Origin of the sequence: Comamonas sp. wu1-DMT (assembly GCF_040187805.1) — a bacterium.
GTDB classification, from domain to species: Bacteria; Pseudomonadota; Gammaproteobacteria; order Burkholderiales; family Burkholderiaceae_C; genus Comamonas; species Comamonas thiooxydans.
In genome coordinates, this window is sequence record NZ_JBANEM010000003.1 from 225978 (window position 1) to 280071 (window position 54094).

65 protein-coding genes and 1 tRNA gene (1 of these 66 running past the window's edge) are annotated in these 54094 nt (G+C 61.9%); 19 read left to right on the top strand and 47 right to left on the bottom strand.

Annotation, left to right across the window (positions count from 1 at the left end):
* The 11 genes from V8Z78_RS06965 to V8Z78_RS07015 all read right to left on the bottom strand — a co-directional run.
* On the bottom strand, positions 1-119 hold the 5' portion of the coding sequence (locus V8Z78_RS06965) for a hypothetical protein (RefSeq protein ID WP_349731140.1). 160 nt of this gene lie to the left of the window's left edge; 119 of the gene's 279 nt are visible here — the first part of the coding sequence; the start codon lies at positions 117-119; its stop codon lies beyond the left edge, outside the window.
* The gene (locus V8Z78_RS06970) at positions 106-1023 is read right to left on the bottom strand and encodes a toprim domain-containing protein (protein ID WP_349731141.1); all 918 of its coding nucleotides are present in this window, start codon (positions 1021-1023) and stop codon (positions 106-108) included. Before V8Z78_RS06970 ends, V8Z78_RS06965 begins: the two co-directional genes overlap by 14 nt.
* Complete coding sequence (locus V8Z78_RS06975) at positions 1020-1235, bottom strand: hypothetical protein (RefSeq protein ID WP_349731142.1); 216 nt, start codon at positions 1233-1235, stop codon at positions 1020-1022. The genes V8Z78_RS06970 and V8Z78_RS06975 overlap by 4 nt, the downstream gene beginning before the upstream one ends.
* Before the next feature lie 9 nt (positions 1236-1244).
* The gene (locus V8Z78_RS06980; RefSeq protein ID WP_349731143.1) at positions 1245-1640 is read right to left on the bottom strand and encodes a hypothetical protein; all 396 of its coding nucleotides are present in this window, start codon (positions 1638-1640) and stop codon (positions 1245-1247) included.
* A gap of 3 nt (positions 1641-1643) precedes the next feature.
* The gene (locus V8Z78_RS06985; RefSeq protein WP_349731144.1) at positions 1644-1901 is read right to left on the bottom strand and encodes a hypothetical protein; all 258 of its coding nucleotides are present in this window, start codon (positions 1899-1901) and stop codon (positions 1644-1646) included.
* A 5-nt stretch (positions 1902-1906) separates the two neighbouring features.
* Positions 1907-2116, bottom strand: a complete 210-nt coding sequence (locus tag V8Z78_RS06990; protein WP_349731145.1) for a hypothetical protein — start codon at positions 2114-2116, stop codon at positions 1907-1909.
* Between the two features lie 305 nt (positions 2117-2421).
* Positions 2422-2892, bottom strand: coding sequence for a hypothetical protein (locus tag V8Z78_RS06995; RefSeq protein ID WP_349731146.1), 471 nt, complete (start codon positions 2890-2892; stop codon positions 2422-2424).
* Positions 2893-2895: 3 nt separating this feature from the next.
* Positions 2896-3090, bottom strand: a complete 195-nt coding sequence (locus V8Z78_RS07000) for a helix-turn-helix transcriptional regulator (RefSeq protein WP_349731147.1) — start codon at positions 3088-3090, stop codon at positions 2896-2898.
* Positions 3091-3206: 116 nt separating this feature from the next.
* Positions 3207-4163: a hypothetical protein gene (locus V8Z78_RS07005; RefSeq protein WP_349731148.1), complete on the bottom strand. Its 957-nt coding sequence runs from the start codon at positions 4161-4163 to the stop codon at positions 3207-3209.
* A 198-nt stretch (positions 4164-4361) separates the two neighbouring features.
* Positions 4362-4715: a hypothetical protein gene (locus V8Z78_RS07010; RefSeq protein ID WP_349731149.1), complete on the bottom strand. Its 354-nt coding sequence runs from the start codon at positions 4713-4715 to the stop codon at positions 4362-4364.
* A gap of 326 nt (positions 4716-5041) precedes the next feature.
* A complete protein-coding gene (locus tag V8Z78_RS07015; RefSeq protein ID WP_349731150.1) occupies positions 5042-6262 on the bottom strand; it encodes a tyrosine-type recombinase/integrase in 1221 nt (406 codons plus the stop codon).
* Positions 6263-6451: 189 nt separating this feature from the next.
* Here V8Z78_RS07015 and rsmI point away from each other — a divergent pair, with 189 nt between their 5' ends.
* A complete protein-coding gene (rsmI, locus tag V8Z78_RS07020; RefSeq protein WP_279091634.1) occupies positions 6452-7375 on the top strand; it encodes a 16S rRNA (cytidine(1402)-2'-O)-methyltransferase in 924 nt (307 codons plus the stop codon).
* 84 nt (positions 7376-7459) lie between these two features.
* On the opposite strand, the gene V8Z78_RS07025 is transcribed toward rsmI, so the two are convergent.
* The 3 genes from V8Z78_RS07025 to V8Z78_RS07035 form a co-directional block, all read right to left on the bottom strand.
* Complete coding sequence (locus V8Z78_RS07025; protein WP_057094816.1) at positions 7460-8710, bottom strand: Hsp70 family protein; 1251 nt, start codon at positions 8708-8710, stop codon at positions 7460-7462.
* Positions 8711-8828: 118 nt separating this feature from the next.
* On the bottom strand, positions 8829-9650 hold the full coding sequence (locus V8Z78_RS07030) for a VOC family protein (protein WP_148747959.1): 822 nt from the start codon (positions 9648-9650) through the stop codon (positions 8829-8831).
* 23 nt (positions 9651-9673) lie between these two features.
* Positions 9674-10225, bottom strand: a complete 552-nt coding sequence (locus V8Z78_RS07035; RefSeq protein WP_502878836.1) for an OsmC family protein — start codon at positions 10223-10225, stop codon at positions 9674-9676.
* Positions 10226-10479: 254 nt separating this feature from the next.
* Here V8Z78_RS07035 and V8Z78_RS07040 point away from each other — a divergent pair, with 254 nt between their 5' ends.
* The 7 genes from V8Z78_RS07040 to V8Z78_RS07070 are packed head-to-tail and all read left to right on the top strand — an operon-like array spanning position 10480 to position 18156.
* A complete protein-coding gene (locus V8Z78_RS07040; protein ID WP_349731152.1) occupies positions 10480-12192 on the top strand; it encodes a TIGR04028 family ABC transporter substrate-binding protein in 1713 nt (570 codons plus the stop codon).
* Between the two features lie 27 nt (positions 12193-12219).
* Positions 12220-13167: an ABC transporter permease gene (locus V8Z78_RS07045; RefSeq protein WP_349731153.1), complete on the top strand. Its 948-nt coding sequence runs from the start codon at positions 12220-12222 to the stop codon at positions 13165-13167.
* Positions 13164-14096: an ABC transporter permease gene (locus tag V8Z78_RS07050; RefSeq protein ID WP_349731154.1), complete on the top strand. Its 933-nt coding sequence runs from the start codon at positions 13164-13166 to the stop codon at positions 14094-14096. Before V8Z78_RS07045 ends, V8Z78_RS07050 begins: the two co-directional genes overlap by 4 nt.
* Entirely contained in the window at positions 14093-15778 is a 1686-nt protein-coding gene (locus tag V8Z78_RS07055; protein WP_349731155.1) for a dipeptide ABC transporter ATP-binding protein, read from the top strand. Before V8Z78_RS07050 ends, V8Z78_RS07055 begins: the two co-directional genes overlap by 4 nt.
* Positions 15759-16877, top strand: a complete 1119-nt coding sequence (locus tag V8Z78_RS07060) for a putative FMN-dependent luciferase-like monooxygenase (RefSeq protein WP_057093826.1) — start codon at positions 15759-15761, stop codon at positions 16875-16877. Before V8Z78_RS07055 ends, V8Z78_RS07060 begins: the two co-directional genes overlap by 20 nt.
* Positions 16874-17569: a CMD domain protein gene (locus V8Z78_RS07065; protein ID WP_003068434.1), complete on the top strand. Its 696-nt coding sequence runs from the start codon at positions 16874-16876 to the stop codon at positions 17567-17569. The genes V8Z78_RS07060 and V8Z78_RS07065 overlap by 4 nt, the downstream gene beginning before the upstream one ends.
* A complete protein-coding gene (locus V8Z78_RS07070; protein WP_057093828.1) occupies positions 17566-18156 on the top strand; it encodes an alkylhydroperoxidase domain protein in 591 nt (196 codons plus the stop codon). Before V8Z78_RS07065 ends, V8Z78_RS07070 begins: the two co-directional genes overlap by 4 nt.
* A gap of 9 nt (positions 18157-18165) precedes the next feature.
* On the opposite strand, the gene V8Z78_RS07075 is transcribed toward V8Z78_RS07070, so the two are convergent.
* The gene (locus V8Z78_RS07075) at positions 18166-19671 is read right to left on the bottom strand and encodes a DASS family sodium-coupled anion symporter (protein ID WP_349731156.1); all 1506 of its coding nucleotides are present in this window, start codon (positions 19669-19671) and stop codon (positions 18166-18168) included.
* 268 nt (positions 19672-19939) lie between these two features.
* On the opposite strand from V8Z78_RS07075, the gene V8Z78_RS07080 reads away from it, so the two are divergent.
* Positions 19940-20266 (top strand): hypothetical protein, encoded by a 327-nt coding sequence (locus V8Z78_RS07080; protein WP_046461629.1) that lies wholly within the window; start codon positions 19940-19942, stop codon positions 20264-20266.
* 73 nt (positions 20267-20339) lie between these two features.
* Here the strand turns inward: V8Z78_RS07080 and V8Z78_RS07085 are convergent.
* The 19 genes from V8Z78_RS07085 to V8Z78_RS07175 form a co-directional block, all read right to left on the bottom strand.
* Positions 20340-20416 (bottom strand) — tRNA-Met (locus V8Z78_RS07085).
* Positions 20417-20456: 40 nt separating this feature from the next.
* Entirely contained in the window at positions 20457-20840 is a 384-nt protein-coding gene (rplQ, locus tag V8Z78_RS07090) for a 50S ribosomal protein L17 (RefSeq protein WP_003050544.1), read from the bottom strand.
* 131 nt (positions 20841-20971) lie between these two features.
* The gene (locus V8Z78_RS07095) at positions 20972-21970 is read right to left on the bottom strand and encodes a DNA-directed RNA polymerase subunit alpha (protein WP_003050542.1); all 999 of its coding nucleotides are present in this window, start codon (positions 21968-21970) and stop codon (positions 20972-20974) included.
* A gap of 112 nt (positions 21971-22082) precedes the next feature.
* Entirely contained in the window at positions 22083-22706 is a 624-nt protein-coding gene (rpsD, locus tag V8Z78_RS07100) for a 30S ribosomal protein S4 (RefSeq protein ID WP_003068426.1), read from the bottom strand.
* Positions 22707-22795: 89 nt separating this feature from the next.
* Positions 22796-23200, bottom strand: coding sequence for a 30S ribosomal protein S11 (rpsK, locus tag V8Z78_RS07105; RefSeq protein WP_003050538.1), 405 nt, complete (start codon positions 23198-23200; stop codon positions 22796-22798).
* 17 nt (positions 23201-23217) lie between these two features.
* On the bottom strand, positions 23218-23583 hold the full coding sequence (gene rpsM, locus V8Z78_RS07110; protein WP_003068424.1) for a 30S ribosomal protein S13: 366 nt from the start codon (positions 23581-23583) through the stop codon (positions 23218-23220).
* A 22-nt stretch (positions 23584-23605) separates the two neighbouring features.
* Positions 23606-23719 (bottom strand): 50S ribosomal protein L36, encoded by a 114-nt coding sequence (gene rpmJ / locus V8Z78_RS07115; protein WP_003050535.1) that lies wholly within the window; start codon positions 23717-23719, stop codon positions 23606-23608.
* A 118-nt stretch (positions 23720-23837) separates the two neighbouring features.
* Positions 23838-25151, bottom strand: a complete 1314-nt coding sequence (gene secY / locus V8Z78_RS07120; RefSeq protein ID WP_003050520.1) for a preprotein translocase subunit SecY — start codon at positions 25149-25151, stop codon at positions 23838-23840.
* 24 nt (positions 25152-25175) lie between these two features.
* A complete protein-coding gene (gene rplO / locus V8Z78_RS07125) occupies positions 25176-25607 on the bottom strand; it encodes a 50S ribosomal protein L15 (protein WP_003050519.1) in 432 nt (143 codons plus the stop codon).
* 11 nt (positions 25608-25618) lie between these two features.
* Positions 25619-25801 (bottom strand): 50S ribosomal protein L30, encoded by a 183-nt coding sequence (gene rpmD / locus V8Z78_RS07130; protein ID WP_003050517.1) that lies wholly within the window; start codon positions 25799-25801, stop codon positions 25619-25621.
* Between the two features lie 14 nt (positions 25802-25815).
* Positions 25816-26337 carry a 30S ribosomal protein S5 gene (gene rpsE, locus V8Z78_RS07135; RefSeq protein ID WP_003050515.1) on the bottom strand — a complete coding sequence of 174 codons (522 nt, stop codon included), beginning with the start codon at positions 26335-26337 and terminating at the stop codon, positions 25816-25818.
* A 15-nt stretch (positions 26338-26352) separates the two neighbouring features.
* Positions 26353-26718 carry a 50S ribosomal protein L18 gene (gene rplR / locus V8Z78_RS07140; protein ID WP_003050513.1) on the bottom strand — a complete coding sequence of 122 codons (366 nt, stop codon included), beginning with the start codon at positions 26716-26718 and terminating at the stop codon, positions 26353-26355.
* 11 nt (positions 26719-26729) lie between these two features.
* Entirely contained in the window at positions 26730-27263 is a 534-nt protein-coding gene (gene rplF, locus V8Z78_RS07145; protein WP_003068417.1) for a 50S ribosomal protein L6, read from the bottom strand.
* Positions 27264-27287: 24 nt separating this feature from the next.
* Entirely contained in the window at positions 27288-27683 is a 396-nt protein-coding gene (gene rpsH / locus V8Z78_RS07150; protein WP_003050510.1) for a 30S ribosomal protein S8, read from the bottom strand.
* Positions 27684-27703: 20 nt separating this feature from the next.
* Positions 27704-28009 carry a 30S ribosomal protein S14 gene (gene rpsN / locus V8Z78_RS07155; RefSeq protein ID WP_003050509.1) on the bottom strand — a complete coding sequence of 102 codons (306 nt, stop codon included), beginning with the start codon at positions 28007-28009 and terminating at the stop codon, positions 27704-27706.
* 8 nt (positions 28010-28017) lie between these two features.
* Positions 28018-28557, bottom strand: a complete 540-nt coding sequence (gene rplE / locus V8Z78_RS07160) for a 50S ribosomal protein L5 (protein ID WP_003050507.1) — start codon at positions 28555-28557, stop codon at positions 28018-28020.
* A gap of 10 nt (positions 28558-28567) precedes the next feature.
* Positions 28568-28885 carry a 50S ribosomal protein L24 gene (gene rplX, locus V8Z78_RS07165; protein ID WP_003068411.1) on the bottom strand — a complete coding sequence of 106 codons (318 nt, stop codon included), beginning with the start codon at positions 28883-28885 and terminating at the stop codon, positions 28568-28570.
* 12 nt (positions 28886-28897) lie between these two features.
* Positions 28898-29266, bottom strand: a complete 369-nt coding sequence (gene rplN, locus V8Z78_RS07170; protein ID WP_003050500.1) for a 50S ribosomal protein L14 — start codon at positions 29264-29266, stop codon at positions 28898-28900.
* A gap of 422 nt (positions 29267-29688) precedes the next feature.
* Positions 29689-31284, bottom strand: coding sequence for a glycerol-3-phosphate dehydrogenase/oxidase (locus tag V8Z78_RS07175; RefSeq protein WP_034377342.1), 1596 nt, complete (start codon positions 31282-31284; stop codon positions 29689-29691).
* A gap of 500 nt (positions 31285-31784) precedes the next feature.
* Between V8Z78_RS07175 and V8Z78_RS07180 the strand changes: the two genes are divergently transcribed.
* From V8Z78_RS07180 to glpK, 3 genes are read left to right on the top strand one after another with little or no spacing between them, the layout of a single operon-like run.
* Complete coding sequence (locus V8Z78_RS07180; protein ID WP_003068405.1) at positions 31785-32549, top strand: DeoR/GlpR family DNA-binding transcription regulator; 765 nt, start codon at positions 31785-31787, stop codon at positions 32547-32549.
* Entirely contained in the window at positions 32546-33025 is a 480-nt protein-coding gene (locus V8Z78_RS07185; RefSeq protein ID WP_003068402.1) for a GNAT family N-acetyltransferase, read from the top strand. The genes V8Z78_RS07180 and V8Z78_RS07185 overlap by 4 nt, the downstream gene beginning before the upstream one ends.
* Positions 33026-33039: 14 nt before the next feature.
* On the top strand, positions 33040-34536 hold the full coding sequence (gene glpK, locus V8Z78_RS07190; protein ID WP_003068397.1) for a glycerol kinase GlpK: 1497 nt from the start codon (positions 33040-33042) through the stop codon (positions 34534-34536).
* Between the two features lie 98 nt (positions 34537-34634).
* On the opposite strand, the gene aqpZ is transcribed toward glpK, so the two are convergent.
* Positions 34635-35333: an aquaporin Z gene (aqpZ, locus tag V8Z78_RS07195; protein ID WP_003068393.1), complete on the bottom strand. Its 699-nt coding sequence runs from the start codon at positions 35331-35333 to the stop codon at positions 34635-34637.
* Positions 35334-35433: 100 nt separating this feature from the next.
* Here aqpZ and V8Z78_RS07200 point away from each other — a divergent pair, with 100 nt between their 5' ends.
* Together V8Z78_RS07200 and proC are read left to right on the top strand one after the other, a co-directional pair.
* The gene (locus V8Z78_RS07200; RefSeq protein ID WP_034362850.1) at positions 35434-36612 is read left to right on the top strand and encodes an esterase-like activity of phytase family protein; all 1179 of its coding nucleotides are present in this window, start codon (positions 35434-35436) and stop codon (positions 36610-36612) included.
* Positions 36613-36682: 70 nt separating this feature from the next.
* Positions 36683-37522, top strand: coding sequence for a pyrroline-5-carboxylate reductase (gene proC, locus V8Z78_RS07205; protein WP_039050256.1), 840 nt, complete (start codon positions 36683-36685; stop codon positions 37520-37522).
* A gap of 84 nt (positions 37523-37606) precedes the next feature.
* Here the strand turns inward: proC and ubiA are convergent, their stop codons facing one another.
* From ubiA to recG, 5 genes are all read right to left on the bottom strand, one after another.
* A complete protein-coding gene (gene ubiA, locus V8Z78_RS07210) occupies positions 37607-38488 on the bottom strand; it encodes a 4-hydroxybenzoate octaprenyltransferase (RefSeq protein WP_057093834.1) in 882 nt (293 codons plus the stop codon).
* A gap of 50 nt (positions 38489-38538) precedes the next feature.
* The gene (locus V8Z78_RS07215; protein ID WP_057093836.1) at positions 38539-39387 is read right to left on the bottom strand and encodes a phosphatase PAP2 family protein; all 849 of its coding nucleotides are present in this window, start codon (positions 39385-39387) and stop codon (positions 38539-38541) included.
* A gap of 99 nt (positions 39388-39486) precedes the next feature.
* Positions 39487-40023 carry a Dps family protein gene (locus V8Z78_RS07220; protein ID WP_003068377.1) on the bottom strand — a complete coding sequence of 179 codons (537 nt, stop codon included), beginning with the start codon at positions 40021-40023 and terminating at the stop codon, positions 39487-39489.
* Between the two features lie 66 nt (positions 40024-40089).
* Positions 40090-41055, bottom strand: a complete 966-nt coding sequence (locus V8Z78_RS07225) for a LysR substrate-binding domain-containing protein (RefSeq protein WP_003068373.1) — start codon at positions 41053-41055, stop codon at positions 40090-40092.
* Between the two features lie 142 nt (positions 41056-41197).
* Positions 41198-43381 carry an ATP-dependent DNA helicase RecG gene (gene recG / locus V8Z78_RS07230; RefSeq protein ID WP_202787799.1) on the bottom strand — a complete coding sequence of 728 codons (2184 nt, stop codon included), beginning with the start codon at positions 43379-43381 and terminating at the stop codon, positions 41198-41200.
* Between the two features lie 148 nt (positions 43382-43529).
* Between recG and V8Z78_RS07235 the strand changes: the two genes are divergently transcribed.
* From V8Z78_RS07235 to V8Z78_RS07250, 4 genes are all read left to right on the top strand, one after another.
* Positions 43530-44741: an HD-GYP domain-containing protein gene (locus V8Z78_RS07235; protein ID WP_349731157.1), complete on the top strand. Its 1212-nt coding sequence runs from the start codon at positions 43530-43532 to the stop codon at positions 44739-44741.
* 87 nt (positions 44742-44828) lie between these two features.
* Positions 44829-45917 (top strand): tRNA preQ1(34) S-adenosylmethionine ribosyltransferase-isomerase QueA, encoded by a 1089-nt coding sequence (gene queA / locus V8Z78_RS07240; protein ID WP_046461622.1) that lies wholly within the window; start codon positions 44829-44831, stop codon positions 45915-45917.
* Positions 45918-46043: 126 nt separating this feature from the next.
* Positions 46044-46883: a Wzz/FepE/Etk N-terminal domain-containing protein gene (locus V8Z78_RS07245; protein ID WP_349731158.1), complete on the top strand. Its 840-nt coding sequence runs from the start codon at positions 46044-46046 to the stop codon at positions 46881-46883.
* Between the two features lie 119 nt (positions 46884-47002).
* The gene (locus V8Z78_RS07250; protein WP_349731159.1) at positions 47003-47929 is read left to right on the top strand and encodes a DMT family transporter; all 927 of its coding nucleotides are present in this window, start codon (positions 47003-47005) and stop codon (positions 47927-47929) included.
* A 20-nt stretch (positions 47930-47949) separates the two neighbouring features.
* On the opposite strand, the gene V8Z78_RS07255 is transcribed toward V8Z78_RS07250, so the two are convergent.
* Positions 47950-48687 (bottom strand): uracil-DNA glycosylase, encoded by a 738-nt coding sequence (locus V8Z78_RS07255; RefSeq protein WP_280040447.1) that lies wholly within the window; start codon positions 48685-48687, stop codon positions 47950-47952.
* A 172-nt stretch (positions 48688-48859) separates the two neighbouring features.
* Here V8Z78_RS07255 and V8Z78_RS07260 point away from each other — a divergent pair, with 172 nt between their 5' ends.
* Entirely contained in the window at positions 48860-49264 is a 405-nt protein-coding gene (locus V8Z78_RS07260; RefSeq protein ID WP_003068351.1) for a winged helix-turn-helix domain-containing protein, read from the top strand.
* A 21-nt stretch (positions 49265-49285) separates the two neighbouring features.
* Here V8Z78_RS07260 and trpC read toward each other — a convergent pair whose 3' ends face one another.
* From trpC to trpE, 6 genes are all read right to left on the bottom strand, one after another.
* Positions 49286-50086, bottom strand: a complete 801-nt coding sequence (gene trpC, locus V8Z78_RS07265) for an indole-3-glycerol phosphate synthase TrpC (protein ID WP_003068349.1) — start codon at positions 50084-50086, stop codon at positions 49286-49288.
* Positions 50079-50240, bottom strand: a complete 162-nt coding sequence (locus V8Z78_RS07270) for a hypothetical protein (RefSeq protein ID WP_012840110.1) — start codon at positions 50238-50240, stop codon at positions 50079-50081. Before V8Z78_RS07270 ends, trpC begins: the two co-directional genes overlap by 8 nt.
* Positions 50237-51277 carry an anthranilate phosphoribosyltransferase gene (gene trpD, locus V8Z78_RS07275; protein WP_085960382.1) on the bottom strand — a complete coding sequence of 347 codons (1041 nt, stop codon included), beginning with the start codon at positions 51275-51277 and terminating at the stop codon, positions 50237-50239. The genes V8Z78_RS07270 and trpD overlap by 4 nt, the downstream gene beginning before the upstream one ends.
* Before the next feature lie 111 nt (positions 51278-51388).
* Positions 51389-51970, bottom strand: a complete 582-nt coding sequence (locus V8Z78_RS07280; protein ID WP_003068342.1) for an anthranilate synthase component II — start codon at positions 51968-51970, stop codon at positions 51389-51391.
* Positions 51971-51974: 4 nt separating this feature from the next.
* A complete protein-coding gene (locus V8Z78_RS07285; RefSeq protein ID WP_003068340.1) occupies positions 51975-52304 on the bottom strand; it encodes a chorismate mutase in 330 nt (109 codons plus the stop codon).
* Positions 52301-53800, bottom strand: a complete 1500-nt coding sequence (trpE, locus tag V8Z78_RS07290) for an anthranilate synthase component I (RefSeq protein ID WP_046461699.1) — start codon at positions 53798-53800, stop codon at positions 52301-52303. Before trpE ends, V8Z78_RS07285 begins: the two co-directional genes overlap by 4 nt.
* Between the last annotated feature and the right edge of the window lie 294 nt (positions 53801-54094).

Below are 54094 nucleotides of genomic sequence, written 5' to 3' on the forward strand. Positions count from 1 at the left end.
TGCTGTGGGTGGAGCCACGGCAGCACCCGCTTGGCAGTGGCTATGCGCACCAGACGGGCGCGGTTCCAAGCAATGGCTGCGGTGGCCACGGCGACCAGGTCGCGCTCACGAATGCGCATATGGCAAGCCCTCCAATACTTCGGCAAAGCACTCGCACACAGCGCTAGCACCCGCCAGTGAAAACAGGTCGTTAAAGTCGGTGGCCTTGCGAGGCCGGCCAGCCGGGAAACTAGGTATAGAAACCAACCCGCCAACGGCCAATGCAGCAGCATGGGCGGAAGTCAGCCCAGGATTGCCTTCGGTAGCGTGGTCGTCGTCGGCCGCCATGATGATGGGCAAGACCGGGAACTTGCGGCGCAGAGCCTGAGCAACAGGTGCCAGGTTGCTGGCGCTGAATGCAGCGGCCACGGCCAGTCCGGTGGCGGCGTGGACGCTGTGCGCTGTGGCCATGCCCTCGCACACCACAATGGCACCATCAGGACGGCCCACGCTGTGATAGCAGCCATGCACACGCCCTCCGGCCATGAAGCGCTTTTCACCTGCTGCGCTAATGGTCTGCAGACTGTGCAACGTGCCGCTGGTGTCGCGCATGGGCACCAGCAGCATGGAACCCTCAGCTCGCAGGCCGAAAGACTGGATGCCTTTGGCAACCAAGTATGGGTGCTGGGCCGTGGCGATGGCAGCCTCCCACCGTGCTGCAACTGTTACCTGCGTTTCACGGTAACGCTGCTGTAACGTTACATCCCTCTGCCGCTTGGCCTCCTGCACTCGCAAGCGCATGGTGTCGCGCTCTGCCTGGGTCAAAGTGCTTTCTGCCTTGCTGCACCATGTCTCGGTCAGACCGGTGCGCCAGCAGCCAAACACGCCCGCGGGCAGGCCATCGTCATGCAGCACATACCAGCCAGCTGAATCGCCGCGCTTACCTGTAGCGCTGAAGCGGTGGAGCTGGCCGTCTGCTTGGATAGTGGCAGGAGCAACCAAACCTGCAGCCTCGATGGCTTGGGCAAAGTAGCCTGCAATCATGCAAGCACCTCCACGCGCTTGGCGGTGTAGCCGATGGCATCTGGTCGCTGGTAAATGGCTGTCTCCGCGGCGGCCATGGCCTGGGAGGATGTGTCATAGAAGCCAGGCAGGCGCTCTGGGTAGCTCGTAGTGATGCCATCTGGAAGCGGCTTGCCTTGCAGCAACAGGCAGGGCATCCACTGGATTTTTGCCATCTGATTTGCTTGTTTCATGACATCACCTCACTTCACATTGCCGACACGACCGCCGCGGTCTTGCCAGCGATGTAAGTACGTCATAGCCACAGCGCGGCACTGAGCTGAGCGCTCTGGGTCTTGCTCTCGATTGGCCATTTGCAGCAGCTGTAGCGCTTCGTCTATCTCGGTCCAAACTCGAGTGAACAGCCGCTCAAAGTCACGCACAGCATCCAGTAAGGCAAATGCCTCAGGCGCAGAGAACTGAACAAGCCACTCACGCAATTCCGAAATAAGTAGCTCTGCTTGGGTGTTGGTAACTGCATCGCCGCGCCAAGACTCACCAACACGTGTGAATTCCAGCGGTGTAATTTCCGACTCGGCATTTTTTGGGCAAAGCTCTGCCCGCACTGCCATCGGGACAGCGTTGTGATAAGCATTCATGATTTAACCCTCTGGGTGGATTGAGGATGTGGTGCGCGATGCAGCGTGGCGGCCTTGGTGGTGCCACAGTTCAGGAGGAGTGGCAGCTAGCCAGCGACGCACAATCTCGCGGCCTACGCGCTCAGCAAAGTCGCAGGCCGTTACGTCGCCAAATTCGGCAGGGTTAGCCTGTGCGATATGCCACAGCTGCGCCAGATAACTGTCGTTGATGCCTGGCAACTTGTCAGCGTCAATCTGAAAGGTGATGCTGGTGGTAGTCATATGGCTCAGCCCTCCAGCGCCAGCGACAGGCCGCGCAAGGCGGTCAGAGCTTGAATGGCTTTGCGGCGCGCGCCAGGGACATTGGCTGCCGGCTGGCGCAGGTAGAACACGGCCATGGACAGCGCGTTATGCGCGTCGGCATGCAGTTGGATAGGGTCAGGGGTGCCCAAGGCGGGCGTGGATGCAGCGGCGCGGATGGCCGTGGTGGTAGACATGGTCTTGTTGGCTCCTGAGCGAGTCAAAAGAACCACCATTTGCGTTTCTACGCGCAGCTGGTGGAGCATGGCGGTTAGAAACACGAGCTCAGCCGTGCGGACATCCTTACGGGTAGCCCCCGCCATGCCCCGTAACCACTGAACTGGTGCATGCGGACGCACCAATCCCAAGAATTTGGGCATGACAAAACCCCGCTTACAGGTGGGGGCTGCAACCTCTGAGCTAATGGTGTTTCTACGCACCGGGCCTTTCGGCTTAGCGCGATTCTGCCATGAAGCGCAGCGCGAATGGAAGAGGATATGCATTACGCGCCCCCCTTTTCATTCCCAACACAGTGCTCCGGATACCCTCGTGCTCCGTTAATTGCAGCAGCAAGACGATAGACCTCTTGGGCTTTAGCGCGAAGAGCTTTGCGAGCCTTGTGAACCTCAGCACACCATTCACCAGCGCCAGCAGCGCGGGCTTCATGGATGCAATCAGCAGGCAGGCGGTATGCGGCAACCAGCGCCATGCGGCCGTCAGCACAGCCGGTTGCGCGAGTCTCGGCAGCAATAGGCCAGCCGTAGCGGTTGCTGAGGTAATGCACGTGGGCAGCAGCACGCATGGTGCTGGCATCGTCTAAGGTATCGGCAGCCGTCAAAACCTCTCCGGCCAACAAGTGGGCCAAAACTTCTGCGCAGGCGCTGCTTTTTTGGCTGGGGTATGTGAGAATGCGCTTGCTACCGGCGCTCAGTTCTGCATTTTTGTGGGGCTGGGCGCTTTCTTTTTTCTGCATGCCTTACCCCTTTACCTGCGCGTCACGCCAGGCCATCAACTCGGCCACGTCAAAGACGGTGCAGCGGCTGGACAGCTTGCGAGGTTTTGGAAAGCCAGGGCGCTCTTTAGACCAACGCCAGAAGGTGGAGATACCTACGCCCAACATGGCTGCCCCATCTTTGGGGCGGGCTGATTGTGTTTGTCCTGCGTGTCGCATTGTTCACTCCTTTCATCTTGCGTGATGCGATGGAGTGAACTGTTCATTCCCTGTGTTCCCTGCTGGCTTCCCCGGGAACTGTGGGAACTGTGGGAACTCAGGGAGCGCGTTCAGAGTCAACCAAGGGCTGCTTCTTTGATTTCTTTCCAGCGGTTCTGAAATGTTTTGAGGGAAACAGTTTGGGCCAATGCCTTGACTACCAGCGCGCCTCGATTTGCCCCCTCACCACGTTTGAACGGTGATGACTCTCCGGCCAACTCTTCCAGCTTGTAGAACAGGTTCTTTGCAGTCGTGCACTGGTGCTCTTGCATCACAGACACGATGTAGCTAGAGGAAACACCCCACCAATTGCGCTGCGCGTGCTCTCGTTCAGCCTCTTGCTTGCGTGCTTGTCGTCGTTCTTCTGCCGCCTGCATTGCTTCAACCTCTACCCTCGCAGTTTCGACTTCATCTTCGGTCAATGGTGGGGGTGGCTGATAGATATAGCCGTTCCAGGTCACTGGTTCAGGCAGCGTGACTGGTGCAGAGGCGTCTCCTTTTTTACAAGCGCCTTCAAAGAACTTGCATAAATCACTGGCCGTCACGCAAGCGCCAGAAGTTCGCTCCGACAATGGCTGTCGCGTTCGTGCGTCACACATGGCGAGCATCCCCATCGATGTGGCGTCATTAATACTTTTCTCCGTCATTGCACGCTGCAAACCGTGCCGCTCGCTATCCGTCTCAGGGTCATGCATAGCAGTTGCGACAAGAGGCGGGATTTCATCTAGTGGCACCAGCGCATCAGGATGGAGTCCGACGAATGCAATTGTTTCGGGGGTTCGGGTGATACGCACACTTGCACCAGACTCAGCCAGGTAGTGCATAGCGTCATCCACCAACAACATTGCGCCCTTGGTGTCTGGATGGCATCGCATGTGGGCGACGGGGTCACGCGCCACCAGCTGACCAATTTCACATGCTTGCATCAGCCCCTTGCGGAATATGTCCGTGGCCTTTTGATGTACATACCAGACCGCATCAGACTCAGCGTCTGAGGTCCCCCCCCTTCGGCTGAATTCCTCCATCTGAAGCATGGATGGCACTTGCCAGCCTGCTGGCCAGTTCATCCAAGGACATTACATCTACAGAATGGGGGATAAATATGGCCTTGCGGCTGCTAGTGGTCTGGCGCATACCCGTGATGCATCCCTGATAGAGGTGCACCAGCAGGCGGGCAGGGTGTCCCGCTTTTCGGTTCGCGGGCCTAGCTGGTGCTAACAACAATTATTGTCCTACTCGTCGTATCCAAGTGCCTTTCTACGTCGCGATTCTTGCTGAGCATAGTCAACACGCCTATCACGCCATAGGTCTAAGAGCCCTTTGCTGATGACCCACAGCACGGCACAAGTCACTAGAACAGATATAGATACCGCGATGAAGTTACCAATGTCTCGCAAATTGAGGCCCAGCCCTTCAATCGCAGAACTTGAGAGATACAGGCCACCACCAATTACTACGACTGCAATAGCGCCCCATTTCAGGAGCTTCAGCACCAGCGGCAGGAGCGCGGCAAAGATGGTCAGTCCAAGCACGATAGCCACCAGCCACACAAATGCAGACGCGATGAGGATTGCGCCAGCAACCATAGATGCCTCCCTTGGTGAATACCGTTCAGCGGCTTTTTTGTAGCACGTGTAGCACCAAGAAAAATGATGGTGCTACGCCTTTATTCCTTATAAATCATTGCTGTAGCACCTGTAGCACCTGTAGCACTCAAAAATAGAAGTCGCGTACGTATTAATTTTCGGCCTTCGACAACTCTCAATGCACCAAGTTTGCTGGCGCTGTCGAACTGCACCCCAATTTGCTCCAGCCCTTCACGCCTTGATGCGCTCCAAGGACGGACGCAGAGTATCCACGCTGCATGGCCGACATGCCTTGCTTTGGTCTTCCCATATAAGCCGAGTGGAGCTCACGCCTGTTTGAAATGGAATATCTCGGCGCCGCGCTTGAGCTGGTCCAGGTAATCGCTCCACCGCTGCATCATCTCCCGGCGCGCTGGCAGGTGGGCCGTGCGGTTGTAGGCTCGACCGTTGGCATCTTTCACCGTGTGGGCCAGTTGGTGCTCTATCAGGTCCACGCGCTCGCCCAACACCTCATCCATGATTGTTCTGGCCGTGGCCCGGAAACCGTGAGCTGTCTGGGTGTCGTAGTCGTAGCCCATGGCCCTCAATGCGGCATTGATGGTGTTAGCAGACATGGGCATGTTTTTGCTGCGAATGCTGGGGAAGATGTAGCGCCCTCCTCCCGTTATCTTCTGCATGTCGCGCAGCATAGAAACGGCCTGAGTGGACAACGGCACGATGTGGTCGTTTGCCATCTTCATGCGCTCTGCGGAGATACGCCACTCTGCCTTATCAAGGTCAACTTCTGCCCACTCCCCCGCACGCAGCTCGCCAGGGCGCAGAAAGACATGCGGAGCCAGTCGCATGGCAGTTGTGCAGTACGGGTGCCCCACATACACATCCAGGTCACGTAGCAGTGCGCCCAGCTTCACCGGCTCGGTGATGGCTCCGTGGTGCCCCCTCTCTGCCTTGGCATAGGCACCTTTGAGGTCGACGGTAACGTCGCGCTCTGCCAGGCCCGCTGCCACGGCGAAACGAAACACCTGCCCGCATATCTGCCCCAGCCTACGGGCGCTGTCGATAGCGCCACGGGCCTCCATCTTCCGCACCACAGCTAGCACATCGCGTGGTCGGATGGCCTCTATTGGCATATGCCCAATGAAGGGCAGAATATCTTTGCGCATCCAATCCGACAGCTTTGTCTGCGTCCTGGGCTTGCGCTCGTTGGCTGTCTTATCCAACCACAGCATGGCCAGCTTCTCGAAAGTGCTGTGCGCCTTGGCAACCTCTGCCGCCTTAGCTTCACGCTTGGCCTGACTGGGGTCTATCCCGTCGGCCAACTCTGCCCGTGCTTCATCTCGGCGCTTTCTGGCCTGGGCCAGAGTTACGGCCGGATAGGTGCCAATGGCCAGGGTCTTCTGCTTCCCAGCGAACCTGTAGGCCATACGCCAGTACTTCCCGACCTCTTTGACGTGCAGGTACAGTCCATAGCCATCAGAGTGCTTTACGCCTGTGGGCTTACTGGGGTCGGCTTTTGCCGTTCGCACAAAGGTGTCGGTCAAGGGCATTTTGTTGGTATCTCAAATGCTGGAGTTTCCAGATGCCAACAAAAATACCAACAATTTGTTGGTATGTCCATGGACCATCAGAGATAACCCAAGACGCTATCCAGACACCACCACAGAGACAAGAAGGCTTAAAAAGTACTTTTCGGAACAATCCGGGACAACTCCAACATCCCTTTCCAAGGAAATCCATTGACTACCTCTTTCGCCTCTGCACTGACTGCCGCACATGACGCGGCCGCTTCCCAGCATTATCCGCAGGGAGCCCTGTATGTGGTGGCGACGCCGATTGGCAATCTGGCCGATATCAGCCTGCGCTCGCTGCATGTGCTGCAGATCGTGGACTGCATCGCCTGCGAGGACACGCGCCACACCCAGGGCCTGCTGCGCAGCTATGGGCTGGACCGACCCGGCAGCCAGTTGCTGGCCGTGCACCAGCACAACGAGGCAGAAGCCGCCCGGCAGGTGATCGAGCGCCTGCAGCAAGGCCAGCGCATCGCCTATGTCAGCGATGCAGGCACTCCCGGTGTCAGCGACCCGGGCGCGCGCCTGTGCGCGGCGCTGCAGACCGTGGGTCTGCGCAGCATTCCGCTACCCGGCGCCAGCAGCGTGACATCGGCCATCAGCGTGGCCGGCGCCGTCACTCCAGCACAGGGCGAAAGCGGTTTTGTGTTTGCCGGCTTCCTGCCCACCAAGAATGCCGAACGACTGGCCGCCGTGCAGAAGCTGGCCGACCAGCCGCGTTGCACCGTGCTGCTGGAAGCCCCGCACCGCATCATCGAGCTGGCCCAGGCTCTGGCCCTGCTGGGCGAGCGTCGCGTCACGCTGGCGCGCGAGATCACCAAGCAGTTTGAAGACATCGCCAGCATGCCGGCCCACGAGCTGGCAGCCTGGCTGCAGGCCTCGCCACAACGTGTCAAGGGCGAGTTCGCCATCGTGCTGCACCCCGTGGCGGTGCAGCAGGAGTCGGGCGAGGCCGAGCGCGTGCTCAAGCTGCTGCTGGCCGAGTTGCCGACCAAGACGGCCGTGAAGCTGGCCGCCGAAATCACTGGGGCCAGCCGCAACACGCTCTACGACCGGGCGCTGGAACTCAAGCGGGCCGCCGAAGAGGAATAGGTAGGTCAACCGGGCGCGGTACAAACCGGAGACGCCTGGCAAGGGCTGCCCCGCAGCCCCCGTTTGGGGAAGCCTGGTTGCGACTCAAGCGTAGGCCAGACCGGTTGCCACGCCACCAAACAGGTCGCCTTCGACCTGCGGCACATCGGGGAAAGCGACGCGCAGCGCATCGCGCAGGGTACGTAGGGCCGACGAGCCGCCGGTCAGATAGATGGCGTCTGGCGCTGCCACGCCGGCCTGGCGCACACAGTCCTGCGCACATTCGACGACCTGCAGCAGCAAGGCCTGCAACTGCTCCTGCAGAACCTCCGGGGAGATGGCCGCCGGCAGGTCTTGCTCCAGCCAGTCCAGCGCTATGGCCGAGGCCGCATGGCTTTGCGAAGCCGCAATCTTGGCCTGCTCCACCGCATCGGCCAGCCTATGGCCTTCACGCCAATCCAGCACCTTCATCAGGCGCTGGTGCAGCTGCTGATCGCTGTAATCGCTCTTGAGAGCGCGCGCCGCAGCCAGGGCCTTGGCTGTGTACAGCCACTGGATCAGATGCCAGGTGGAGAGATCGAAGAACACGCTGCTGGGCACCTCGCGCCCGCTGGGGCCGATGTGCTTGTAGCCCAGCAGCGGCATGACCTGGGCCACGTTGAGGCGATGGTCGAAATCCGTGCCTCCGATATGCACGCCGGTGGTGGCCAGAATGTCCTGGGTGCGGTCGGCATGCCCGGCCTGTTGCGGACCGAGACGCACCACCGTGAAGTCCGAGGTGCCGCCGCCGATATCGACCACCAGCACCAACTGCTCCTCGCTCAGGCGCTGCTCGTAATCCAGCGCCGCCGCAATCGGCTCCAGCTGAAAGCTGACTTCGCCCAGGCCAGCAGCGCGCGCCGCAGCGGCCAGGGCATCCTGCGCCTGACGGTCTCGCTCCGGGTGTTCGTCGACAAAATGCACGGGACGCCCCAGCACCACACGCTCGGGCAGACGACCGTCCAGCGCTTGACGCGCCTGATCGGCCACGCGCTTGAGAAAGATCGCGATGATGTCCTGATAGCTGACGAGCTGCTCGTGCACCGCGGTCTTTTCCAGCAACAGGCTGCTGCCCAGCAGGCTCTTGAGGGAGCGCATCAGGCGCCCTTCCTCGCCTGCCAGATACTGCTGCATGGCATCGCGGCCGAAATGCGTGCTGTGTTCTTCGGTATTGAAGAACAGCGCCGTGGGCATGCCCGTGGCCGCTCCTTCCAGAGGCAGCAAAGTTGCGGTCTTGCCAGGCAGGCGATAGGCAGCAGCAGAGTTGGAGGTTCCGAAATCGATGCCCAGAGTGGCAGACGTGAGAGCTGTGGTCATGAAAGGCGGCGCTGCACCGCGCCGGCCCGCAAAGGCTGACGCGGCCGCAACGAAAACGCCCACCGAAGTGGGCATGGGTGTCAGCGGGGGCGCTATTCTAGCGCCCCTGTTATTGGGCCTAGGCGGCGGCGGTTTCCAGCTCGCTGCCGGAATGCAGTGCCAGTTCAATGCGCACCCCGTGGGTGGCAACTTCGTCCAGTCCCTCTGCTACCGCCTGCTGCGGCACCGACAGCACGACCGCATAAGGTCCTTCGCCGCGAGTGGCCAGTCTTTGGGCCAGGAGGCCTGCAGCCTGTACGGGTGCCGCCAGCACCAGCTCGGTGGTGCCCAGACCCAGCGATACCTGCTGCGTGCTGCCGTCGGCCGAGACCCGCAGCGCGCCGACATCCACGCCTTCGCCGAGCAAGGCCCGCCAGCGCGCCAGGCTGGCCCGCAGGTCCTTCACCGCCACTTCCAGGCGCGCCACGCCGGTCACGCCATTGGGATGCACCCGGGCCTGGCCTTCGGGCACCCGCAAGGCACGCGGCGTCAGGTCGCCGCACAGAAACGGCAGATCCTGGCTGTGGGCGCGTGCATTGCGCCAGCGCAGCTGCTCTCCATCGGGACGCAGACGTCCGCCCTCATAAGGCGCTTCATAGTCCAGGCCGCGCGCCTGGGCCGCCGCCACCACGGCGCCGGTCTCGGAGGGCAGCAGCGCAAAGTCGACCAGGCCCTCACCGTGCTGCTGCAACTGCTGCCACCAGCGTTCCTCGGGCGCGGGCGCACGCCAGGCAATGAGTTCGAAATAGACGCCGTCGGCAAACACCACCAGGGCATTGTGCGTGGAGCGGCCCGGGTGCTCGCCGCCGCGCAGCACGTTGAAGCCCAGGGACTGGTAGTCGGCAATCGTGCGCTCCAGATCCTGGACCGCGATGACGATATGGTCGAGTGGCAGGCTCATGCAAAAGTCTTTCCAAAAGGTTCTCAGGCCGCCAGGCGCTCGGGCGCGCTGGAGTCGGTATGGCGCACCTCGGCGCGGATGGACTGGGGGTTGCGCAGCAGCTTGAGGATGGGGCAGCTTCGCTCCACGGCCTCGAACAGCGCATCGATCTCGGCACGGCTGGCTGGCGAATCGATATGCACGGTGTAGCCGATATCGTGCGGCCAGATCGGCGTCGCCTCATGGCCGGGCTTGCCGCCGCGCGGGTCTATGACGCCCGTGACCTCGACTTCGAGGCTCTCCAGCGGCACCTGGCGCTCGGCCGCCTGGATCAGAAAGATATGGGTCACGCAGGTGCCCAGCACGCCCAGTTGCAGCTCGGGCGAGCTCGGGCCGAGGTTGTAGCCTGCGAAGTCGAGCGGGCTGTCGCTGATGACCTGGTGTTCGCGGATGCGCAGACGACGCACGCCGCTGCGCCCCTCGGCACGCACGCTGGCCTTGAGCCTGGTGGCCTGGGCCGTGCCCGCCTCGATGGCGGCGCTGCGCGCCAGCACGGCCGCGCGTTTTTCGGAAAGATATTCGTTGAGATGGCTCATGAGCGGGCTTTCGATAGAGGAATGCCAGGCCATTGTTGTGAGAGCGGCGCGCCGGGCCAACAAAGGAATTCGTCTGCGCTTATGCGCTTTGCAAATATGCGGCCTCTCACTGTTTAGTTGTTTTTCGTATAACGATGCTACTTAATATATGAACATGAATATTTGGCGTCGATAGCATGAGAACCATGAATCCGGTCGGTTGCTGCGGCGATGCGTCCGGAACCTGAGTTTTCAACGCCATGTGGCGACGAGGTATGAACGTGTTTTTCCCTTCGCAGACGGATCCATCGATAAAACAGCCGGTGAACAAGCCGGCCCAACGCCGCGCCCTATGGGCCGCGGTGGCGGTACTGACGGGCAGCATGCTGCTGGCCGGCTGCTCCAGGCAATCCGGCACGGCCCAGGCCGGCGCATCGGCGGAACCGGTCCAGGGCGGCACCCTGGTCTATCTCGAGCAGCAGGCACATACCAATCTCTATCCGCCTGCCGGGGGCTTTTATCCCAACGGCGGCGTGCTCAACCAGATCACGGACAAGCTGACCTACCAGGACCCCGAGACACTGGAGATCCAGCCCTGGATCGCCGAGTCCTGGACCGTGAACGCCGACGCCACCGAGTACAGCTTCAAGCTGCGCTCCGGCGTGAGCTTCTCGGACGGATCGCCGCTGGACGCGGCCGCCGTGGCGCGCAACTTCGACACCTACGGCCTGGGCAACAAGGCGCTCAAGCAACCGGTTTCCGAGGTCATCAACAATTACGAGCGCAGCGAAGTCGTCGATCCGCTGACCGTGAAGTTCTTCTTCAAAAAGCCCTCGCCGGGCTTTCTCCAGGGCACTTCGGTGATCGGCTCGGGCCTGGTCTCGCCGGCCACGCTGGATCGTCCCTTCGAGGAGCTTGGCGATGCCACGCGCATCATAGGTTCGGGCCCCTTCGTGGTGGCCAGCGAGACCCTGGGCAAGGAACTGGTGCTCAAGGCGCGCAAGGACTACCGCTGGGGCCCGGCCAAGCTGGCCCACCAGGGCCGAGCACGCCTGGATGAAGTCAAGTTCATCGTCACGCCCGAGGACAGCGTGCGCATAGGCGCACTGCTGGCCGGTCAGGCCGGCTTCATCCGCCAGGTCCAGGCCTATGACGAAAAGCGCGTGGAGCAACAGAAGTTCAGCATCTACGCGCCGTCCACGCGCGGTGTGAACAACAGCATCGCCATCCGTCCCGACAACGCCCTCGTGGCCGACCTCAAGGTGCGCCAGGCCCTGTTGCATGGCACCAATACCAAGGAGATCGTCGAAACCCTGTTCTCGCCGCGCTACCCGCAGGCACGTTCGGTGATCGCCTCCACGGCAGCCGGCTATGTGGACCTGTCGGCCAAGCTGGTCTTTGACGAGGCCAGGGCAAAGCAATTGCTCGACGAAGCCGGCTGGAGCCTGGGCGCCAACGGCCTGCGCCAGAAGAACGGCCAGGACTTCGTGCTCTCGACCTACGAATCCCTGCCCCAGCCACAGAACAAGGAAACCCTGCAGCTCGTGGCCCAGCAATGGGCCAGGCTGGGTATCAAGCTCAATGTGCTGGCCGGAGACTCGGGCAGCCGCACGGTGGACACGCTGGACCCCGACAAGACAGGCGTGCTGCCGGGCATGGTGGGCCGCGCCGATCCTGACGTGATCAAGAGCAATTACTACCCGAGCAACCGCAATGTGCTGCTGCAAAAAGGCGGTGTGAGCCAGAAGGTCAAGTCCTTCGAGGACGGCAAGCTCAACCGCCTGTTCGATGCCATCGCGGCCGAGACCGATGCCAACCGGCGCCTCGCGCTGACCGGCGAGGTGCAGAACTATCTGATCGACCAGGCCTACGCAATCCCGATCTTCGAGGAGCCCCAGGCCTTCGCGGGTGCGACCTGGGTGCGCGAGGTGGGCTTCGAGGCCGTGGGCCGTCCCAGCTTCTACAGCACCTGGCTGGCCAAGCGCTGATTGCGCACCGATCAAGGAGGCGCACCCATGCCACGCCGCTATCTGCTTGGCCGCATCGCACAGGCCGCCCTGGTGCTGTGGGCGGCCTTCACGGCCTCTTTCATCCTGCTGCAGTTGCTGCCGGGCGATGCCGTGCTGATCAAGTTCCTGAACCCCGAGCTGGGCCTGGGCCCGCAGGAAATCGCCGACATCCGCGCCGCCTATGGCGCCGACCAGCCCGTCTGGCAGCAATACCTGCATACGCTGGCTCAGTTCCTCACGGGCCATTTCGGCTACTCGCTGCAGGCCGGCGTGCCCGTGAGCCAGGGCCTGGCCACCAGTCTGCCGCCCACGCTGCGCCTCGCGGCCCTGGGCTTTTCCACGGCGGCGCTGCTGGCCATCGCTCTGGCGGCTGCGGCCAGCCTCGCGCCTCTGGCCTGGCTGCGCAATGCCCTGCAAGCCCTGCCCTCGGTCTTTGTCTCCGTGCCCGTTTTCTGGCTGGGCATCATGCTGATCCAGGTGCTGTCCTTCCGTCTGGGCTGGATTCCCGTCATCAATCCCGGCCCCTGGGAAGGCCTGGTCCTGCCCACGCTGACGCTGGCCGTCCCGATTTCGGCGCCGCTGGCCCAGATCCTGCTGCGCAATATCGACAACGTGCTGGCCCAGCCCTTTGTGGCCGTGGCGCGCGCCATGGGCGCTTCTCGCGCCTGGGTGCTGCTGCACCATGTGGCGCGCAATGCCTTGCTGCCGACCTTGACGATTGCCGGCGTGCTGTTCGGCGAGCTGCTGGCCGGCGCCGTGGTCACCGAGGCCGTGTTCGGCCTCAACGGCCTGGGCACGCTGACCCAGCAGGCCGTGGGCAACCAGGACACGGCCGTGCTCCAGGCCGTGGTCGTGGTCTCGGCCGCCGCCTTCGTGCTCATCAACCTCGCCGTGGACCTGCTCTACCCGCTGCTCGATCCTCGTTTGCGTCATTCTGTGGAGAACCGGGCATGAACACCGCCGTCTCGACCGCCATTCCCAAGCCACTGGCATCCGGCGTCGCCTCGACCGCAGCGCCCAGGCTGGCGCCCCCGCCGGCACCGGCCGCAAAAAGCCTGCGCCCCATCCTGATCGATCTGCAAAGGCTCAGACGCCTGTCGCCCACGCTGGCCCTGGCCTTGCTGGTGATTGCCACGGCCGCGCTGTGGGCCCTGGTTCCGGGCTGGTTTGCGCATCAAAATCCCGTCGTCGGCCAGGCCGGCCAGCAACTGCTGGAGCCCGGCCTCGCGCACTGGCTGGGCACGGATGCGCTGGGGCGTGATCTCTGGGCCCGCGTGGTGCATGGCTCGGTGCACTCCTTGTCGGGCGCTTTCGTGGCCGTGGCCGTGGGCCTGGTGGCGGGCACGCTGATCGGCCTGCTGGCCGGTGCAGCGGGCGGCCGCGTCGATGACGCGCTGATGCGCCTCATCGACGTGCTTCTGGCCGTGCCCTCGCTGCTGCTGTCGCTGACCATCATCATCTTGCTGGGCTTTGGCACCATCAATGCAGCCATCGCCGTGGGGGCGGCATCCGTGGCCGGCTTCGCGCGCCTGGTGCGCTCCGAGGTGGTACGCGTGCGCCGCTCGGACTATGTGGAGGCTGCCTTCGGCAGCGGCGGACGCTTTGCGGCCGTGCTGTGGCGCCATGTGCTGCCCAATTCGCTGACCTCGGTGGTGGCCCTGGCCGCTCTGCAGTTCGGCTCGGCCATCCTGTCGATTTCCACGCTGGGCTTTCTGGGCTACGGCGCGCCGCCGCCCACGCCCGAATGGGGCCTGCTGATCGCCGAAGGGCGCAACTATATCGCCACCGCCTGGTGGCTGACCACGGCGCCGGGCCTGGTCGTGGTGGCCGTGGTTCTGGCCGCCAACCGCATCGGAGCCTCCTTCGCGCGGAGGCCGGCATGAGCACCCTGCTGCAAGACCGCCCCGCCACGGCAATCCCTGCCGCAGCCGCCGCCCCGCTGCTCGAAGTCCAGGACCTGGTCATCGCCTACCGCGACCACAGCGGCCAGGAACAGCGCGTGGTCCACGGCCTGTCGTTTTCCGTGGCGCCCGGCGAAGTCGTGGCCCTGGTCGGCGAATCGGGCTCGGGCAAGACCACCACGGCCCAGGCCGTGATTGGCCTGCTCGCCGACAACGGGCGCCGCGAGCAAGGCAGCATCCGGCTGCAAGGCACCGAGGTCTCGGACTGGAGCGCCGCGCGCTGGAACAGCATCCGCGGCCGCGTGCTCAGCCTGGTGCCCCAGGACCCGACCACCTCGCTGAACCCCGTGCGCACCGTGGGCGACCAGGTCGGCGAAATCCTGCGCATTCACGGCCTGCGCGACCGCTCTGCCATCGAGGCGCGCGTGATCGACCTGCTGACCCGCGTGGGCCTGTCCCAGCCCGCCCTGCGGGCGCGCCAGTATCCGCACGAGCTGTCGGGCGGCATGCGCCAGCGTGTGCTGATCGCCATCGCCATCGCGCTGCGGCCTGCGCTGATCATCGCCGACGAGCCCACCAGCGCGCTGGATGTCACGGTGCAGCGGCGCATCCTGGATCTGATCGACGAGCTGCGCCGCGAAACCGGCACCGCCGTGCTGCTGGTCACCCACGACCTGGGCGTGGCGGCCGACCGCGCGCATCGCCTCATCGTCATGCAGGGCGGTCGCATCCAGGAACAAGGCCCGACACTGGAGCTTCTGCGCCATCCGCAAAGCGCCTATACGCGCCGCTTGCTGTCGGACGCACCTTCGCTCACGCCCGCCCCCCGTCGCACACCGCCTGAGACGGCGATTGCCACCGAGGACTGGGCCATCGAGGTCGAGGACCTGGTTCACGACTTCCATGCCCCCAGCCAGGGGCGCGGCATTTTCCGCGCCGTGGACGGCGTGTCGCTGCGCCTGCGCCGGGGCTCCACGCATGCCATCGTCGGCGAGTCGGGCTCGGGCAAGACCACGACCATACGCGACATCGTGGGCCTGGCACGCCCTACATCGGGTCGCATCCGCATCGCCGGCGCCGAACTCACGGGCCTGCGCGGCGAGGCCCTGCGCCAGCTGCGGCGCAAGGTCCAGCTGGTCTACCAGAACCCGTTCAGCTCGCTGGACCCGCGCCAGCGTGTCTTCGACATCATCGAGGAGCCGCTGCTCAACTTCGAGCCGCTGCCGCCCCAGGAGCGCCGCCAGCGCGTGCTTGACATGCTCGAGCGCGTGGGCCTGCCTGCCGCCGTGCTCGAACGGCGCCCGCATGCGCTCTCGGGCGGCCAGCGCCAGCGCGTGGCGATTGCACGCGCCCTGGTGCTGCAACCGGAGGTGGTGGTGCTGGACGAGGCCGTTTCGGCCCTGGACGTGACCGTGCAGGCCCAGATCCTCGCCCTGCTCGCGCAGCTGCAGCAGGACCTCGGCCTGAGCTATCTCTTCATCTCGCACGACCTTGCCGTGGTGCGCCAGATCGCCGACACGGTGTCGGTGCTGCGCGCAGGCAAGGTGGTGGACGCGGGCAGCGTCGAGGACGTGTTCCTGCGCCCCACCAGCGACTACACGCGCGAACTCATGGACGCCATTCCCGGCAAAAGGAGCATTGATTTTGTCCCCCACCCCGCCTGACACTCTTGCTCGCGTGCGCCCTGCCCCACGCCTGGGCTTCTTCAGCCGCCTGCTCGATGAGGTACCGGCCGGCGAACGCTACCGCCTGGTCACCGAGCAGATCGCCCATGCCGAAGCCCAGGGCTTCGACTCGGCCTGGATCGCCCAGCATCATTTCCACGAAAGCGAGGGCGGCCTGCCCTCGCCCCTTGTCTTTCTCGCGCATGTGGCGGCACACACGCGGCGCATCCGCCTGGGCACGGGCGTGGTCACGCTGCCGCTGGAAAACGCGCTGCGCGTGGCCGAGGATGCGGCCGTGCTGGACCTGCTCTCGGACGGCCGCCTCGAGGTGGGCCTTGGCACGGGCGGCACGGCGGAGTCCTTCGAGGCCTTCGGCGTCACAGGCAGCGAGCGCGGCGCGGTCTTTGCGCGCAACTTCGCCGTGCTGAGGGATGCCTGGGCCGGGCGCGAGCTGGCAGGCGGCGTGCGTCTGTACCCCGCAGCCCCGCATCTGCTGGAGCGCGTCTGGCAGGCCACGTTCTCGGTCGAAGGCGGGGCACGCGCTGGTGCCAACAGGGACGGCCTGATGCTCTCGCGCACACAGCCCCGACCCGAAGGCCGCCCCCGGGCCACGCTGTCCGAGATACAGAACCCCATCATCGAAGCCTATCTCGCGGCCCTGCCCGCAGGACGCGCACCGCGCATCCTGGCTTCGCGCACCCTGCTGGTTTCCGACCAGCGCGCCCAGGCACTGGAATGGGCCGAAGCCGGTCTGCGCCGCGCGGCCCAGCGCCATGCGGCCCTGGCCTCAACCTCCTCCACGCAATGGGCAACGCGCGTCGATCCGCAGGCGCCGCTGCAGCAGCTCATTGAAGCCTACGACGTGCATGTGGGCACGCCCGAGGAGGTGATCGCCTCGCTGCGCGCCGACACGGCGCTGGCGCAAGCCAGCGAAATCGTGTTCCAGGTCCACTCCATCGACCCGCCGCACCAGGCCATTCTGCGCTCCATCGAGCTGACGGCAGCCGTCGTGGCGCCGGCTCTGGGCTGGCGCCGCAGCGAGGCCCCCGCCGGCGCTTCACAACCCCCAGTCCGGACCGAACTGCTTCAAGCCGCATGACCATGAGCAACACCGCACAGACCCGCTTTCCCGAAGATGTGATCGACCATCTCGCCGATATCGCTGCCGGCAGCACGCTCGATCAGGTCCGCCGCCACCGTAGCGAGGCACGCACCCAGGCCCAGCAAAGCTTTGCCGCGCTGTTCACCCCCGCCGAGCCGGTTGCAGGAACCGTCTCGCTGCGCGAGCGCCTGACGCTGGCCGCCTTCACGGCAGGCCTACATGGCGAGCCTCGCAGCACGGCCTTCTATACACGCGCCCTGGCGGGCGAGGATGCCGATCTGGCCGATGCCGTGAGCTCGGAAGTGGTGCGCGGGCGCGCTGCCAGCCTGCAGCCCGGCAGCGGCCCGCACGGTCCCTACGGGATCTATCCGGCCGGCCCCTTGAGCCGCGAGGACCAGAGCGGCCCCAACTACGCCGTGGACCCGGCCCATGCGGCTTTGCTGGGCCCGCGCCTGAGCGCCGCGCTGGCCCATGCCCATCTGCTGGCCTACCACCCACGCGATGCGAGTGCCCAGGCCTTGCTGGCGCTGCAGCAGGCCGGCTGGAGCGAGACCGATATCGTCATCCTGTCCCAGCTCGCCTCTTTCCTGTCCTTCCAGATCCGCCTTGTGGCGGGGCTGCGCGTGCTTGGCGCACGAGCTGCAGTCACCACGGCATCTTCCACCCTCGCCCTGCAAGCCCAGCCATGAGCACCACGCACAACACCTCCCCCCAGGTCTTCACCCAGGAACAGCTCGACTGGCAGCCATGGATAGCTCCGCTGCAGGAGAGCGAGCTGAGCGAGCGCCACCATGCAGGCCTGGTGGACGCGGCGCGCGCGCGTTCACCCTATTTCCGGCTGCTGGCGCGCGACCCCGACACGCTGGGAGCACGCACGCGCACCGACAAGGACATCTTCTACAACCCCGACGCCGGCCTGCCGCGCGCCGAGCGCGAACTGGCAGCAGCTGCAACCTCACGCACCAATGGCTGCATCTACTGCGCTTCGGTACATGCGCGCTTTGCCACGCGTTTCTCGCAACGCGCCGCCGATGTGCAGCGCCTGCTCGATGAAGGTCCGGGCACCGACCTGGGCCCGCGCTGGAACGCCATCGTCGCCGCCGCCGTGGCCTTGACGCAGACGCCGCCCGCACTGGAGTCCAGTCATATCGATGCGCTGCGCGCCGCCGGCCTGGATGACGCGGCCATCTCCGATGCGCTGCAGGGCACTGCCTTCTTCAACTGGGCCAACCGGCTCATGCTGTCTCTGGGCGAGCCCCTGCGCACGAGCAGCTGACAGCGCGGCTCACCACAGCCCCAGCAACTTCCACCAGGCGCTGCCGACGACAGCGAAGATCAGCAACTCCAGCACGCACATCACAGCCCCCACGCGCCACCAGACACCTAGAGTCACATAGCCGCTGCCGAAGATGATGGGTGAAGTGCCGGTCGCGTAGTGCGTCAGCGTCATCATGATGGCCGAACCGGCCGTCATCATCAGCATGAAGGGGACGACGTAGTCAGCCGGGATCAGTTGCGCGCCCACGGTCAGAAAGGCCAGCATCATGGCGCTGATATGGGCCGTGGTGCTGGCAAACAGATAGTGCGAGAAGACGAAAACGCCCACCAGAATGGCGGCCACGGGCAGCCAGTCCAGGCCGCTGGCGACGATGGCGCTCTTCAAACCCTCGGCAAACCAGGCGACCACACCGAGCTTGTTGAGCTGCTCGGCCAGCATGACCAAGGCACCGAACCAGATCAGGGTGTCCCAGGCGCTTTTCTCGGACAGCACATCATCCCAATCGATGGTCCCCGTGATGATCAGGGCGAACAAACCGAGAAAAGCCACCACGGTCGGGTCCAGCGTGAACGCCGGGCCGAACAGCATTTGCGGCACATTCGCCCATAGCAACAGCATCACGCCGAAGGTGCCGAGCATCACGCGCTCCTTGCCTGACAGCGGGCCCATGCCTGCCATCTCGGCGCGCGCGTACTCCACGGCATTGGGTGTGGCCTTGAGTTCGGGTGGCGACAACAGATAGATCGCCAGCGGCATCAACAGCAGACACAGCAGCCCTGGCAGCAGCATGTACAGAGCCCAACTTGTCCAGCTCAGGTGCAGGGACTGACCCGTGGCCTTGGCCACCAGGTCCACGACCAGCGGATTGGGCGCCGTCGCGGTCAGGAACATCGCCGAGGTGATCGGATTGGAATGGTAGTTGACCAGCGCCAGATAGGTCCCGACCTTGCCTTGCGTTCCCTTGGCCGGATCCGATTCAAAGGCATTGGCGATGGACTTCATGATCGGATGCACGATGCCGCCACCGCGTGCCGTGTTGCTGGGCGTGAACGGGGCCAGTACCAGCTCGCAGATCGCGAGTCCGTAACCTATGCCTATGGTGCGCTTGCCCATCAGCGCAATGAACAGCAATCCGATGCGGTTGCCGAGCCCCGTCTTCTTGAGACCGCGCGATATCAGAACCGCCACCACGATCAGCCAGATCAGAGGATTCGCAAAGCTGCTCAGCGCATCCGTGATCGCACCTTTGGACGAACTGGAGGTGACCTGGGACAGCGACACGATGACAATCGCCATCAATGCCATCACGCCTATGGGCATGACCTTGAGGATGATCGCCACGATGGTCGTCAGAAAGATGGCCACCAGTTGCCAGGCCTTGCTGTCCAGTCCCGCAGGTACCGGCGTCAGCAGCAGACCGGTCAGCACCAGGGTGGAAATCAGTGCAGGCACGACCCGAAACGGAACGGCCGATTTGAAGTAACGGAACATCGAGACGATCTTCTCGAACATAGAAGTCCTTTTCTTTACCTGCAGCGCATCGAGACACCATACCTCAGCTCAGCAAAAGCCAGGAGTCCCCGACGGACATTGGCGCTCGGGTCACAGACTGGCATCATGATGCAGTGCCGCATGGCTTCGACTCCAGGCCGACTTTTACGTTGCCAAAGTTTGATCGACGGCAAGACTTGCAGAAGCAAAACCAATGGCAAGACCTCGTACATGTCAGTATTCAAGCATTGGGCACATGCCCATGGATTCAGCAGGAGAGACACTCTAAATGCCAGCGAACCGATTCCTGCCCGATGAATGGGAAAGCCGCCTTGAAGAAATAGATCTAGCGATACTGCATCAGGCTGCTATCTGCAAGATCCGGCTGCTTGAGCCCGGTGCCGTCGAACGCGTGCTGGCCAACGATGCCGGCATCTGCGGTGCCGAACATGAGACGGCATTCAGGACCTTGCGCGGCCTGCTCTATCTGCACTACACCGAGGTACTTCATATCAGCGAGGTACTGAGCCCGGAAATCGCTCAGGTGATTGCCAGCCGGGTGCGCGAGCATCTGAGCCGGCGCTCGGGCACAGCGTCGGGAGGTATGACGAGCTGATACCAGCGCTGCCGCCCTTCAATGGAAAATGGACAAAAAAAAAGGTCACGACATTGTCGTGACCTTTTCAATTTGGTTGCGCGAGAAGGATTTGAACCTCCGACCTTTGGGTTATGAGCCCAACGAGCTACCAGACTGCTCCATCGCGCGGTATTTCCAAATTATAGCAGGCTTTGCAGCCTGCCCTGGCTTATTCAGCTGCTGCAGCGGCTTCTTCAGCGCGCTCAACCAGTTCCACATAGGCCATGGGAGCGTTGTCGCCCACGCGGAAGCCCATCTTCAGGATACGTGTGTAGCCACCGGGACGCTGAGCGTTGCGGGGACCCAGCACGTTGAACAGCTTGGTCACGCTGTCGCGGTCGCGCAGGCGGTCGAAAGCCAGACGACGGTTAGCCACGGTATCAACCTTGGCCAGAGTGATCATGGGCTCGATGACGCGACGCAGTTCCTTGGCCTTGGGGACCGTGGTCTTGATTGCTTCGTGCTCGATCAGCGAGTTCATCATGTTCTGCAGCATTGCCTTGCGGTGTGCAGAAGTGCGGTTCAGTTTGCGGAGGCCGTTGCCGTGACGCATGGTGCTTTTCCTTTGCTCCCCGTTTTTATCCGGAGATCTTTTCTAAATTAAATCAGGCAGCCGTATCAGGTACTGCCCGAGGCACTTGGACTTTGCCGGATCAACTCCAGCAAAGTCCTCTATTGTAGCAATTAACGCTTTTCCAGGCCAGCGGGTGGCCAGTTTTCAAGCTTCATGCCCAGAGTCAGACCGCGGGAAGCCAGAACTTCCTTGATCTCGTTGAGCGACTTGCGACCCAGGTTGGGAGTCTTGAGCAGCTCGTTTTCGGTACGCTGAATGAGGTCACCGATGTAGTAGATGTTCTCCGCCTTGAGGCAGTTGGCAGAACGCACGGTGAGCTCGAGCTCGTCCACAGGACGCAGCAGAATGGGATCGAACGACGTGGCAGCGCCGCGGCCACCGGCAGGAGCGTCGAACACGCTGGCGATATCGCCACCGTCGAGCTGGGCAAACACTGCCAGCTGCTCCACCAGGATCTTGGCGGATGCACGCACTGCGTCTTCAGCGGTGATGGCACCGTTGGTTTCGATTTCCAGAACCAGCTTGTCCAGATCGGTACGCTGTTCCACACGTGCGGATTCGACAGCGTAGCTCACGCGCTTGACGGGCGAGAACGAAGCGTCGAGCACGATACGGCCGATCGACTTGGTCGATTCGTCACCGTAGCGGCGCACGTTGCCGGGCACATAGCCGCGGCCCTTTTCCACCTTGATCTGCATGTCCAGCTTGCCGCCTTGCGACAGATGGGCGATCACATGATCAGGGTTGACGATTTCTACGTCGTGGGGGGTCTGAATGTCACGGGCAGTGACAACACCTTCGCCATCCTTGCGCAGGCTCAGGGTGACTTCGTCACGATTGTGCAGCTTGAACACCACACCCTTGAGGTTCAGCAGGATGTTGGTCACATCTTCCTGGACACCGTCGATGGAGGAGTACTCATGCAGCACCCCAGCAATCGTCACTTCCGTCGCTGCGTAACCCACCATGGAGGAGAGCAGAACACGGCGCAGGGCATTGCCCAGCGTATGACCGTAGCCACGCTCAAACGGCTCCAGAACAACCTTGGCACGGTTGTGACCAAGTTGCTCGACATTGATTGTCTTGGGCTTCAGCAAATTCGTTTGCATGCAGACTTCCTCTCAATACCCTCGGCTCGTTACACCGGTAAGGCTGGTGAAGCACCCACGGCGCGATGCCTCGCGCCGTGGGGACGGTTTACAGAAATGTCGCTGCTAAAGATTAACGCGAGTACAACTCAACGATCAGGGATTCGTTGATGTCAGCTGCGAATTCATCGCGGTCAGGAGACTTCTTGAAAGTACCTTCTGCCTTGTCAGCAGACACTTCAACCCATGCGGGGAAGCCCACTTGAGCAGCCAGTTGCAGAGCCTCGACCACGCGAGCTTGCTTCTTGGACTTTTCACGCAGGGCAACCACGTCGCCTTCCTTCACGGAGAAAGAAGGAATGTTCACGGACTGGCCGTTCACAGTGATAGCCTTGTGCGACACCAGCTGACGTGCTTCAGCGCGAGTGGAGCCGAAGCCCATGCGGTACACGACGTTGTCCAGACGCGATTCCAGCAGCGACAGCAGGTTGGCACCAGTGTTGCCACGCTTGCGGTCAGCAGCTTCGAAGTAGCGGCGGAATTGCTTCTCCAGCACGCCGTACATGCGCTTGACCTTCTGCTTTTCGCGCAGTTGCAGACCGTAGTCGGAAGTGCGCTGACCGGAAGTGCGGCCATGCTGACCAGGCTTGGTGTCGAACTTTGCCTTGTCTGCGATGGAGCGACGTGCGCTCTTCAGGAACAGATCGGTGCCTTCGCGGCGGGAGAGTTTTGCCTTAGGGCCAATATAGCGTGCCACTTGATTTCCTTTGTGTCATCTACCGTGCGCAAACACGGGAGCCGCCCGCGATGCAAATGCACCTGGGCGGCGGTGGGCTTGATAAAAAATTAGATACGACGACGCTTTTGAGGGCGGCAGCCGTTGTGGGGAACCGGAGTCACGTCCGAGATGGAAGTGATACGGATACCCAGAGCACCCAGGGCGCGAACCGAGGATTCACGGCCAGGACCGGGACCCTTGATTTCGACTTCCAGGTTCTTGATGCCCTGTTCGATAGCAGCACGACCGGCCACTTCCGAAGCAACCTGAGCAGCAAAGGGAGTCGACTTACGCGAACCCTTGAAGCCCTGGCCACCCGACGAAGCCCACGACAGAGCGTTGCCTTGACGGTCGGTGATGGTGATGATCGTGTTGTTGAACGAAGCGTGCACGTGCGCGATGCCGTCAGAAATATTCTTACGGACCTTCTTGCGAACGCGAGCAGCTGCGTTGTTTGCGGGAGACTTAGCCATAATGATCTTTCAATCTCTTATTTCTTCAGAGCCGCAGCACCCTTGCGCGGACCCTTGCGAGTACGGGCGTTTGTGCGGGTACGTTGACCGCGCATGGGCAGGCCGCGACGATGACGGAAACCGCGGTAGCAACCGATGTCCATCAAGCGCTTGATGTTCATCGTGGTTTCGCGACGCAGATCACCTTCCAGAGTCATGGGATTCAGGAAGTCACGGATCTTTTCCAGATCAGCGTCCGTCAGGTCCTTGACCTTCTTGGAATACTCGATACCGCATGCTTCGCAGATCTTGCGAGCTGTAGTGCGACCGATGCCATAGATGGCAGTCAGGCCGATTTCAGCATGCTTGTGCGGCGGGATGTTAATGCCAGCAATACGTGCCATATTAGTCCTCTAATGCTTTCAATCAACCTTGGCGCTGCTTGTGGCGCTGGTCAGTGCAGATCACGCGCACAACACCTTTGCGGCGGATGATCTTGCAGTTACGGCAGATTTTCTTGACCGAAGCCGAAACTCTCATTCTTTTCTCCTAAAACTTTCCATCCACTATCGGCCTATCGACCGGGAAACAATGCCCGCGATAGATCGATGGGCGTCTACTAACTTTTGGCAGGCTGCCCCCTTGGGCAGCCTTGTCATCAAATACCAGCCTTAAAGTTCGCTTTTTTCAGGAGCGACTCGTATTGCTGCGACATCACGTAGTTCTGCACTTGCGCCATGAAGTCCATTGTCACGACCACAATGATCAGCAACGATGTACCACCGAAGTAGAACGGAACGTTGTACTTCAGGATCAGGAATTCGGGCAACAAGCACACGAAGGTAATGTAGATCGCGCCAGCCAGGGTCAGGCGAACCAGAATCTTGTCAATGTAGCGGGCTGTCTGTTCGCCAGGACGAATCCCGGGGATGAAAGCGCCACTCTTCTTCAGGTTGTCGGCAGTTTCCCGGCTGTTGAAAACCAGGGCCGTATAGAAGAAGCAGAAGAAAATGATCGCGGCAGCATAAAGGATGACATAGATTGGCTGACCAGGGGTCAACGTGCTCGCAATATCCTTCAGCCAGCGCATGGATTCTCCTGCACTGAACCAATTCACCACCGTAGCGGGCAGCAAGATGATCGACGAAGCGAAGATGGGAGGAATCACACCTGCCATGTTCAGCTTCAGTGGCAAGTGCGAAGACTGACCACCGTACACCTTGTTGCCGACTTGCCGGCGTGCGTAATTCACCAAGATCTTGCGTTGACCTCGTTCGACATACACGACGAAATACGTCACGGCTGCCACAACGAGAACAATGAAGATTGCCGCCAGAATGCTCATGGCACCGGTGCGCACCAGTTCCAGCAGACCGCCGATGGAGCTCGGCAGGCCTGCGGCGATACCGCCAAAGATCAGTATCGAGATACCGTTGCCCAGACCACGTTCAGTGATCTGTTCACCGAGCCACATCAGGAACAGGGTACCGGCCGTGAGACTGACCACCGCAGTCATGCGGAAGCCAAAACCAGGGTTCAGAACCAAGCCTGCGGAGCTTTCCAGGGCAACAGCAATTCCCAAGGACTGAAACAGCGCCAGGCCCAGAGTGCCGTAGCGGGTGTACTGGGTAATCTTGCGACGACCCGCTTCACCTTCCTTTTTCATCTGCTCGAATGTCGGGACCACGTAGGTCATGAGCTGCATGATGATCGATGCCGAGATGTACGGCATGATCCCCAGTGCGAACACTGTGAAGCGCGAGAGCGCTCCACCCGAGAACATGTTGAACAGATTGAGAATGCCGCCCTGCTGGCCAGAGAACAGCTGCTGCAGCTGCGCTGGGTCGATGCCCGGAACGGGGATATGCGCCCCGATGCGGTATACGACCAGCGCAAGCAACAGAAAAACCAGACGACGACGCAGGTCGCCGAATTTTCCAGTCTTTGCAATTTGAGCTGCGCTAGTAGCCACGGATGTCTTCTTTCAGAACTTTAATCAGGCGATGCTGCCACCGGCAGCTTCGATGGCAGCCTTGGCACCGGCGGTAGCGCCGATACCATTGAGCTTGACAGCCTTAGTCAGTTCACCGCTCTTGATGATCTTCACGACCTTAGCGATAGAGCCAACCAGACCGGCTTGCTTCAGAGCAGCCAGATCGACTTCGGCCAGGCCGAGCTTATCCAGCTCGGACAGGGTCACTTCTGCATTGAACTTCAGCAGATGCGACTTGAAGCCACGCTTGGGCAGGCGACGCTGCAGAGGCATTTGACCGCCTTCGAAGCCCACCTTGTGGTAGCCACCCGAACGCGACTTCTGACCCTTGTGACCGCGACCGGCAGTCTTACCCAGACCAGAACCGATACCGCGACCCACGCGACGCTTGGCGTGCTTGGCGCCGTCTGCAGGCTTGATGCTATTGAGTTCCATCATCAATCCTTTCAGAGAACCTTCACCAAGTAGGCGATCTTGTTAATCATGCCGCGCACTTCAGGAGTGTCCTGCAGTTCGCTGACGCTGTTCAGCTTGCGCAGACCCAGGCCACGCACAGTCGCACGGTGCGACTCTTTGGTGCCGATGGGGCTACGAACCAGCTGAATCTTGACAGTTTGTTGTGTTGTCATGTGCTGGACTCCGATCAGGCGGTGAAGATGTCTTCGACCGACTTGCCGCGCTTTGCTGCCACGTTCGCAGGGGTCGTGGAGTTCTTCAAAGCGTCGAAAGTTGCGCGAACCATGTTGTAGGGGTTCGACGAACCGTGGCTCTTGGCCACGATGTCGGTGATACCCACCACTTCAAAAACAGCGCGCATAGGGCCGCCAGCGATGATGCCGGTACCCTTGGGAGCTGGGTGCAGCTCGACCTTGGCAGCGCCGTGATGGCCCTTCACCGAGTGGTGAATGGTGCCGCTCTTCAGTGCAACCTTCATCAGGTTGCGACGGCATTCTTCCATCGCTTTTTGCACGGCAGCAGGCACTTCCTTGGACTTGCCCTTACCCATGCCAACGCGACCGTCACCGTCGCCAACCACGGTCAGTGCAGCGAAGCCGAGAATACGACCGCCCTTCACAACCTTGGTGACGCGGTTGACCGCGATCATTTTTTCGCGCAGACCGTCGTCACGACCTTCGTCTTGCACTTTGGGGGAAAATTTAGCCATTTGTATCCGCTCCGCTTAGAACTGCAGGCCCGCTTCGCGAGCGGCTTCTGCCAAAGCCTTCACGCGGCCGTGGTATGCAAAACCGGCGCGGTCGAAAGCCACTTTCTCAACGCCAGCAGCCTTAGCCTTCTCAGCAATGCGCTTGCCGATCAGCGTGGCGGCGGCCACGTTGCCACCCTTGCCAGCGGCGCCGAGTTGCGAACGCACTTCGACTTCTGCAGTGGAGGCCGAAGCCAGCACGGTAGTGCCGTCTTCCGAAACCACGGAGGCGTAGATATGGAGATTGGTGCGGTTCACGCTCAGACGTGCAACGCCTTGCTGGGCAATGCGGATGCGAGTCTGACGGGCACGGCGCAGACGCTGCTCTTTCTTGTTCAACATCATGCAGCTCCTTACTTCTTCTTGGTCTCTTTGATCACGACCTTCTCATTCGCATAGCGAATGCCCTTGCCCTTGTAAGGCTCGGGAGGACGAACGGCACGGATCTCAGCAGCCAATTGACCGACCACTTGACGGTCAGCACCCTTGATCACGATTTCAGTCGGAGTGGGGGTAGCGACAGTGATGCCGGCAGGCATCTCGAAGTTGACGGGGTGCGAGAAGCCCACAGCCAGGTTCAGCTTGGAACCTTGTGCAGCGGCCTTGTAGCCCACGCCAATCAGCGTCAGCTTCTTCTCGAAGCCTTCAGTCACGCCCTTGACCATGTTGTTGACCAGCTGGCGGATGGTACCGGCCAGAGCGTCAGCTTCACGGGAATCGTTGGCGGGAGCAAAGGACAGCTTGCCGTCGTTGTTGCCGATGGTCACCAGGCCGTTCAGAGCCAGCGACAGATCGCCGCCCTTGCCCTTGACCTTGATGGTTTCAGCGTTGATGGACACATCCACACCTGCGGGGATGGTCACAATAGCTTTTGCTACGCGAGACATTTCAGTATTTCTCCTTAATGTCCGTTAGGCCACATAGCACAGCACTTCACCGCCGATACCGGCAGCACGTGCTTTGCGATCAGTCATCACGCCCTTGGGAGTAGTGACGATGGCCACACCCAGGCCGTTCTGGACCTGAGGAATTGCGTGACGACCCTTGTACACGCGCAGGCCGGGACGGCTCACACGTTCGATACGCTCGATCACAGGGCGACCGGCGTAGTACTTCAGGGTAATTTCGAGTTCGGACTTGCCACCTTCGGACTTCACTTCGAAGCCGTCGATATAGCCTTCTTCCTTCAGCACTTGTGCGATGGCAACCTTCACCTTGGAGGAAGGAGCCGACACAGTGGCCTTGGAGACCAGTTGTGCATTGCGGATGCGGGTCAGCAAGTCAGCGATGGGATCACTCATGCTCATGTTTAATCTCTCCTGCTTGCTTACCAGCTGGCCTTGGTGACACCGGGGATGTCGCCAGCAAAGGCCAATTCACGCACCTTGGCACGACCCAGACCGAATTGGCGGAAGGTACCGCGAGGACGGCCAGTGATCTCGCAACGGTTACGCTGGCGAGTGGGGTTCGAGTTACGGGGCAGCTTCTGCAGACCCAGGCGAGCGGCGTCGCGCTCTTCGTCGGAACGCTTCACGTCGCCGGCGATTGCCTTCAGTTCTGCATACTTGGCAGCATACTTGGCTGCCAGCTTTTCGCGCTTCAGTTCGCGCTGAATCATTGCTACTTTAGCCATGCGCCACCTCAGTTCTTGAAGGGGAATTTGAAAGCGGCGAGCAGTGCCTTGCACTCTTCGTCGTTCTTCGCTGTTGTCGTGATGCTGATGTTCAGACCACGCAGAGCGTCCACCTTGTCGTACTCGATTTCGGGGAAGATGATTTGTTCTTTGACGCCAACGTTGTAGTTGCCGCGACCGTCGAACGAACGACCCGAGATACCACGGAAGTCACGCACGCGGGGCAGAGCCACGGTCACGAAACGGTCCAGGAATTCGTACATCTGAACGCCACGCAGGGTCACCATGCAGCCGATAGCTTGGCCTTCGCGGATCTTGAAACCAGCGATAGCCTTCTTGGCCTTGGTCACCACAGGCTTCTGACCAGCAATCTTGGTCAGGTCAGCCACGGCGTTGTCCATCACCTTCTTGTCGGCCACGGCTTCGCTCACACCCATGTTCAGAGTGATCTTGGTCAGACGGGGCACTTCCATAGCGGAGGTGTAGCCGAACTTTTCCTTCAGTTCAGCCGCGATCTTTTCGCGATAGAGTTTTTGCAGTCGTGCCATGTGTTACTCCTTAGGCGGCGATTTCAGCGCCATTGGACTTGAACACGCGAACACGTGTGCCGTCGGCGTTCACCTTGATGCCCACGCGATCGGCCTTGCCGGTCGCTGCATTGAAGATAGCCACGTTGGATTGGTGGATAGGCATGGCCTTTTCCACGATACCGCCGGTGGTGCCCTTCATGGGGTTAGGCTTGGTGTGCTTCTTGACCAGGTTGACACCGTCCACGATCACGTGGGAGTCATCCTTGCGCAGAGAAACCACGCCACGCTTGCCCTTGTCACGGCCGGTCAGCACGATAACTTCGTCGCCCTTGCGAATCTTGTTCATGGTGCTATTCCTTTAGAGAACTTCAGGGGCCAGCGACACGATCTTCATGAACTTTTCGGTACGCAGTTCACGAGTCACGGGGCCAAAGATGCGGGTGCCGATAGGCTCCAGCTTGGCGTTCAGCAGCACGGCGGCATTGCCGTCGAACTTCACGAGCGAACCGTCTGCACGACGGATGCCCTTGGCGGTGCGCACCACCACAGCACTGTAGATCTCGCCTTTTTTGACGCGACCACGAGGAGCTGCTTCCTTGACGCTCACCTTGATGATGTCGCCAACACTTGCGTAGCGACGATGAGAACCGCCCAGCACCTTAATGCACTGAACAGACTTCGCGCCGGTGTTGTCGGCAACCTCTAACCGAGATTCTGTTTGGATCATTTCAATATTCCCAACTTGCTCCAGCAACGCTCGACAGCCCCAGAGTCTTCTCAAGGGCTGATCAAGCAGCCGGTCAGTCTTGGGCCCGTCGTCCACCTTCCGGACCATTCCGGAGGGCTTCCCGCTGGGCAGAAAGTTCCACGCTTTTAAACGTGAAGCAGGAGATTGTCGCAGGAAATCCTTTGTGCGTCAAGCGTTTAGCCTGCAATACCCGCACTGATTTCACTGGCGCAAAGCCTGGCAGACAGGCCTTTCGCACTTGCAACCAAAACAATAGCGCATAGCGCTCTTAGAGCATTGATTTCAAACAATAATCCATCTGAAATCAACAGATAGAAAGCGCTGACAGCTCACATTTTCGCAAGACCTGCGGACCACAGCCTGTTGCCCGTACGCCACGCCCCGCAGGGCGGCCGCGCGGATCAGCCCTGGGCGGGCAGATATTGGCGGGTCAGGGCCAGGAAGTCGTTGAGCTGCACATCCTGGGCCAGCTCCTCGGTCAGGATGGCCGCCACGCGGGGCGCGATCTCGGCAGCCTTGCGGGCATCGAGGAAAAGCAGGCGACTGCGACGCGCCAGCATGTCCTCGACGGTGCGCGCGTATTCAAAGCGGGCGGCAAAGCGCACCATGGCTTCCGAGAGACCATCCATCAGCCAGTTCTGCGCACCAGGCAGCGCAGCCACGGCGGCAGCATCCGTGCCGTAGGAGTGCAGGCCCTGGCTCTGATTCATGCTGTGCGTGACGGCCGCCTCGGCCGGCGCACCGACCAACGGCAGGTTCACGGTCACCCCTGCAGGGCGGCTGGGCAGGCGACCGATCTGGAAGCATTCGGCCAGCACATCCTCGGACATGGCCCGGTACGTCGTCCATTTGCCGCCGGTGACGGTCACCAGGCCGGTCTTGCTGGCCATCACCGTGTGCTCGCGGCTGATCTTCTTGGTGTTCTCGCCATCATCGTCCTGCGGCTTGACCAGGGGGCGCAGGCCCACCCACATGCTGCGCACATCGGCCAGCGTGGGCTGGCGATTCAGATATTTGCCGGCCTCGCCGAGAATGAAGTCCAGCTCTTCGGGGAAAGGCAGGGGTTCGCGCGCCAGATCGTGACGCGGCGTGTCGGTGGTTCCCAAAATGACCTTGCCCAGCCACGGCACGGCAAACAGCACGCGACCATCGGCCGTCTTGGGGATCAGCAGCGCATGATCCGTGGGCAGGAACTCGCGGTCCACCACCACGTGCACGCCCTGGCTGGGCGCCACCATGGGCTTGACGGGCTTGCCCTGGGCCTCGGCATCCTGCTGGCGGAACAGATCCACCCATGGTCCCGTGGCATTGACCACGCACTTGGCGCGCACGGTGAAGTTGCGGCCCGATTCCGCATCGCGGCAGATCAGGCCGGCAATCTGCTGACCCTCGTAGATCAGCTTTTCTGCCGGGCAGTAATTGATCAGCAAAGCGCCCTTGGCCGCTGCGGTACGCGCCAGCGCCAGCGCCAGGCGCGCATCGTCAAACTGACCATCCCAGTACTTGACCCCGCCCTTGAGACCTTTTTGCTGCACGGTCGGCAGGTATTTCACGGTCTTGGCGCTGGAGAGGAATTCGGTAGCCCCCAGGCCGGCCTTGCCGGCCAGCGCGTCGTACATCTTGAGGCCGATGCCGTAGAACGGCGTATCCAGCAGCTTGTACGAGGGCATCACAAAGGCCAGAGGCTGGGCCAGATGCGGCGCATTGTGCAACAGGGTCGTGCGCTCGTGCAGTGCTTCGCGCACGAGGGAGATATTGCCCTGCGCCAGATAGCGCACGCCGCCGTGAACCAGCTTGGTGGCACGCGAGGAAGTGCCCTTGGCGAAGTCCAGCGACTCCAGCAGCACGACCTTAAAGCCGCGCGCCGCCGCATCCACCGCCACGCCCAGCCCCGTGGCACCGCCGCCCACGATAGCCAGATCGAAGCTTTCGGTCTGCGCCAGGCGCTCCAGCAGTTGCGCGCGCGTTGTAGCCAAGGGTTGAGTGGACTGGTTCATGGAACGACTTCTGCGGTGATCGCCGCGCCGCCATCATCCAGCGATGAGACGCGCACAGCAAAGAACAAATTTCAGATCGAATATTTTCGCTCTTTTTCGCTTTTAGTGCATTACAAATCCCAAATATCGATTCGTTTTTGCGCGATTCAAGCCAAAACCACTAGCCCAGCGCCACCCCGGTCAGGCCGCAACATCGGCAATCGGCACGCTTGCACACTCTCAATGCATGAACTGCATTCTTCTTGCAGCGCCAATTGTTACTGCTGCAACAACTCGCCACGATGACATATAACCGCAGCTTGCTGTCAGACTTCAGACTCGGCGTGGATTCATTTTTGTTTTTTACCGGGCAATTCCATAGAAAATCACCCTATTAGAGGTTCGTTTGGATTCGCTCACAATCCCTGCACTGCCCGCTGCGGCTGGCGCTCTCCCCTATAGAGCTCTTCACCTGCAGCCCGTCCATGCGCCAATAGCACCTATATAACCAGTCATCAGTCATGAACAGCAATCCCCGCCAGTTGCAGCTTGTCGAAGAAGTCCGCGCCCGTCAGTCCACCTCGGTGGAGCAACTGGCAGAAATCCTCGGGGTCACGCTGCAGACCGTGCGCCGAGACATACAGAAGCTGGCCGATGCCGGCTTGCTGGTGCGCTTTCATGGCGGCGTGCGCGTGCCCAGCGCCACCGTGGAGAACCTGGCCCATACCCAGCGCCAGGTATTGCATGCCGAAGGCAAGATGCGCATCGCACGCGCCATTGCCGAAGCCATTCCCAACGGCTGCTCGCTGATTCTCAATATCGGCACCACCACCGAAGCGGTGGCCCAGGCCCTGCTGCAGCACAAGGGGCTGCGCGTCATCACCAACAACCTCAATGTTGCAGCCATCCTCAGCAGCAATGCCGATTGCGAGGTCATCGTCGCCGGCGGCGTGGTGCGCACACGCGACCGCGGCATTGTCGGCGAGGCGGCCGTGGACTTCATGCGGCAGTTCAAGGTGGACATTGCCGTGATCGGCATCTCGGCCATCGAATCGGACGGCAGCCTGCGCGACTTCGACCTGCGCGAGGTCAAGGTGGCCCAGACCATCATCGGCCAGTCGCGCGAAGTCTGGCTGGCAGCCGACCACAGCAAATTCAGCCGCCAGGCCATGGTGGAGCTGGCCCGACTGAATCAGATCGACCGCCTGTTCACCGACGTTGCGCCCTCCGCGCCATTCGATGCCCTGTTGCGCGATGCCGAGGTGCAATGCACCATCGCCCAATGAATGCTGCCCCCTATCTGATCCGCCCCGCGCTGCCCGAGGATGCAGCAGGCATTGCCCAGCTGCTGCACGATATAGGCTGGTTCAAGGCCTATGAAACCCATTCTGCCACCCAGAACACCGAGGCCGTGCAGGCGCTGCTGGACGAGCTGCAGGCCGGTCCGGAGCGCTCTCTGATGCTGGTGGCGCAAGACAGCCAGCAACGCATTCACGGCTACTGCGCCGTGCACTGGCTGCCGGTCGCCGTGCTGCAAGGATGGGAAGCTTATGTGAGCGAGCTGTTTGTCGCCGAGGCAGCGCGCGGTGCAGGCCTGGGCCAGCAGCTGCTGGACGCAGCCACCCAGGCTGCGCGCGAGCGCCATTGCATACGCATCTGGCTGGTCAACAACCGCGAGCGCCCTTCCTATGTGCGCGGCTTTTACTCCCGGCAGGGCTGGAGCGAGCAGGCCGAAATGGCGCGCTTTGTGCTCCCCCTCTGAATCACGGACAACCCATGACAACCTATCTGCTCGCCCTGGACCAGGGCACCTCCAGCTCCCGCTCCATCGTCTTCGACACGCAAGGCCGCATCGTGGCATCGGCCCAGCTGGAGCTGCCGCAGATCTACCCGCAGCCGGGCTGGGTGGAGCATGACCCGCGCGAGATCTGGCGCACCCAGCTGAGCACCGCCAAGGAGGCGCTGGCCAAGGCGGGCCTCAAGGCCGCCGATATCCGCTCGGTGGGCATTACCAACCAGCGCGAGACCACCATCGTCTGGAACCGCAAGACCGGCACGCCCATCCACCACGGCATCGTCTGGCAGGACCGCCGCGCCGAACCCACCTGTGTGCAACTGCGCGAAGCCGGCCACAGCGACACCATTCTGCGCAAGACCGGCCTGCGCATCGATGCCTATTTTTCAGGCACCAAGCTCAAGTGGCTGCTGGACAACGTGCCCGGCGCACGCGCCGCAGCGCAGGCCGGCGAGCTGGCCTTCGGCACGGTGGATTGCTGGCTGATCTGGCAGCTGACGGGCGGCAAGCGCCATGTCACCGATGTGAGCAATGCCAGCCGCACCATGCTCTTCAATGTGCACAGCAACCAGTGGGATGCCGATCTGCTGGCCCTGCTCGACATTCCTGCGGGCCTGATGCCCGAAGTCCTGCCCTCTGCCGCCGATTTCGGCCAGACGGCCGACGAGGTGCTGGGCGGCTCCATCAAGATCGGCGGCGTGGCCGGCGACCAGCAAAGCGCGCTGTTCGGCCAGGCCTGCTTCGACGCCGGCATGGCCAAGAACACCTATGGCACGGGTTGCTTCATGCTCATGCACACGGGCAGCAGCTTCCAGACCTCGAGCAACGGCCTGCTGACCACATCGGCCGCCCAGGCGGGCAGCCAGCCCCAGTTTGCGCTGGAAGGCAGCGTCTTCGTCGGCGGTGCCGTGGTGCAGTGGCTGCGCGACGGCCTGCAGGCCATCGAGCACAGCGGCCAGGTACAGCAACTGGCCGAAAGCGTGCCCGACAGCGGCGGCGTGATGCTGGTGCCGGCCTTTACCGGCCTCGGCGCCCCCTACTGGAAGCCCGATGCGCGCGGCACCATCACCGGGCTGACGCGCGGCACGACGATGGCCCATATCGCTCGCGCGGCCCTGGAATCCATTGCCTACCAGAGTGCGGCCCTGCTCGGCGCCATGAGCCGCGACGCCGTGGCCACGGGCGGCACGCCGGTCAGCGAGCTGCGCGTGGACGGCGGAGCCTGCGTGAACAATCTGCTGATGCAGTTCCAGGCCGACCTGTTGGGTATTCCCGTGGTGCGCCCGGCCTGCGTGGAAACCACGGCCCTGGGTGCGGCCTATCTGGCCGGCCTGTCCAGCGGCGTCTATCAGAGCACCGAGGAGCTGTCGGCTTTGTGGAAGGCCGAGCGCCGCTTCCTGCCCACGCTGAGCAAGGACCGCGCCGACGAGCTGATGCAGCGCTGGGAACAGGCCGTGCGCCAGACCACAGCGCAGTAAAGCCGCTGCACTGGGCGCTGGCCAGGCAAGCGCTCAAGCCATCAAAAAAGGGATGCCAAGGCATCCCTTTTTGCTTGTGCAGCAGCCGCGTTGAACGCTCAGTCTTCGTCACCCAGCAGCGCCTTGTGGATCACGGCACCGATGATGGCGCCCACGATGGGAGCCAGCCAGAACAGCCACAGTTGCTCCAGCGCGATGGCCGGCCCGAACAGCGCCGGGCCGGTACTGCGGGCGGGGTTGACCGAGGTATTGGTCACGGGAATGGAGATCAGGTGAATCAGCGTCAGGCACAGGCCGATGCTCATACCCGCAAAGCCCACGGCAGCCTTCTTGGTGGTGGAGCCCAGGATCACCAGCAGAAACACTGCGGTCAGCACCACTTCGGTCACCAACGCCGCCGCCATATTGAACTTGCCCGGCGAGTGATCCCCGTAGCCGTTGGTGGCCAGATCGGCCACCTGGGCGCCGGCCTTGCCACTGGCAATGAAATACAGCGCGGCGGCCGCCACAATGGCACCCAGCACCTGGGCAATGATGTAGCCGGGCAGCTCGGCAAAGCGAAAACGCCCCGCCACTGCCAGACCGACGGAGACCGCTGGATTGAAGTGACCGCCGGAGACGGGACCGAAGGCGTAAGCGCCTGTCAGCACCGTCAGGCCGAAGGCAAAGGACACACCCAGCAGGCCGATGCCCACTTCGGGAAAGGCCGCTGCCAGCACCGCGCTGCCGCAACCGCCAAATGTCAGCCAGAAAGTACCCAGAAACTCCGCCGACCATTTTTTGACATTGGATGCCATGATTGCTCCCTATTTCCGATGGCGTTGTCCGTGCAGCCCCGCGCGGCACAGAAATGCTGGCATCTTAGAAAGCGATCAGCGAAAAGTACAAGGCACAAATGTGAACAATCCACGACAGCTCTGCCTTTGGGGCCTCTCGTTGATCTGCGCCTGCCTCGCTGCCTGCACGACGGCGTCGCTCGCACCCCACCGCATCTGCAGCACATCCGAGGCTCGGCCCTGGTCCCTGCTTGGGGAAATCCGCTGGCAGCACGACAAGCAGTTTGCCGACACACCAGTGGGCGGCCTGTCCTCGATCGACTACGACGCGGGCAGCAATCTGTACTACCTGGTCAGCGACGACCGCTCCGCCCACGGGCCGGCGCGCTTTTACACGGCGCGCATCGAATACGACGCCAGCGGCCTGCACCAGGTCAGGCTGCAAAATGCCCGACCGCTGCTCAGCCCTGCCCAGGCCCCCTACCCCAGCCACCGCCAGCCCCTGCCCGGCATCGCGACGCCCGACGCGGAAGCCCTGCGCGTGCTGCCGGGAGGACAGTCCCTGCTGTGGAGCAGCGAGGGCGACTTCACACGCGGATTCGGCCCGCAATTGCTGCAATCGAGCAAGGATGGACACTGGCTGCGCGAATGGCCGCTGCCGCCCGAGCTGGACCTGCCGAGCAGCAAGACCCAAGGGCCGCGCAGCAACTTCACGCTTGAAGGTCTGGCGCTGAGCCAGGATGGCCGAACGCTCTGGCTGGCCATGGAGGCAGCGCTCAGACAAGACGGGGCCCTGCCCGCAGCTGACCACTCGGGCGGCCCGGTGCGCATCACCGCCTATGACATGGGCACGCAGCAGCCCGCGCGCCAGCTTGCCTATCTGCCCGATGCCCTGCCTGCCGACCTGTGGCTGCAACACGGTGCCATCAACGGCATCAGCGCCGTGCTGGCCGACGGCCCTGAACACCTGCTGGTGCTGGAGCGCTCCTTTGCGCCACCGCTGCGCTTCGGCGCCCGCATCTACCGCATCAGCACCCGCGCCGACGCCAGCAGTGACACGCTGGGCCAGAGCCGGCTGCAGCCTGGCAGCTACCAGCCCGCCGACAAGAAGTTGCTGCTGGACCTGGCGGATGCAGGCCTGCAATCCGTGGACAACCTGGAGGGCTTGAGCTGGGGACCACCGCTGCCCGATGGCCGACGCGTGCTGCTGCTGGTCAGCGACAACAACTTCAACCCCGCCGAAGTCACCCAGTTCGTCGCATTGAGCGAGGAGCCCGGCCGCTGCGGCACAGGTTTATAGTGCCGTTCTGCACCTGAAATCCGAATACAGGCTTGCCCACTTGCTGCATTGCAAAGCGAATCGAACCATCATGAGCCAGACCGACCACTCGACCTCCGTCTTCCCTCCCATCGCCTTTATCGGCGGCGGCAATATGGCCAGCGCCATCATCGGCGGCCTGATCCGCCAGGGCGTTCCGGCCAGCAGCATCACCGTGGTCGAGCCTTTTGAAGCCACGCGCGCTGCGATCAAGACCAGCTTCGGCATCGACGCCCTGCCCGCCGCCACCGAGGCCCTGCAAAGCGCCCAGCTGGTGGTCTGGGCCGTCAAGCCCCAGAGCTTCAAGGAAGCGGCCGCTCCCGTTGCCGCCCACACCCGCCACGCCCTGCACCTGAGCGTGGCGGCCGGCATCACCACCGACAGCATTGCGGCCTGGACCGGCACCCACCGCATCGTGCGCGCCATGCCCAATACACCGGCCCTGGTGGGCAAGGGCATGACGGGCCTGTTCGCCCGCCCCGAGGTCGATGCCCAGGGCAAGGCCCTGATCGAGACCGTGATCGGCAGCACCGGCGAACTCAGCTGGGTGGACAAGGAAGCCCATCTGGATGCCGTGACGGCCATCTCCGGCTCCGGCCCGGCCTATGTATTCCTGTTCCTCGAAGCCATGACCCAGGCGGGTGTCGACATGGGCCTCAGCGCCGAGCAAAGCTACAAGCTGGCCGTGGCCACGTTTGCGGGCGGCTCGGAACTGGCGGCACGCTCCAGCGAAAGCGCCGAAGTGCTGCGCCAGCGCGTGACCAGCAAGGGCGGTACCACCTACGCGGCCATCACTCATATGCAGGAGCAGAAGTTGCCCGAGCATTTCATCGAAGCCATGCGCAAGGCTCAGATCCGCGCACAGGAGCTGGCCGCCGAGTTCGGCAAATAAAGAAAACCGGCCTCGGCCGGTTTTTTTAAGTCATTCAGGCATTCATCGCTTATCAGTCAAGCGCTTTCAGCTATCAAAACAGGACTATTTCAACGCAAACCCTAGCGCCACACCCGCAAAGATTGCGGCGCCAATCCAGTGGCTCTTGCTGAAGGCGACAAAGCAGCCTTCGCGCGTACGGTCCTTGATCAGGCTGAAATGCCAGACGATCTGGGCCGCTGCCACGCCCATGCCCAGCCAGAAGGGCCAGCCCAGTTGATAAGGAGCCAGCACCCAGGCGATCAGCCCCCAGCACAGGACAAAGAACAGCATGATCGCCGCGACATCGAAACGGCCCAGGGTGATGGCCGAGGTCTTCATGCCGATCTTGAGATCGTCATCGCGGTCCACCATGGCGTATTCGGTGTCATAGGCCAGCACCAGAAACATATTGGCCAGCCACAGCGTCCAGGCCGTGGCATTGACCTCGCCCGTCACCGCCGCAAACGCAATCACGATGCCGAAATTGAAGGCAATGCCCAGAAAGGCCTGAGGCATGGCAAAAAAGCGCTTGGTGAAGGGATAGAGAATCGTGAACAGCACGGCAGGCACCGACCAGGCCACGGCCTCCCAGCGTGTTGACAACACCAGGCCGAAGGCCACCAGCGTGAGCACCAGGCCGACCATGGCGGCTTCCCTGACCGAGATCTGGCCGCTGGTGATGGGGCGCTGGGTGGTGCGTTTCACATGCCTGTCGAAGTCGCGGTCGGCAATATCGTTGATGGTGCAGCCCGCGCTGCGCATCAGCACCGTGCCCAGCACAAAGACCACGAGCAGATACCAGCCCGGAAAGCCCTGGCCGGCCACCCACAGTGCCACCAGCGTGGGCCAGACCAGCACCAGCCAACCCGCGGGACGGTTGAAGCGGATCAGATCAAGATACAGCGACAGCTTGGAGCGCGGCGAAGCAGGGGTGGAGGCGGACATGAGACAGGTTCCGAAAGGCAGGAGATCACGACCGGGCCCCCAGGCCACGATCAGCGCAGCGGCAATTGTGCCTCGGCCTGCGGCGGCCCGATGGCGCCGCCCCCATGCTCGACACGGTCTGTCAACCAGAGCACCAGGGCCGTCCAGCCCAGGCCCAGGCACAGGCCCGCCAGCACATCGCTGGCATGGTGCACGGACAGCAGCACGCGACTCAAGCCCGTGCTCAGGGCCAGCAGCGTGGCCACCGCAAAGACCCAAGTCCGCCAGCGCCGCGGCAGGTGACGAGCGGCCAGCCAGGCCAGCATGCCGAAAATCGCTGCCGTGCCCGCGCTATGGCCGCTGGGAAAGCTGAAGCCGGCCTCATGCACCAGCCCGTCCAGCGGGCGCGCGCGCTGCATGGTCCCCTTGATGAAACGCACCCACAGCCCGGTGCCGGCCACCGCCACCACCCAGCTCAGCAGCTGCAGACCCTGGCGCCGCCACAGCAGCCACAGACCCACAACCAGACTCAGCAACCCCATGACGCGCCAATCCCCAAGCAGGGTCCATGCCCGCACCAGAGGCTGCAGCATGGGCGGCAGGGCCGCGCTCACCGCGCGCTGCAGCTTCAGGTCCAGGGCCATCAGCCCCTGAGGCGGCAGCACCGACTGGGACTGGTGCACGCCGACGCTCAGCAGGGCCAGAAGCACAGCGGCCAGTGCCGCCACCGCCAGCAAGCGACCGCCATCCGGCCTGAAGTCCGCGCTGCGGTCCTGCCACAGCCACTCGGCCCGGCCCTGCGCACGGCAACGCAGCATGCAGGCCCCAACCAGCAGTAGCAGCAGCAACACCCAGATGACATGGCTGTCCACCCATTGCGCCAGCAGGACCACGGGAGTCGCTGCAGAAAACACAGACATTCCTTTCAAAAGCAAAAGCGAAAAAGCCCTGACGGGCCTCCAGAGGCTAGCCCGTCAGGGCTTGGGGAAGACCGGGACGAGCTGCTGCCGCGGCGCGTCTCACTCCTCGAGCAGGGAGCGCAGCATCCAGGCAGTCTGCTCGTGCACGGCCAGACGCTGGGTCAGCAGATCGGCCGTGGGCTCGTCGCCGGCCTTGTCGGCACGTGGGAACAGCTGGCGAGCCGTGCGCGCCACGGCCTCGTGGCCCTGCACCAGGATGCGCACCATCTCCAGGGCCTTGGGCGGCTGGGCCGGGGCATCGGGCAGGCTGGTGAGCTTGCCGAACTGGGCATAGGAGCCAGGTGCATGGTGGCCCAGTGCGCGGATGCGCTCGGCCACGGGATCGACGGCATTCCACAGCTCGGTGTACTGCGCCATGAACATGGTGTGCAGCGTGTTGAACATGGGCCCCGTGACATTCCAGTGGAAGTTGTGCGTGGTCAGGTACAGCGTATAGGTGTCGGCCAGCAGCGCCGACAGCCCCTTGGCGATGGCGGCGCGGTCCTCGTCGCTGATGCCGATATGGATGCCTGCGGGCACCTGCGGCGCGGCGTCCGACTTTTGTTTCTGCGATTTGTCCTTGCCTTGCTTGGTCATGCACTCACCTTTCAGGTTTAACGAATCCAGGCTCCCGCCCTCTTCGAGCCGCTAAAGCCACGCTTATTACGACAGACGCTGCACCCCCGGCAGCGGGCAGGCGTAGACGGCATTGCGCAGTGCGGCAATCGCCTCATAGCGCGTGAAGCTGCGTCGCCAGGCCAGCACCACACGGCGGGTGGGCGGCGCAATGCCGTCTTCCTCATGAATCGGAAGATAGCGAATATGAGGCTCATCGGCGCGGCGACGGCGCTCAATGGGAGCCAGTGCATCCTCGGGCACGGACAGTCGCGGCACCAGGGTCACGCCCATGCCGGCGGCCACCATATATTTGATGGTTTCGAGAGAGGAGCCTTCGAAGGTGCGGCGAATGCCCTCGGAGTTGCTGGCATAGCGCGCGAATTCGGGGCAGACCTCGAGCACATGGTCGCGGAAGCAGTGACCCGCGCCCAGCAGCAGCATGGTCTCGTTCTTGAGATCCGTGGTGGACAGGCTTTTCTTCTGCGCCAGCGGGTGGGTGCTGGGCACGGCGGCCATGAAGGGCTCGTCGTACAGCGGAGCCAGTGCCAGACCGGTATCGGGGAAGGGCTCGGCCATGATGGCGCAGTCAATCTCGCCCGTGCGCAGCATCTCCAGCAACTTGACGGTGAAGTTCTCCTGCAACATCAGCGGCATCTGCGGCGTCATATTGATGGAGTTGCGCACCAGATCGGGGAGCAGATAGGGGCCTATGGTGTAGATCACGCCCAGGGTCAGAACGCCTGACAGCGGGTCCTTGCCACGCTTGGCAATTTCCTTGATCTCATTGGCCTGCTCGAGCACGCTTTGGGCCTGGCGCACGATCTCCTCGCCCAGCGAGGTCACCGAGACTTCACCGGCACTGCGCTCGAAAATCTTGACATCCAGCTCTTCCTCCAGCTTCTTGATCGCCACGGACAGCGTAGGCTGGGACACATAGCATGCTTCGGCGGCGCGGCCAAAGTGCTTTTCCCGCGCAACGGCCACGATGTACTTCAATTCGGTAAGAGTCATAGAGAGGGGGTCTTTGGGATTCTCAATAACAGCATTGATTCATCCTGTTTTTGCATTCAATCACAAATTGCCAAGGCAAAAGATTACATATATTCCTGCAAAAACGTAACTCTTTACGTCTTCAAACGCAGGTTTGGGTATTTCAGGCCTTCAAATATTCGGCCTTTCCACCCAGCCAGCGGCTGACATGGCGTGCAGCCAGCGCAGGAAACTGCTCAAGCATAAGCGGTGCCAGCTCGCGCGCCCAGTCCAGCAGCATCACGTCCTGCTCGAGATCGGCAAAGCGCAACATGGGTGCGCCCGACTGCCGGGCGCCGAGAAACTCTCCCGGGCCGCGAATCTCCAGATCCCGCCTCGCGATCTCGAAACCGTCATTGGTCTCGGCCATGGCCCGCAGGCGTTCCTTGCCTGTATCGGACAGGCGCCCGTTGTCATTGACCGAATACAGCAGCACACAGGCCGAGGCTGCAGCGCCGCGCCCCACACGGCCGCGCAACTGGTGCAGCTGCGAGAGGCCGAAACGCTCCGAGTGTTCAATGACCATCAACGAGGCATTGGGCACGTCCACACCCACCTCGATCACCGTGGTGGATACCAGCACTCCCATGACGCCGGCAGAAAACAGCTCCATCACGGCCTTTTTCTCGGCCGTGGGCATGCGCGAGTGCAGCAGACCCACCATGACACCAGGCAGCATTTCGCTCAAATATTCATGGGTAGCCGTGGCATTCGACAGATCCAGCGCTTCGCTCTCCTCGATCAACGGGCAGACCCAATAGACCTGACGCCCACTGGCGACCTGGGCGCCGATGCGCTCGATCACCTCGTCCTTGCGGCTGTCCGAGATCAGCTTGGTGACGATAGGCGTGCGCCCTGGCGGCAGCTCGTCGATGGTGGAGACATCGAGGTCGGCGTAATAGCTCATGGCCAAGGTACGGGGAATCGGTGTGGCGCTCATCATCAGCAAATGTGGCTCCATTCCCGTGGCCGCGAGTTTTTGCCGAAGCGCCAGACGCTGGGCCACGCCAAAGCGGTGCTGCTCGTCGATCACGGCCAGGGCCAGATTCTTGAACTGCACCTGCTCCTGAATCACGGCATGCGTGCCCACGACCAGCGCCGCCTCGCCGCTTTCCACCAGCGCCAGCATCGCGGCGCGCTCCTTCTTTTTCTGGGCGCCGGCCAGCCAGGCGACCTTTTTGCCCAGCGGCGCCAGAATCGGCTCCAGCCAGCCGACCAGCTTGCCGAAATGCTGCTCGGCCAGGATTTCGGTCGGAGCCATCAACGCGCATTGCCAGCCGGCCTCGATACAGGCCACGGCAGACAGTGCTGCCACCACCGTCTTGCCCGAGCCCACATCGCCCTGCAGCAAACGATGCATGGGAATACGGCGTTCCATATCGGCTCGAATCTCTCCCACCACTCGCTGCTGCGCCCCCGTCAGGCCAAACGGCAGTTGCGCCAGAAACTGCTGGGTCAAGTCAGCCATGCCGGCCTGCGGCCTGAGCACGGGCGCGCGCAAGCGGGCGCGCTCGCGCTTGGCCTCGTACTGGGACAGCTGCTGGGCCAGCAGCTCTTCCGCCTTGAGTCTTTGCCAGGCCGGGTGGGAATGGTCCTCCAGCGTGACCAAGGCCACATCGGGCGTTGGATGGTGCAGAAAAATGAGCGCATTGCGCAAGTCATATGCCGGCTGCAGTCCATTTTGACCATAGAACTGCGCAATGGGAGGCGACTGCCCCGGTGGCAAGGTCTCGGACAGATCGGCACGCAACAGCGCCGAGGCAATGGCCCGGCGCAGATAGGCCTGGGGCAAACTGGCAGTGGCTGGATAGACCGGTGTCAGCGCCGTGGGCAGCTCGCCGCCCGCCACCCGGAATGCAGGGTGCATCATCTGCCGCCCCCAGAAACCGCCCTTGACCTCGCCGCGAATGCGCAGGCGCGCCCCGGGCGCCATGGTCTTTTGCTGCGACGGATAGAAGCTGAAGAAGGTCAGCAGACAGGTGCTGCTGCCGTCATCCACGGTGACCTTGAGCATGCGCCTGGGGCGCAGCTGCACCTCGCTGTGCGTGACCGTGGCTTCGATCTGCACCGTCTCGCCATCACGCGCGTTCTTCAGCGGCACGATGCGGGTTTCGTCCTCATAGCGCAGCGGCAGATGCAAAGCCAGATCGATATCGCGCGTCAATCCCATCTTCTGTAAGGCCTGCTGCGCAGGGCTGACGGTCTTTTTGGGAGCTGCATCCTGGTCCATGCCCGCCTTTTTCTCACGAGCGGCAGCGCGCTTGACAGCAGACTTCGGCTCGGTAACAGGCTTTTTTGACACAGACAACTGAGACTCCTTGACTACACTCCCCGCGACAGGGAAAGCAATGTATGTATATACAGCATATTCAGGTTCGCAAACAACTGCCGCCAGCGCAATAACGTCAAAATCGCTACCATTCTCAAATTGTTACTATGTGTTTCCTCGTAAATCCATGTTGAAGCGAGTTGATGTCGAGCACCTGCGCCCGGGGATGTTTGTGCACGAGTTCTGCGGCTCGTGGATGGAGCACCCCTTTTTGCGTACCCGCCTCCTGCTCGATCAGCCCAGGGACCTGGAACGCCTGCTTGCCACCACCATCCGCCAGGTGTGGATAGACACCGGCAAGGGGGCCGACATCGCCCCCGACATCACGCCCGCAGAAGTCTTGGAGTCGCCAGGCGACGAAGCTGTGCCCAGCTCGCCGGTACGGCCCACCAGAACCAGCGTGGAGTTGCAGCAGGCCCATCAGATCATTGGGCAGGCACGTGATGTGCTCAAGACCATGTTCAAGGACATTCGCCTGGGCCGTCCGCTGGACCTGCCTGCCTCAGGTCTGCTGGTCGACGAGATGGCCGAGTCGATCAAGCGCAACCCCCACGCCCTGATCAGCCTGGCGCGACTGAAGACTGCGGACAACTACTCCTATATGCACAGCATTGCGGTGTGCGCGCTGATGATTGGTCTGGCACACCGCATGGGTCTGGACGAGCACCAGGTGCATCAGGCCGGTATCGCAGGCCTGCTGCACGATATCGGTAAAAGCAGAGTGCCGCCGGATGTTCTCAACAAGCCTGGGCCGCTGGATGCCGAGGAATGGGTCATCATGAAGTCCCACCCTCGCTGGGGCTACGAAATCCTGTTGCCTCAGGGGCTGGACGACGCCGTTACCGACGCCTGCCTGCATCACCACGAAAAAGTCGACGGCACGGGCTATCCCGACGGACTGAAGCAGGACGAGATCAGTCTGATGGCGCGCATGACGGCAGTCTGCGATGTCTATGACGCAATCACCTCGGATCGCCCCTACAAGCAGGGCTGGCACCCGGCCATCGCGCTGCAGCGCATGGCGCAATGGGCGCCCCATCATTTCGACAAGGCCATCTTCGAGCAGTTTGTCCAGACGGTGGGCATCTACCCGCTGGGCTCGCTGGTGCGGCTGCAGTCGCAGCATCTTGCCGTGGTGCTGGATGTCTCGCCGACCTGTTTGCTGACCCCGAAAGTGCGGCGCTTTTACTGCCTCAGCCAACAGCGCCGCATCACACCCGAGATTCTCGATCTGGCTTGCCCCCTGGCCAACGACAGCATAGTCGGGCGCGAAGACCCTGCCGACTGGCCCTTCAGGAATCTCAACGAGCTCTGGAATCCAGCCGCTGCTCAGCCCTGAAGCCGGCAGCCCTAATGGCGATTTGCGACAATCGCCCACTTGTTTGATTGAACTTGGAACGGGCCTCGTACGGCCCTCAAGCACCGCATGTCTTCCTGCCCCCGTGAATTCACACTCAGCGATTTCGACTTCGACCTGCCCGAATCCCTGATTGCCCAGCACCCCACCGCCGTTCGCAGCGCCTCGCGCCTGCTTGACGGCCGCAGCCTCCCTCCCACCGACCGCATCTTCCGCGAACTGCCCGATCTGCTGCAGCCCGGCGACCTGCTGGTCTTCAACGACACCAAGGTCATCAAGGCGCGCGTCTTCGGCGAAAAAGCCAGCGGCGGCAAGATCGAGCTGCTGGTCGAGCGCGTGCTGCAGAACAACGAGGTCGTGGCCCATATGCGCGTGAGCAAGAAGCCCTTGCCCGGTGCCAAGATCCATCTTTGCGGCGGCCTCAAGAACGGAGGGTTCGAAGCCACCCTGCTGGGCCGCTGGCCGGACGAGAACGGGCCGCTATTCCATCTTTCCTTCAAGGGCAACCAGGGCGAATCGCCCTATGAATTGCTGGAGCAGTTCGGCCACCTGCCGCTGCCGCCCTATATCGAGCGCCAGCAAAACGCCGAGCACGACCCTGATGAAAAAGAAGACAGCGAGCGCTACCAGACCGTGTTCGCAGCCCACCCTGGTGCCGTAGCCGCACCGACCGCCGCCCTGCATTTCGACGAGACCGTTCTGGCCGCCCTGCAAGCCAAGGGCGTGGAGCGCGCCAGCGTCACCCTGCATGTGGGAGCCGGCACCTTCCAGCCCGTCAAGACCGAAAACCTTGCCGACCACACCATGCACAGCGAGTGGTACGACATTCCCCTGCCCACATTGGCCGCCATGGAGCGTTGCCGCCAGCGCGGCGGCCGCATCATTGCCGTGGGCACCACCACGGTGCGCACGCTGGAGTCCTGGGCCAAGTACGGCAATATCAGCGGCGACACCAGCATCTTCATCACACCGGGCTTTCAGTACCAGGTGGTCGACATGCTGATCACCAACTTCCATCTGCCCAAAAGCACGCTGATGATGCTGGTCAGCGCTTTTGCGGGCTATGAGCACATCATGGGCATGTATCAGCATGCGATTGCCCAGCATTACCGCTTCTTCAGCTATGGAGACTCCATGCTGCTGGAGCGCCGGCGCTGATCTGCAACACATTGGAGCCGCTGTGCCGGCTCCTGGCATAAGGAGTTACAGAAACACTGGGTCCAATCTTTTCTTAGTGGTAGATTTCATCGTTTTGTCAAAGTGCTTATTCATTTAGAAAAATCGATGGAAGTTCAAACCCCACAAGATGAAGAGCTAGATCTGCTGGATCTATTGGTCACTCTCGCAGAAAACTGGAAAATTCTGATTTTCGGCCCGCTATTGGCTGGCATTGCGGCTTACGGAATCGGTCTGGCGATCCCCAAGACCTACGAGAGCAGCGCATCGGTTCAGGTGGAGCGTCCCGGCTCCAGCTTTACCGCCCCCATGGCCGCCAGCCTGGCCATGTCTGCTGACGTGCTGCATCAGATTGCCCCTGTTGCGGGCCTGGACGATGGCCTGACCAAGGAAGAAATCTATAAAAAGCTCAGCAAGCGCATCACCGTCAATGTCGGCAAGCAGGACAAGCTGCTGAATATTTCAACGCAGGCCAAATCGCCCGAAGCGGCTCAAAAGCTCAACCAGGCACTGCTGGACACCTTGTTTCCCCTGAGCAAGCCACGCGGTCTGGAAAAAGAGCAGCTGGAGGTGCAGCTGGCCTCCGAGAAGACACGCCTGGAGGAGTCGCTCAAGCTGGAGCATGACACATCCGCCAATCTCTCCTCCGGGAAAAGTGTCACCGAAGCCACCAGCCGCCTCTATGGCGAACTGCTGACCGCGAACAGCAATCGCCAAAAGGGGATTCTGGACATGGAGCGTCGCCTTGAAGGTCTGGACAACGACGATGTGATCCAGATGCCGACCCTGCCCGAACTTTCCATCAAGCCCAAGAAGTCCATGCTGGCCATTGGTGCGGCTGTGGGCACCGGTTTCCTGCTGCTGCTGTTTGTCTTCATCCGGCAAGCGCTGCGCACCGCCAAGGAGTCTTCGACCGAGCAGGCCGAAAAAAATTGCGCGTATTCGTAACGCCATGCCCTGGTAATCCTTCATCACCCCATCCAGTGCCCGCACCTAACAGTGCGGGCATTTTTATGGGCGTCACAACCAAAGCCGACAACTTCGCCCCCTAGAATTCCTCGCTTCTCTTGTCGCAAATCGCTACGGACATGTTCCCCGGCTGGCTCTCTCCCACACTTTCCCCGTCAGCGCAGTCTGCCATCCGCGGTGTTCTGCTCACCATATTCGCCTGTGCGCTGTTTGCCGTTCTGGATAGCGCCACCAAGTTCACGGGAACGCTGCTTCCGGTTCTCATGGTTTTGTGGCTGCGCTTCACGGCCCAGGCTCTGGTCACCAGCGTGCTGGTTTTGCCTCGGCACGGCCTTTCGGCACTGAGAACCCGGAACTTGAGCTTTCAACTTCTGAGAGCGATCTCGGGGCTGTTGACCACGGTCTGCGCCTTTTTCTGCATAAAGAACATGCCTTTGGCCAATTTCACGGCCATCTGGTCAGCAGCGCCGCTCTTTATCGTGGTGGCCTCGGCGCTATTTTTCAAAGAGCAGGTCAGTCCTGCCCGTTGGTCGCTGCTGGTGATCGGTCTGCTGGCAGTGATTGCCATCGTCCGACCGGAAAACGATGGACAGCCCTTGGGCCTGGCCGCCCTGTGGCCTGTTGGTCTGCTGGTATCGGGCACCATCTACCAGGTCCTAGGAAGTCGCCTGTCTCGCCTGGATTCACCTCCAACCACCCAGCTTTACTCGACCTGGCTGCCCTTGCTGCTGACCACGCCTCTCATAGGCTTTGTATGGCAACCCATCGATGACTGGCAGATCTACGCAGCAGCAGCTGTGATGGGCCTTTGCAGCGGCATTGGCCACCTGATGCTGCTGCAGGCATACACCCACGCCACGCCCGCAACCGTGGCGCCTTTCCTCTACAGCCAGATCGGCTTTGCCATGCTGATGGGCTGGCTGTTTTTCGGGCAGCTTCCCGACAGCACATCGCTGCTCGGAATGACGGTGGTGACGCTCAGCGGCCTGACGGGCGTCTGGCTTGGAATCAGGGAAAAGCGCTGAGACAGCCCAATCTGGCCATCTCAATAGCCGTGTCTGAGCTTGAACTCCCTGGCCTTGCCGAAGTGTCCGTTACCGATAAAGGGCACGGGAGGCCTCAGGGCCGATAACGGTGAAGGGTGGTTGCTCATCAGCACCAGATGGCCACGATCCTGAGGAATGAACACACGCTTGGACTGGGCGTGCGAGCCCCAGAGCATGAAGACCGTGGGCCGCCCCTGCTCTGCCACCTGGCGGATGATGGCGTCGGTCAGCTCTTCCCAGCCTTTTTTGGCATGGCTTGCGGCCTGCCCTTCTTCCACCGTCAGACTGGTGTTGAGCAGCAGTACACCACGCTGAGCCCAGCTCACCAGACTGCCGCCTGGCTGGGGAAACGCCGGAAACGGCGTGCCCAGTTCACGCTGCATTTCCTTGAAGATGTTCTGCAACGATGGCGGAACGCGCACCCCGGGTGCTACAGAAAATGCCAGACCCTCGGCCTGCCCACGACCATGATAGGGGTCCTGCCCCAGGATCACGACACGCACCTCCTCGGCGGGCGTCAATTCCAGGGCCCTCAGGGGCTTGGGTGGAAAAATCACGGCCCCTTCATCCAGTCTTTGCTGCAAAAACTGCAGCAAGCCCTGGCCTGTGCTCCCTGCAAAGAAAGAGTCGACAACGGCTTGCCAGTCTGGCGAGACAGGCCAGTCCTGCGGATCTGCACTCATCAACTGGGTAGGCGCAGCGGTGTTGGCACTCATGCTCTGGCTAGTGAAGTTCATGCCTGGATTTTCTCAACTTCCAGAGTCATCTCGAATGATTTCCTCAAGGGTTCTCACCTATTTTTAGGCTCAAAATACCTGATTTCAGTGAGTGACACATTCTGACAATTTGCAAAGAATCGACTCCAACATAGCTGACCACTTGGCGGCTCAGGCTCACAAGGAGTTATTCATGCACACATCTTCTGCCAGTCACTCACAAGCCTCTGCCGTGCAGGCCTTCTTTTCCTGCGCCCGCCCTGCGTTCACCTTGAGTCCCCAGGGCTTCAAGTTTGCCGACTGGGAGTTGAGGCTGCGCTCGCGCAGCCTCATCAGCGCTGCCGGGCATGAGGTGGGACTGACCAAGAGCGAGTTCGCGCTGCTGTTGGCCCTGCTCAAACGTCCCAGGCAAATCATGAGTCGTGAGCAGATCATGGATCTGACGCAGGCCGAAGACGATGTCTTTGACCGTGCCATCGATGTGCAGATGCTGCGCTTGCGCCGCAAGGTCGAAGCATCGAGCCGCGCGCCCACGCTGCTCAAGACCAAGCGTGGTGCCGGCTATTTTCTGGATGCCGATGTGCAGGTTCTGCGCTGAACCCGCACAGCAGCCAATCGCTCACTGAAACAACTGGGCCAGGGCCTCGCCCGGCTCGCGGGCACGCATAAAAGCCTCGCCCACCAGGAAGGCGTCAATGCCGGCGTCACGCATGGTCTTCACATCGTCGCGGCTCAGGATGCCGGACTCGGTCACCAGCAGGCGATCTGCAGGCACATCCTTCTTGAGGGCAATCGTGGTCTGAATATCGACCTCGAATGTGCGTAGATTGCGGTTGTTGATGCCCACCAGCGGCGTCTTGAGCTTGAGAGCACACTGCAACTCCTCGCCGTCATGCACTTCCACCAGCACATCCATGTCCAGGCTGTGCGCAATCTGCTCCATCTCCGCCATCTGCGCATCATCCAGGCAGGCGGCGATCAAGAGCACGCAGTCGGCGCCCATCACCCGAGATTCGTAGATCTGATAGGGGTCGACCATGAAGTCCTTGCGCAGCACCGGCAGCAGCGTGCTCGCGCGGGCCTGCTTGAGATAGTCTGGTTGCCCCTGGAAGAACTGGCGATCGGTCAGCACCGACAGGCAGGCCGCACTGATCTTGCCGTCGCCCACCATATAGCTCTGGGCGATGTCGGCAGGATCGAAGTCGGGACGGATCACGCCCTTGCTGGGACTGGCCTTCTTGACTTCGGCGATCACACCGGCCTGTCCCTTGGCAATCTTGGCACGGATGGCGCCCACGAAATCGCGCGTGGAGACACGGCTTTCCGCATCGCGGCGCATCTCGGCAAACGGCACGGCCTTCTTGGCAGCGGCAACTTCCTGGACCTTGACGTCGCAGATTTTCTTGAGAATGTCAGACATGGTTTTCCTTGTTGGTGGCGGCATCCGCTGGGCCGCGCAAGACCTTCATGATGACGCGGTGCATGCCTATGCCCACCACGATGAACAGCAGGGAGAGGCCCAGCACGATCCAGGTGCCGGCATCGCTCCAGATGGGCGCATCCAGCAGGCTCATGCGGCTGTGCCGAGCTTTTGCGAATAGGCCACCAGCTCCTTGAGCTTGGCCAGTGCCGCGCCGCTATCGATGGCCTTCTGCGCACGCTCCAGCCCCTCTTCGATCGAGCCGGCCACATTGGCGGCATAGAGGGCGGCACCGGAGTTGAGACAGACGATATCGCGCGCCGGGCCTTGGTCCCCCTGCAGCACGCCCATCAGCATGGCCTTGGACTCCTCGGGATTCTCGACCTTGAGCGAGCGCGTACCCGCCATGCGCAGACCAAAGTCCTCGGGATGGACTTCATACTCGCGCACCACGCCGTCCTTGAGCTCGCCGACCAGCGTGCCCGCGCCCAGGCTGATTTCATCCAGGCCGTCGCGGCCATAGACGACCAGCGCATGCTCGGCTCCCAGGCGCTGCAGGGCACGCACCTGAATGCCGACCAGGTCTTCGTGGAACACGCCCATCAGGATATTGGGCGCGGATGCCGGGTTGGTGAGCGGACCCAGGATGTTGAAGATGGTGCGCACGCCCAGTTCCTTGCGCACGGGGGCCACGTTCTTCATGGCCGGATGATGGTTGGGCGCAAACATGAAGCCTATGCCCACATCGCGTATGCAATCGGCGATCTGCGCGGCGTTGAGGTTGATGTTGACGCCCAGCGCCTCCATGGCATCGGCACTGCCCGACTTGCTGCTGACGCTGCGCCCGCCATGCTTGCTCACCTTGCCGCCCGCTGCCGCAATCACAAAGGTCGAGCAGGTGGAGATGTTGAAAGTGTTGGCGCCGTCGCCGCCGGTGCCGACGATATCGACCAGATTCCTCTTGTCGTGCACGTTCACCTTGTTGGAGAACTCGCGCATCACCTCGGCCGCAGCCGAGATCTCGCCAATGGTTTCCTTCTTCACGCGCAGGCCGGTGATGATGGAGGCCGTCATCACGGGCGAGAGCTCTCCGCGCATGATCATGCGCATCAGATGCAGCATTTCGTCATGGAAGATTTCACGATGCTCGATGGTCCGCTGCAGCGCTTCCTGGGGAGTGATCATTGCAATATCTCTCTATGTTTTTGAGAGCTGCTTGCGCTTGCCTTCACTTGATTTCTCATTGTTTTCATTCTGAAATCAAGCAGTAGCAAACGTTAGCAGCTATCAATAAATCTACGGTTATTTCTGGTCGAGAAAGTTCTTCAGCATGGCATGGCCGTGCTCGGTCAGAATGCTCTCGGGATGGAACTGCACCCCCTCGATGGCCAGTTCGCGGTGGCGAACCCCCTGGATTTCACCATCTTCGCTGGTCGCCGTGATTTCAAGGCACTCGGGCAGCGTGTTCCGGTCGATGACCAGAGAGTGATAGCGGTTGACCGTGAACTGCCTGGGCAGGTCGGCAAACACGCCCTTCTGGTCGGTGCTGATCACGCTGGTCTTGCCATGCATCTGCTGGCCCGCCCGGATGATGTCGCCGCCAAAGGCCGCGCCGATGCTCTGGTGACCCAGGCAGACACCCAGAATCGGCAGCTTGCCCGCGAAATGCTTGATCGCCGCCACCGAGATGCCCGCCTCGTTGGGCGAGCAGGGGCCGGGCGAGATCACCAGCCGCTCGATGCCTTCGCGCGCGATCAGCGCCTCGACTTCGGCCACCGTGGTTTCGTCATTGCGCACCACGGTCACCTCCGCGCCCAGCTCGCCAAAGTACTGGACGATGTTGTAGGTAAAGCTGTCGTAGTTATCGACCATCAGCAGTTTCATGGTCTTACTCCCCTGATTTCTTGGGTTCACGCAGGCGCGCAAATTCCTGGTGTTCGTAGGCGATGCAGGCTTCCATCAGCGCGCGATAGACGGTCTCCATCACATCAGGCTGGCCGCCTTCCTGCGCCGTGCGCTCACGCACGCGGCTGACGATGGCTTCGATGCGCGCCTCATCGCGCACCTGGCCCACGTCCCCCTTGATGCGCGCCGCCTGCTGCATATAGCCGATGCGCGTGACCAGCAGCGGCACCAGTACATCGTCGAGCGCATTCACATTGCGGCGCACATCTTCCATGGTGGTGCAGTGCTGCACCAGATCAATGGCTTGGCTCATTCCAGACCTTCCTCAACCAGTTCTGCGGCGCGCAACAGGGCGCGGGCCTTGTGCTCGGTTTCTCTCCATTCCAGCTCGGGCACGGAGTCGGCCACCACGCCGGCAGCGGCCTGCACATAGAGCACGTTGTCCTTGATGACGCCGGTACGGATCGCAATCGCCAGATCCATGTCGCCGGCAAAGCTCAGATAGCCGCAGGCACCGCCGTAGATGCCGCGCTTGCTGGGCTCGAGCCGGTCGATGACTTCCATGGCATGCACCTTGGGAGCGCCCGTCAGCGTGCCTGCAGGGAAGGTGGCCTTGAAGACGTCCATATTGTCCATGCCGTCCTGCAAGATGCCTTCCACATTGCTCACGATATGCATGACATGGCTGTAGCGTTCCACGGCAAAGGCTTCGGTCACCTTGACGCTGCCGGTCCTGGCAATGCGGCCGATATCGTTGCGCGCCAGGTCGATCAGCATCACATGCTCGGCACGCTCCTTGGGGTCGGCAATCAGCTCCTGCTCGGTGGTCTTGTCGGCCTCCACCGTATTGCCGCGCGGACGAGTGCCGGCCAGGGGTCGAATCGTGACCTTCTGGCCGTCGGGCGTGCGCTCCTGGCGCACCAGAATCTCCGGGCTGGCTCCCACCACATGGAAATCTCCGAAATGGTAGAAGTACATATAGGGGCTAGGGTTGAGCGAGCGCAGCGCGCGGTACAGCGACAGCGGCGAGGCCGTGAAACGCTTGTGAATGCGCTGGCCCACCTGCACCTGCATGAAGTCGCCCGCCGCGATCAGCTCCTTGGCCTTTTGCACGGCGTCCAGATAGTCCTGCTTGTCGAAGCTGCGCTCTGCGGGATAGCTCTCGCCGGCGCGGATCTGCGGCGCGCTGACGGAATAGCGCAGTTGGTCCTTGAGCTGGCGCAGACGCTTCTTGGCGCGGGTATAGGCTTCGGCCTCGCCGGGGTTGGCGTAGACGATGAGATAGAGCTTGCCCGAGAGGTTGTCGATGACGGCGACCTCTTCGCACTGCAGCAGCATGATGTCGGGCGTGCCCAGGCTGTCGGGCGGGCAGCTGTTCTCCAGCTTTTTCTCGATGTAGCGCACGGCGTCATAGCCGAAATAGCCGGCCAGGCCGCCGCAAAAGCGCGGCATGCCGGGCGTGACGGCCACCTTGAAGCGCTGCTGATAGGCCGCGATGAAGTCCAGCGGATTGCCGCCGGCTGTCTCCACAACCTTGCCATCTGTCACGACTTCGGTCTTGGCTTCAGTGCCAAAGCCCGAGGCGCGCACAAAGCTGCGTGCCGGCAGGCCGATGAAGCTGTAGCGGCCGAAGCGCTCGCCGCCGACGACGGATTCCAGCAAGAAGCTGTACTTGCCGTCACCATTGGCATGGGCCAGCTTGAGATAGAGGGAGAGCGGGGTTTCGAGGTCGGCAAAGGCCTCGATCAGCAGCGGGATGCGGTTATAGCCTTGGGCCGCAAGCGATTTGAATTCCAGTTCCGTGATCACGGGAGAAGCTCCGGGAGTCATGGCGCATGGTGCATCTGCACGGATTGATTACGGGCAGATGACGCGTTTGAAGAAAGGATGCGCCGGTTCATTCCAATTGGCCCGAAGTATGCAACGCATGGGGCCGCGGGGTGCACGCCGGGCTCGTGCCGGGTGCTTCAGCAGTTCGGATGTGCAGGCTTACGCCAGGGCCAGGCTCCCCGGTCTCCACAACCTGCATTGAACGTGCGATGAATGAACATGATGCGGACAGTGTAGCGCATAGCGCCGCCGCGCAAACAATGACGCTCCGAT

Excerpts from the sequence above, each read along its gene's own strand:
- V8Z78_RS07255 (WP_280040447.1), bottom strand. The coding sequence starts at position 48,687 with ATGAACTTCACTAGCCAGAGCATGAGTGCCAACACCGCTGCGCCTACC.
- V8Z78_RS07000 (WP_349731147.1), bottom strand. The coding sequence starts at position 3,090 with ATGCGACACGCAGGACAAACACAATCAGCCCGCCCCAAAGATGGGGCA.
- V8Z78_RS06970 (WP_349731141.1), bottom strand. The coding sequence starts at position 1,023 with ATGATTGCAGGCTACTTTGCCCAAGCCATCGAGGCTGCAGGTTTGGTT.
- V8Z78_RS07280 (WP_003068342.1), bottom strand. The coding sequence starts at position 51,970 with ATGAAACTGCTGATGGTCGATAACTACGACAGCTTTACCTACAACATC.
- V8Z78_RS07080 (WP_046461629.1), top strand. The coding sequence starts at position 19,940 with ATGCCAGCGAACCGATTCCTGCCCGATGAATGGGAAAGCCGCCTTGAA.
- proC (WP_039050256.1), top strand. The coding sequence starts at position 36,683 with ATGAGCCAGACCGACCACTCGACCTCCGTCTTCCCTCCCATCGCCTTT.
- V8Z78_RS07010 (WP_349731149.1), bottom strand. The coding sequence starts at position 4,715 with ATGGTTGCTGGCGCAATCCTCATCGCGTCTGCATTTGTGTGGCTGGTG.
- V8Z78_RS07260 (WP_003068351.1), top strand. The coding sequence starts at position 48,860 with ATGCACACATCTTCTGCCAGTCACTCACAAGCCTCTGCCGTGCAGGCC.
- glpK (WP_003068397.1), top strand. The coding sequence starts at position 33,040 with ATGACAACCTATCTGCTCGCCCTGGACCAGGGCACCTCCAGCTCCCGC.
- V8Z78_RS07270 (WP_012840110.1), bottom strand. The coding sequence starts at position 50,240 with ATGAGCCTGCTGGATGCGCCCATCTGGAGCGATGCCGGCACCTGGATC.
- V8Z78_RS07180 (WP_003068405.1), top strand. The coding sequence starts at position 31,785 with ATGAACAGCAATCCCCGCCAGTTGCAGCTTGTCGAAGAAGTCCGCGCC.
- rpsH (WP_003050510.1), bottom strand. The coding sequence starts at position 27,683 with ATGAGCATGAGTGATCCCATCGCTGACTTGCTGACCCGCATCCGCAAT.
- rplE (WP_003050507.1), bottom strand. The coding sequence starts at position 28,557 with ATGGCACGACTGCAAAAACTCTATCGCGAAAAGATCGCGGCTGAACTG.
- V8Z78_RS07030 (WP_148747959.1), bottom strand. The coding sequence starts at position 9,650 with ATGAGCCTGCCACTCGACCATATCGTCATCGCGGTCCAGGATCTGGAG.
- V8Z78_RS06985 (WP_349731144.1), bottom strand. The coding sequence starts at position 1,901 with ATGACTACCACCAGCATCACCTTTCAGATTGACGCTGACAAGTTGCCA.
- V8Z78_RS07025 (WP_057094816.1), bottom strand. The coding sequence starts at position 8,710 with ATGACCACAGCTCTCACGTCTGCCACTCTGGGCATCGATTTCGGAACC.
- V8Z78_RS07050 (WP_349731154.1), top strand. The coding sequence starts at position 13,164 with ATGAACACCGCCGTCTCGACCGCCATTCCCAAGCCACTGGCATCCGGC.
- rpmD (WP_003050517.1), bottom strand. The coding sequence starts at position 25,801 with ATGACAACACAACAAACTGTCAAGATTCAGCTGGTTCGTAGCCCCATC.
- V8Z78_RS07245 (WP_349731158.1), top strand. The coding sequence starts at position 46,044 with ATGGAAGTTCAAACCCCACAAGATGAAGAGCTAGATCTGCTGGATCTA.
- aqpZ (WP_003068393.1), bottom strand. The coding sequence starts at position 35,333 with ATGGCATCCAATGTCAAAAAATGGTCGGCGGAGTTTCTGGGTACTTTC.
- V8Z78_RS07040 (WP_349731152.1), top strand. The coding sequence starts at position 10,480 with ATGAACGTGTTTTTCCCTTCGCAGACGGATCCATCGATAAAACAGCCG.
- rpsE (WP_003050515.1), bottom strand. The coding sequence starts at position 26,337 with ATGGCTAAATTTTCCCCCAAAGTGCAAGACGAAGGTCGTGACGACGGT.
- V8Z78_RS07220 (WP_003068377.1), bottom strand. The coding sequence starts at position 40,023 with ATGACCAAGCAAGGCAAGGACAAATCGCAGAAACAAAAGTCGGACGCC.
- queA (WP_046461622.1), top strand. The coding sequence starts at position 44,829 with ATGTCTTCCTGCCCCCGTGAATTCACACTCAGCGATTTCGACTTCGAC.
- V8Z78_RS07065 (WP_003068434.1), top strand. The coding sequence starts at position 16,874 with ATGACCATGAGCAACACCGCACAGACCCGCTTTCCCGAAGATGTGATC.
- V8Z78_RS06975 (WP_349731142.1), bottom strand. The coding sequence starts at position 1,235 with ATGAAACAAGCAAATCAGATGGCAAAAATCCAGTGGATGCCCTGCCTG.
- rpmJ (WP_003050535.1), bottom strand. The coding sequence starts at position 23,719 with ATGAGAGTTTCGGCTTCGGTCAAGAAAATCTGCCGTAACTGCAAGATC.
- V8Z78_RS07095 (WP_003050542.1), bottom strand. The coding sequence starts at position 21,970 with ATGCAAACGAATTTGCTGAAGCCCAAGACAATCAATGTCGAGCAACTT.
- V8Z78_RS06980 (WP_349731143.1), bottom strand. The coding sequence starts at position 1,640 with ATGAATGCTTATCACAACGCTGTCCCGATGGCAGTGCGGGCAGAGCTT.
- rplQ (WP_003050544.1), bottom strand. The coding sequence starts at position 20,840 with ATGCGTCACGGCAACGGCCTCCGCAAACTGAACCGCACTTCTGCACAC.
- rplR (WP_003050513.1), bottom strand. The coding sequence starts at position 26,718 with ATGTTGAACAAGAAAGAGCAGCGTCTGCGCCGTGCCCGTCAGACTCGC.
- V8Z78_RS07235 (WP_349731157.1), top strand. The coding sequence starts at position 43,530 with ATGTTGAAGCGAGTTGATGTCGAGCACCTGCGCCCGGGGATGTTTGTG.
- V8Z78_RS07015 (WP_349731150.1), bottom strand. The coding sequence starts at position 6,262 with ATGCCCTTGACCGACACCTTTGTGCGAACGGCAAAAGCCGACCCCAGT.
- V8Z78_RS07070 (WP_057093828.1), top strand. The coding sequence starts at position 17,566 with ATGAGCACCACGCACAACACCTCCCCCCAGGTCTTCACCCAGGAACAG.
- V8Z78_RS07285 (WP_003068340.1), bottom strand. The coding sequence starts at position 52,304 with ATGAGCCAAGCCATTGATCTGGTGCAGCACTGCACCACCATGGAAGAT.
- V8Z78_RS07225 (WP_003068373.1), bottom strand. The coding sequence starts at position 41,055 with ATGACTCTTACCGAATTGAAGTACATCGTGGCCGTTGCGCGGGAAAAG.
- V8Z78_RS07035 (WP_502878836.1), bottom strand. The coding sequence starts at position 10,225 with ATGAGCCATCTCAACGAATATCTTTCCGAAAAACGCGCGGCCGTGCTG.
- V8Z78_RS07075 (WP_349731156.1), bottom strand. The coding sequence starts at position 19,671 with ATGTTCGAGAAGATCGTCTCGATGTTCCGTTACTTCAAATCGGCCGTT.
- trpC (WP_003068349.1), bottom strand. The coding sequence starts at position 50,086 with ATGTCTGACATTCTCAAGAAAATCTGCGACGTCAAGGTCCAGGAAGTT.
- rpsN (WP_003050509.1), bottom strand. The coding sequence starts at position 28,009 with ATGGCTAAAGTAGCAATGATTCAGCGCGAACTGAAGCGCGAAAAGCTG.
- V8Z78_RS06995 (WP_349731146.1), bottom strand. The coding sequence starts at position 2,892 with ATGCAGAAAAAAGAAAGCGCCCAGCCCCACAAAAATGCAGAACTGAGC.
- V8Z78_RS07185 (WP_003068402.1), top strand. The coding sequence starts at position 32,546 with ATGAATGCTGCCCCCTATCTGATCCGCCCCGCGCTGCCCGAGGATGCA.
- V8Z78_RS07045 (WP_349731153.1), top strand. The coding sequence starts at position 12,220 with ATGCCACGCCGCTATCTGCTTGGCCGCATCGCACAGGCCGCCCTGGTG.
- V8Z78_RS07175 (WP_034377342.1), bottom strand. The coding sequence starts at position 31,284 with ATGAACCAGTCCACTCAACCCTTGGCTACAACGCGCGCGCAACTGCTG.
- V8Z78_RS06990 (WP_349731145.1), bottom strand. The coding sequence starts at position 2,116 with ATGTCTACCACCACGGCCATCCGCGCCGCTGCATCCACGCCCGCCTTG.
- ubiA (WP_057093834.1), bottom strand. The coding sequence starts at position 38,488 with ATGTCCGCCTCCACCCCTGCTTCGCCGCGCTCCAAGCTGTCGCTGTAT.
- rpsK (WP_003050538.1), bottom strand. The coding sequence starts at position 23,200 with ATGGCTAAGTCTCCCGCAAACAACGCAGCTGCTCGCGTTCGCAAGAAG.
- rplF (WP_003068417.1), bottom strand. The coding sequence starts at position 27,263 with ATGTCTCGCGTAGCAAAAGCTATTGTGACCATCCCCGCAGGTGTGGAT.
- V8Z78_RS07055 (WP_349731155.1), top strand. The coding sequence starts at position 14,093 with ATGAGCACCCTGCTGCAAGACCGCCCCGCCACGGCAATCCCTGCCGCA.
- rpsM (WP_003068424.1), bottom strand. The coding sequence starts at position 23,583 with ATGGCACGTATTGCTGGCATTAACATCCCGCCGCACAAGCATGCTGAA.
- V8Z78_RS07215 (WP_057093836.1), bottom strand. The coding sequence starts at position 39,387 with ATGTCTGTGTTTTCTGCAGCGACTCCCGTGGTCCTGCTGGCGCAATGG.
- rplX (WP_003068411.1), bottom strand. The coding sequence starts at position 28,885 with ATGAACAAGATTCGCAAGGGCGACGAAGTTATCGTGCTGACCGGCCGT.
- V8Z78_RS07005 (WP_349731148.1), bottom strand. The coding sequence starts at position 4,163 with ATGCTTCAGATGGAGGAATTCAGCCGAAGGGGGGGGACCTCAGACGCT.
- rplN (WP_003050500.1), bottom strand. The coding sequence starts at position 29,266 with ATGATCCAAACAGAATCTCGGTTAGAGGTTGCCGACAACACCGGCGCG.
- rplO (WP_003050519.1), bottom strand. The coding sequence starts at position 25,607 with ATGGAACTCAATAGCATCAAGCCTGCAGACGGCGCCAAGCACGCCAAG.